Origin of the sequence: Compostimonas suwonensis (assembly GCF_002797855.1) — a bacterium.
Classification (GTDB): Bacteria; Actinomycetota; Actinomycetes; order Actinomycetales; family Microbacteriaceae; genus Compostimonas; species Compostimonas suwonensis.
Genome location: NZ_PGFB01000001.1, coordinates 800,219 through 857,661 on the forward strand (window position 1 = coordinate 800,219; position 57,443 = coordinate 857,661).

51 protein-coding genes (2 of these 51 running past the window's edge) are annotated in these 57,443 nt (G+C 70.8%); 30 read left to right on the top strand and 21 right to left on the bottom strand.

The window, feature by feature from the left end; translation table 11 throughout:
- On the bottom strand, positions 1–893 hold the 5' portion of the coding sequence (locus CLV54_RS03460) for a hypothetical protein (RefSeq protein WP_100343525.1). It extends 550 nt beyond the left edge of the window; the window shows 893 of its 1,443 coding nt (coding positions 1–893); it begins with the start codon at positions 891–893; the stop codon falls past the left edge of the window.
- 186 nt (positions 894–1,079) lie between these two features.
- Between CLV54_RS03460 and CLV54_RS03465 the strand changes: the two genes are divergently transcribed.
- Positions 1,080–1,730: a DUF1345 domain-containing protein gene (locus CLV54_RS03465; protein WP_100343526.1), complete on the top strand. Its 651-nt coding sequence runs from the start codon at positions 1,080–1,082 to the stop codon at positions 1,728–1,730.
- Between the two features lie 15 nt (positions 1,731–1,745).
- Here the strand turns inward: CLV54_RS03465 and CLV54_RS03470 are convergent, their stop codons facing one another.
- Genes CLV54_RS03470 through CLV54_RS03480 form a run of 3 tightly spaced genes read right to left on the bottom strand, consistent with a single transcriptional unit; the run spans position 1,746 to position 3,793 of the window.
- Complete coding sequence (locus CLV54_RS03470; protein ID WP_211294426.1) at positions 1,746–2,549, bottom strand: anti-sigma factor family protein; 804 nt, start codon at positions 2,547–2,549, stop codon at positions 1,746–1,748.
- Positions 2,546–3,052 (bottom strand): sigma-70 family RNA polymerase sigma factor, encoded by a 507-nt coding sequence (locus tag CLV54_RS03475; RefSeq protein ID WP_100343527.1) that lies wholly within the window; start codon positions 3,050–3,052, stop codon positions 2,546–2,548. The genes CLV54_RS03470 and CLV54_RS03475 overlap by 4 nt, the downstream gene beginning before the upstream one ends.
- A 54-nt stretch (positions 3,053–3,106) precedes the next feature.
- On the bottom strand, positions 3,107–3,793 hold the full coding sequence (locus CLV54_RS03480; RefSeq protein ID WP_100343654.1) for a YceI family protein: 687 nt from the start codon (positions 3,791–3,793) through the stop codon (positions 3,107–3,109).
- A 236-nt stretch (positions 3,794–4,029) separates the two neighbouring features.
- Here CLV54_RS03480 and CLV54_RS03485 point away from each other — a divergent pair, with 236 nt between their 5' ends.
- On the top strand, positions 4,030–4,584 hold the full coding sequence (locus CLV54_RS03485; RefSeq protein WP_245861280.1) for a COG4315 family predicted lipoprotein: 555 nt from the start codon (positions 4,030–4,032) through the stop codon (positions 4,582–4,584).
- Between the two features lie 92 nt (positions 4,585–4,676).
- On the opposite strand, the gene CLV54_RS03490 is transcribed toward CLV54_RS03485, so the two are convergent.
- The 3 genes from CLV54_RS03490 to CLV54_RS03500 all read right to left on the bottom strand — a co-directional run bounded on the left by CLV54_RS03490 (position 4,677) and on the right by CLV54_RS03500 (position 10,996).
- Positions 4,677–5,456, bottom strand: coding sequence for a DNA-formamidopyrimidine glycosylase family protein (locus CLV54_RS03490; protein ID WP_100343528.1), 780 nt, complete (start codon positions 5,454–5,456; stop codon positions 4,677–4,679).
- Positions 5,449–10,164 carry an ATP-dependent helicase gene (locus CLV54_RS03495; protein ID WP_100343529.1) on the bottom strand — a complete coding sequence of 1,572 codons (4,716 nt, stop codon included), beginning with the start codon at positions 10,162–10,164 and terminating at the stop codon, positions 5,449–5,451. The genes CLV54_RS03490 and CLV54_RS03495 overlap by 8 nt, the downstream gene beginning before the upstream one ends.
- Before the next feature lie 181 nt (positions 10,165–10,345).
- The gene (locus CLV54_RS03500) at positions 10,346–10,996 is read right to left on the bottom strand and encodes an alpha/beta hydrolase (protein WP_100343530.1); all 651 of its coding nucleotides are present in this window, start codon (positions 10,994–10,996) and stop codon (positions 10,346–10,348) included.
- A gap of 282 nt (positions 10,997–11,278) precedes the next feature.
- Here CLV54_RS03500 and CLV54_RS03505 point away from each other — a divergent pair, with 282 nt between their 5' ends.
- Positions 11,279–11,818, top strand: a complete 540-nt coding sequence (locus CLV54_RS03505; RefSeq protein ID WP_100343531.1) for an NUDIX hydrolase family protein — start codon at positions 11,279–11,281, stop codon at positions 11,816–11,818.
- A 227-nt stretch (positions 11,819–12,045) separates the two neighbouring features.
- On the opposite strand, the gene CLV54_RS03510 is transcribed toward CLV54_RS03505, so the two are convergent.
- The gene (locus tag CLV54_RS03510; RefSeq protein WP_100343656.1) at positions 12,046–13,647 is read right to left on the bottom strand and encodes a DEAD/DEAH box helicase; all 1,602 of its coding nucleotides are present in this window, start codon (positions 13,645–13,647) and stop codon (positions 12,046–12,048) included.
- Between the two features lie 591 nt (positions 13,648–14,238).
- Here CLV54_RS03510 and CLV54_RS03515 point away from each other — a divergent pair.
- Entirely contained in the window at positions 14,239–15,303 is a 1,065-nt protein-coding gene (locus tag CLV54_RS03515) for a DivIVA domain-containing protein (RefSeq protein WP_170061946.1), read from the top strand.
- Positions 15,304–15,369: 66 nt separating this feature from the next.
- On the opposite strand, the gene CLV54_RS03520 is transcribed toward CLV54_RS03515, so the two are convergent.
- Positions 15,370–16,008, bottom strand: coding sequence for a DUF1684 domain-containing protein (locus CLV54_RS03520; protein WP_100343533.1), 639 nt, complete (start codon positions 16,006–16,008; stop codon positions 15,370–15,372).
- 16 nt (positions 16,009–16,024) lie between these two features.
- Entirely contained in the window at positions 16,025–16,579 is a 555-nt protein-coding gene (locus CLV54_RS03525) for a hypothetical protein (RefSeq protein ID WP_100343534.1), read from the bottom strand.
- Between the two features lie 69 nt (positions 16,580–16,648).
- Here CLV54_RS03525 and CLV54_RS03530 point away from each other — a divergent pair, with 69 nt between their 5' ends.
- From CLV54_RS03530 to CLV54_RS03575, 10 genes are all read left to right on the top strand, one after another.
- Complete coding sequence (locus CLV54_RS03530) at positions 16,649–17,089, top strand: EVE domain-containing protein (RefSeq protein WP_100343535.1); 441 nt, start codon at positions 16,649–16,651, stop codon at positions 17,087–17,089.
- Between the two features lie 50 nt (positions 17,090–17,139).
- Positions 17,140–17,730 (top strand): 2-phosphosulfolactate phosphatase, encoded by a 591-nt coding sequence (locus tag CLV54_RS03535; protein ID WP_157802785.1) that lies wholly within the window; start codon positions 17,140–17,142, stop codon positions 17,728–17,730.
- A 134-nt stretch (positions 17,731–17,864) separates the two neighbouring features.
- Positions 17,865–18,167, top strand: coding sequence for a DUF427 domain-containing protein (locus tag CLV54_RS03540; RefSeq protein ID WP_100343537.1), 303 nt, complete (start codon positions 17,865–17,867; stop codon positions 18,165–18,167).
- Between the two features lie 403 nt (positions 18,168–18,570).
- On the top strand, positions 18,571–19,266 hold the full coding sequence (locus CLV54_RS03545; protein ID WP_100343538.1) for a GntR family transcriptional regulator: 696 nt from the start codon (positions 18,571–18,573) through the stop codon (positions 19,264–19,266).
- A gap of 133 nt (positions 19,267–19,399) precedes the next feature.
- Complete coding sequence (locus tag CLV54_RS03550; protein WP_100343539.1) at positions 19,400–20,656, top strand: NAD(P)/FAD-dependent oxidoreductase; 1,257 nt, start codon at positions 19,400–19,402, stop codon at positions 20,654–20,656.
- Complete coding sequence (locus CLV54_RS03555; RefSeq protein WP_100343540.1) at positions 20,653–21,012, top strand: (2Fe-2S)-binding protein; 360 nt, start codon at positions 20,653–20,655, stop codon at positions 21,010–21,012. Before CLV54_RS03550 ends, CLV54_RS03555 begins: the two co-directional genes overlap by 4 nt.
- A complete protein-coding gene (locus CLV54_RS18100; RefSeq protein WP_281258142.1) occupies positions 21,009–22,463 on the top strand; it encodes an NAD(P)/FAD-dependent oxidoreductase in 1,455 nt (484 codons plus the stop codon). The genes CLV54_RS03555 and CLV54_RS18100 overlap by 4 nt, the downstream gene beginning before the upstream one ends.
- Before the next feature lie 74 nt (positions 22,464–22,537).
- Positions 22,538–23,452: a dihydrodipicolinate synthase family protein gene (locus CLV54_RS03565; RefSeq protein WP_100343541.1), complete on the top strand. Its 915-nt coding sequence runs from the start codon at positions 22,538–22,540 to the stop codon at positions 23,450–23,452.
- A 71-nt stretch (positions 23,453–23,523) separates the two neighbouring features.
- Complete coding sequence (locus CLV54_RS03570; protein ID WP_100343542.1) at positions 23,524–24,525, top strand: proline racemase family protein; 1,002 nt, start codon at positions 23,524–23,526, stop codon at positions 24,523–24,525.
- A 61-nt stretch (positions 24,526–24,586) separates the two neighbouring features.
- Positions 24,587–26,077 carry an aldehyde dehydrogenase (NADP(+)) gene (locus CLV54_RS03575; protein ID WP_100343543.1) on the top strand — a complete coding sequence of 497 codons (1,491 nt, stop codon included), beginning with the start codon at positions 24,587–24,589 and terminating at the stop codon, positions 26,075–26,077.
- Between the two features lie 43 nt (positions 26,078–26,120).
- On the opposite strand, the gene CLV54_RS03580 is transcribed toward CLV54_RS03575, so the two are convergent.
- Entirely contained in the window at positions 26,121–26,747 is a 627-nt protein-coding gene (locus CLV54_RS03580) for a CGNR zinc finger domain-containing protein (protein WP_100343544.1), read from the bottom strand.
- Positions 26,748–26,841: 94 nt separating this feature from the next.
- On the opposite strand from CLV54_RS03580, the gene CLV54_RS03585 reads away from it, so the two are divergent.
- Complete coding sequence (locus CLV54_RS03585) at positions 26,842–27,243, top strand: SRPBCC family protein (protein WP_100343545.1); 402 nt, start codon at positions 26,842–26,844, stop codon at positions 27,241–27,243.
- A gap of 43 nt (positions 27,244–27,286) precedes the next feature.
- Here the strand turns inward: CLV54_RS03585 and CLV54_RS03590 are convergent, their stop codons facing one another.
- The 4 genes from CLV54_RS03590 to CLV54_RS03605 all read right to left on the bottom strand — a co-directional run bounded on the left by CLV54_RS03590 (position 27,287) and on the right by CLV54_RS03605 (position 30,695).
- Complete coding sequence (locus CLV54_RS03590) at positions 27,287–27,784, bottom strand: SprT-like domain-containing protein (RefSeq protein ID WP_100343546.1); 498 nt, start codon at positions 27,782–27,784, stop codon at positions 27,287–27,289.
- 101 nt (positions 27,785–27,885) lie between these two features.
- Entirely contained in the window at positions 27,886–28,413 is a 528-nt protein-coding gene (locus tag CLV54_RS03595; protein WP_245861282.1) for a hypothetical protein, read from the bottom strand.
- A 96-nt stretch (positions 28,414–28,509) separates the two neighbouring features.
- Positions 28,510–29,670, bottom strand: a complete 1,161-nt coding sequence (locus tag CLV54_RS03600) for a PQQ-dependent sugar dehydrogenase (protein WP_245861284.1) — start codon at positions 29,668–29,670, stop codon at positions 28,510–28,512.
- 143 nt (positions 29,671–29,813) lie between these two features.
- Positions 29,814–30,695 (bottom strand): spermidine synthase, encoded by an 882-nt coding sequence (locus CLV54_RS03605; protein ID WP_100343547.1) that lies wholly within the window; start codon positions 30,693–30,695, stop codon positions 29,814–29,816.
- A gap of 317 nt (positions 30,696–31,012) precedes the next feature.
- Here CLV54_RS03605 and CLV54_RS03615 point away from each other — a divergent pair, with 317 nt between their 5' ends.
- From CLV54_RS03615 to CLV54_RS03645, 7 genes are all read left to right on the top strand, one after another.
- A complete protein-coding gene (locus CLV54_RS03615; protein WP_100343549.1) occupies positions 31,013–31,516 on the top strand; it encodes a hypothetical protein in 504 nt (167 codons plus the stop codon).
- A 24-nt stretch (positions 31,517–31,540) separates the two neighbouring features.
- On the top strand, positions 31,541–32,764 hold the full coding sequence (locus tag CLV54_RS03620) for a sensor histidine kinase (protein ID WP_100343550.1): 1,224 nt from the start codon (positions 31,541–31,543) through the stop codon (positions 32,762–32,764).
- The gene (locus CLV54_RS03625) at positions 32,761–33,519 is read left to right on the top strand and encodes a response regulator transcription factor (protein ID WP_100343551.1); all 759 of its coding nucleotides are present in this window, start codon (positions 32,761–32,763) and stop codon (positions 33,517–33,519) included. Before CLV54_RS03620 ends, CLV54_RS03625 begins: the two co-directional genes overlap by 4 nt.
- 456 nt (positions 33,520–33,975) lie before the next feature.
- Positions 33,976–37,467, top strand: a complete 3,492-nt coding sequence (gene rpoB / locus CLV54_RS03630; protein WP_100343552.1) for a DNA-directed RNA polymerase subunit beta — start codon at positions 33,976–33,978, stop codon at positions 37,465–37,467.
- Positions 37,468–37,515: 48 nt separating this feature from the next.
- Positions 37,516–41,412, top strand: a complete 3,897-nt coding sequence (locus CLV54_RS03635; RefSeq protein ID WP_100343553.1) for a DNA-directed RNA polymerase subunit beta' — start codon at positions 37,516–37,518, stop codon at positions 41,410–41,412.
- A 339-nt stretch (positions 41,413–41,751) separates the two neighbouring features.
- Positions 41,752–42,732, top strand: a complete 981-nt coding sequence (locus tag CLV54_RS03640) for a hypothetical protein (RefSeq protein ID WP_100343554.1) — start codon at positions 41,752–41,754, stop codon at positions 42,730–42,732.
- Positions 42,733–42,775: 43 nt separating this feature from the next.
- Positions 42,776–43,234 carry a DUF6121 family protein gene (locus CLV54_RS03645; RefSeq protein ID WP_100343555.1) on the top strand — a complete coding sequence of 153 codons (459 nt, stop codon included), beginning with the start codon at positions 42,776–42,778 and terminating at the stop codon, positions 43,232–43,234.
- Positions 43,235–43,384: 150 nt separating this feature from the next.
- On the opposite strand, the gene CLV54_RS03650 is transcribed toward CLV54_RS03645, so the two are convergent.
- From CLV54_RS03650 to CLV54_RS03675, 6 genes are read right to left on the bottom strand one after another with little or no spacing between them, the layout of a single operon-like run.
- The gene (locus CLV54_RS03650; protein WP_100343556.1) at positions 43,385–43,957 is read right to left on the bottom strand and encodes a hypothetical protein; all 573 of its coding nucleotides are present in this window, start codon (positions 43,955–43,957) and stop codon (positions 43,385–43,387) included.
- Positions 43,954–47,904 (bottom strand): type VII secretion protein EccCa, encoded by a 3,951-nt coding sequence (gene eccCa, locus CLV54_RS03655; RefSeq protein WP_100343557.1) that lies wholly within the window; start codon positions 47,902–47,904, stop codon positions 43,954–43,956. The genes CLV54_RS03650 and eccCa overlap by 4 nt, the downstream gene beginning before the upstream one ends.
- Entirely contained in the window at positions 47,901–48,806 is a 906-nt protein-coding gene (locus tag CLV54_RS03660) for a MinD/ParA family ATP-binding protein (RefSeq protein WP_100343558.1), read from the bottom strand. Before CLV54_RS03660 ends, eccCa begins: the two co-directional genes overlap by 4 nt.
- Positions 48,806–50,131, bottom strand: coding sequence for an EsaB/YukD family protein (locus tag CLV54_RS03665; RefSeq protein WP_100343559.1), 1,326 nt, complete (start codon positions 50,129–50,131; stop codon positions 48,806–48,808). The genes CLV54_RS03660 and CLV54_RS03665 overlap by 1 nt, the downstream gene beginning before the upstream one ends.
- Positions 50,128–50,427, bottom strand: coding sequence for a hypothetical protein (locus CLV54_RS03670; RefSeq protein WP_211294427.1), 300 nt, complete (start codon positions 50,425–50,427; stop codon positions 50,128–50,130). The genes CLV54_RS03665 and CLV54_RS03670 overlap by 4 nt, the downstream gene beginning before the upstream one ends.
- The gene (locus CLV54_RS03675; RefSeq protein WP_170061947.1) at positions 50,427–51,500 is read right to left on the bottom strand and encodes an RDD family protein; all 1,074 of its coding nucleotides are present in this window, start codon (positions 51,498–51,500) and stop codon (positions 50,427–50,429) included. The genes CLV54_RS03670 and CLV54_RS03675 overlap by 1 nt, the downstream gene beginning before the upstream one ends.
- A 272-nt stretch (positions 51,501–51,772) precedes the next feature.
- Here CLV54_RS03675 and CLV54_RS03680 point away from each other — a divergent pair, with 272 nt between their 5' ends.
- The 8 genes from CLV54_RS03680 to CLV54_RS03715 all read left to right on the top strand — a co-directional run.
- Positions 51,773–52,096, top strand: a complete 324-nt coding sequence (locus CLV54_RS03680) for a hypothetical protein (protein ID WP_245861286.1) — start codon at positions 51,773–51,775, stop codon at positions 52,094–52,096.
- 8 nt (positions 52,097–52,104) lie between these two features.
- Positions 52,105–52,416 carry a pore-forming ESAT-6 family protein gene (locus CLV54_RS03685; RefSeq protein WP_100343562.1) on the top strand — a complete coding sequence of 104 codons (312 nt, stop codon included), beginning with the start codon at positions 52,105–52,107 and terminating at the stop codon, positions 52,414–52,416.
- A gap of 78 nt (positions 52,417–52,494) precedes the next feature.
- Positions 52,495–53,562 (top strand): DUF6177 family protein, encoded by a 1,068-nt coding sequence (locus tag CLV54_RS03690; RefSeq protein WP_157802786.1) that lies wholly within the window; start codon positions 52,495–52,497, stop codon positions 53,560–53,562.
- A complete protein-coding gene (locus CLV54_RS03695; protein ID WP_157802787.1) occupies positions 53,552–53,917 on the top strand; it encodes a hypothetical protein in 366 nt (121 codons plus the stop codon). The genes CLV54_RS03690 and CLV54_RS03695 overlap by 11 nt, the downstream gene beginning before the upstream one ends.
- Positions 53,898–54,254 (top strand): DUF6507 family protein, encoded by a 357-nt coding sequence (locus CLV54_RS17365; RefSeq protein ID WP_157802788.1) that lies wholly within the window; start codon positions 53,898–53,900, stop codon positions 54,252–54,254. The genes CLV54_RS03695 and CLV54_RS17365 overlap by 20 nt, the downstream gene beginning before the upstream one ends.
- The gene (locus CLV54_RS03705; RefSeq protein WP_100343566.1) at positions 54,251–56,749 is read left to right on the top strand and encodes a hypothetical protein; all 2,499 of its coding nucleotides are present in this window, start codon (positions 54,251–54,253) and stop codon (positions 56,747–56,749) included. The genes CLV54_RS17365 and CLV54_RS03705 overlap by 4 nt, the downstream gene beginning before the upstream one ends.
- Entirely contained in the window at positions 56,746–56,979 is a 234-nt protein-coding gene (locus tag CLV54_RS03710; RefSeq protein ID WP_100343567.1) for a hypothetical protein, read from the top strand. Before CLV54_RS03705 ends, CLV54_RS03710 begins: the two co-directional genes overlap by 4 nt.
- A gap of 136 nt (positions 56,980–57,115) precedes the next feature.
- Positions 57,116–57,443 carry the start of a spermidine/putrescine ABC transporter substrate-binding protein gene (locus CLV54_RS03715; RefSeq protein ID WP_100343568.1) on the top strand. 329 nt of this gene lie beyond the right edge of the window, so the window shows 328 of its 657 coding nt (coding positions 1–328); its start codon is at positions 57,116–57,118; its stop codon lies beyond the right edge, outside the window.

A 57,443-nucleotide genomic window follows, 5' to 3' on the forward strand; every position in this document is an offset into this window, starting at 1 on the left:
GTGGCGGCGACGTCGATGCCGGCGTCGGCGATGAAGTCCTCGAGCGCATCGGTGGATGCCGCGGGCGGCTCGACCGGCTCGGCGGCGGGTACGGGGGCGTCACCGAAGCGGTAGCTCGCACCGCCGTAGGAGACGCTGCGCACCCAGGCGGATTGCGGGTCGGACGAGCCCGAGCCGGCCGCGACGCCGACTCCGATGACCTTGACCTCGGCGATCTCGGCGAGCATCGACGTGAACGTCGTGTCGAAGGCGTTCTTGGGGATCGCGCCGATGCGGTTGGTCGGCCACCAGCCGGGCTGGGTGACGCCCTTCCATCCGGTGTCCTTGTCGCCGAGGGTCACCGTCGTCCAGGTGTCGACCGAGGTCGCGCCGGGCTCGTATTTGATGACGCCGTAGCACCAGTCGGCGATCGGCACGCCGTCGTCGCTCGCCGCCGTGCACTTGTCGGCCACGCCCGCGGTGGGGCCGTAGGCCGGGTTCACCGGACGGAAGAAGAACTCGAGCTGGAAGTTGACGTTGAGGCCCGAGTAGACGTAGCTCGCGCCGGAGACGATGTCGGCGAGGCTGCTCGGCCGCTCCGAGGGGCCATAGGTGAACAGTGCGCGGGTGCTCGCCGCGGGTGAGGGGATCGACATCTCGAGGGCGGCGCTGCCGTCGAAGGCGGGCGAGACGCCCACCTGTCCGCCGGAGTTCTCCTCGGCGTACCAGCCGTGCGTCGTCGCACGGGTCGAGCTGATCGCCGAGTCGGGCACGAAGCTCGTGTCGGCGGCGTTCGCGGGGGCGGCGACGGCGAGACCGGCGCTCAGCAGTGTGGCGCCGGCGACGAGGGCGGAAGCGGCACGGAGTCGCCCTCCTCTCGAGCCGGAGCGTGCGGGCAGGGGGGATCGTGACATGGAGACTCCGGAATTCTGTGGGTTCGGGACCCCAGCACGTGTAGGGGGAGTGCTTGTGCAGCCGGATAGCATACACGCGGGCCGGTTTAATGCTATCGCTTCTGTCAACTGCGAGCATGTCCCGCTTCCGGGGTACGCGCCGACATCATCCCCGGTCATCGCGGTCGCCCGTGCGACGATCAGGGGATGGACGACACCAACAATCGCGAGACCACCCGGGAGTCGATCGCGCGGCTCGTGACCATGGCCGTCGTGGGGATCGTCGTCGGCGCCGGTCTCGCGATCGTCGGCCTGTGGGACTACGCGATCATCTCCGGCTGGGCCGCGGCATGCCTGGTCTTCATCGCGTGGGTCTGGCTGTCGATCGGCGGGATGGACGCCGAGCGCACGAGAAGCCATGCGACCCGTGAGGATCCCGACCACCGCATCAGCGACCTGCTGCTCGTGCTCGCCGCGCTCGTGAGCGTGGTCGTCGTGATCTTCGTGCTCGTGCGGGCCAACACCTCCCAGACCGACGAGGTCGGCGTCGCGATCACGGCCGTTCTGAGCGTGGCGCTGTCGTGGTTCCTCATCCACACCCTCTTCACCCTCCGCTACGCGCGGCTGTACTACGCGCACGACGGCACGGGGATCGACTTCAACCAGAAGGAGAAGCCGCGCTACACCGACTTCGCCTACCTCTCGTTCACGCTCGGCATGACCTTCCAGGTCTCCGACACCGACCTCGGCAACCACGTGGTGCGCGCGACGGCGCTGCGGCACGGGCTGCTCTCGTACCTCTTCGGCTCGGTGATCCTCGCGACGCTCATCAACCTCATCGGCGGGCTCACCGGCTGAGGCGGCTGCCGGCGGCTACAGCTCGGTACGTACGAGCGGGGTCTCCGAGCCGCCGAGACGGATCTCCACGCTCCGGATGTCGCCGGTGGGCACACTCGACGAGGCCGTGAGCCCGGTGGCCTCCGACCCCGCCGCCGACCAGCTCGCGACGGTCGTCTGGGTGCCCGCGGCATCCGTGACGACCATGTCGTAGCTGGGCGCCGGCCTGTCGCCGCCCTCGTCATCCCAGGTCTTGAGGTACTCGCAGCTCCAGTCGAGGCGGGTTCCCCACGCCTTCGAGGTGAGCTGGAGCTCGGCCGTCATGATCCCGGGCTTCACCGGGGTCATGGCGACCACGGGCGCGACATCGCTCGTGCCGCTCGTGGCGGGAGGGTCGGCGACCTCCACCCGGGAGGTTCCGAGGCTCGTGCCGACGACGATCCCGCCGAGCAGCAGCACCGCGGCGGCGGCGGACGCGGCGGCGATGAGCCGGCGGCGCAGCCGGCGACGACTGCGGGTGGCGGATGCCGCGAGCCGCTGCACGAGGCCGGGCTCGTGCTGCCCGTCGCGAAGGTGCTCGTCGCGGAGCTGCCCGTCGTGTTCGTCGTGCTCGTCGTGCTCGCTCGGCTCGGCGAGGATCGCGAGGGCCTCCCGCTCGCTGAGGGTGCCGAGGAGGCCGGGCATGCCGGCGAGCTCGGCGACGGCGGCGGAGCACGCCGGGCAGGTGGCGAGGTGGCGCTCGAAGGCGCGGCGGTCGTCGGGGCTCAGCGCCCCGAGCACGTAGGCGGCATCCCAGTCGCGGAACGGGTCTCGGTCGTCGGTCATCCTGTCGTCGGTCATTGTGTGACACCCCTTTCCTGGAGGGCGAGTCGGAGCGCACGGAGCGCGTAGTGCAGGCGGGACTTCACTGTCCCCTCGGGTACGCCTTCACGGCGTGCGATCTCGGCCACGGAATGACCCAGATAGTAGGCGCTGACGACGGCCGTGCGGTGCTCGGCCGACAGCGAGCTGAGAGCGTCGGAGAGCAGCCAGGCGTCGAGCGCCGCCTCCGTCTCGTCGTCGCCGGACTGCTCGGGCATCCGGTCGGTGCCGAACTCGTGGGCGTGCCGGGCGCTGCGCCGGTCGTCGATCACGAGGTTGCGGGCGACCGTGAACAGCCAGGCCCGCGCCGCCTCGTCGCTCTGCTCGAGGATCGCGGGGTGTTTCCAAGCGCGCAGCAGGGCCTCCTGCACCACGTCCTGAGCGAAGGCGTGGTCACCGGAGAGGCGCACGACGTAGCGGAAGAGGGCGGCGCCGTGGGCGTCGTGGAGGGCGCGCAGCAGCTCGGCCTGGTCACTGGGCACGGGCACCTCCTAACGGGGCGACACGACGCGGCATGGGGTCCGCTGCTGCGGGCTTCACTGCTGCGTGAGATTCAGGAGGAACTCGACCGAGCCGCTGTTCTCAACGGTAACGAATCCGAGGCTCGGCGCCTGCACCCCGTAGTCGTCGAACGTCACCGGGATGCTTCCCGTGACCTGGCCTCCGTCAGCGGTCAGCGCGGCCTGCAGATCGACGGAGACGTGCTGGGTCACGCCGTGCATCGTCAGGTCGCCCTCGGCGGTGAAGCTCTGCGGCTCACCGGGAGCGGGCCGTTCCGCGGTCACGGGGGCGGTGAGGGTGAAGGTCGCGGTGGGGAATCTCGAGACCTCGAGGGCGGAATCCCTGAAGTACGCGTCGCGCGCGGGCTCCGGGGTCGAGATGCTCGCGACATCCACCGTGATCGTCGCGGCCGTGAGGGTCAGACCGTCGACCGTGAGGTCGCCCGTGACCTGATCGGTGCGCCCGGTCACGGTCACGTGCTGGTCGTAGAGCACCTCGTCGACCCGGTAGCCGGCGAAGGAGCCGGAGCCGATCGCCCAGGCTCCCGAGAGGTCGTCGACGTCGACCGAGCTCGTGCCGCTCGTGGCGCTGAGCGTCGGCGGCGCCGCCTCGTTGCTCTGCACGTAGCCCGCATAGACGTAGGGGCCGACGACGAGCGCTGCGGCCACCACGACCACAACGCCCCCGGTCACCCACAGTGCGATCTTCGTGCTCTTCTTCATGTCACCCTCGTTCTCGTTCAGGACGGCTCTACCCATGACGACGAGGCCGCCCCCGGAAAAGTTCATCGGATCGCGATTCCTGAATTTCTGCTGGGAGCGTGAACGAACGGAGGGGCGATCTCGTGGTTCAGGTAGCGGGCGATTCCGCTCGCTCCGCCGCTGCTTCTGCTCGACTCTCCTCGTTTCGATGCACGGAAGGGGCGGCCGATGCACTCAATCATGAAGGAAGATTTCTCGTGAAGACCAAGCTCATGCTCACCGTGGCGGGATCGGCGATCGCCATCCTCGCCCTCGCCGGATGCTCCGCCCAGACCGACAGCGGCACGGCCGACGACACCTCCTCGTCGAGCAGCTCCTCCGGATCCTCCTCCGGATCGGGCGCCTACGGCGACACCTCCTCCACGCCCTCCGACGCGACGCAGGCCCCCGCCGCGAGCGGCGACGACCTCGCCGTCGCCAGCAGCTCGCTCGGCGAGATCGTCGTCGACGGGCAGGGCATGACCGCCTACGTCTTCGACAAAGACACCCAGAACGCCACCTCCAGCGCCTGCACGGGCGACTGCGCGGCGGCCTGGCCCGCCATCGAGACGAGCTCGGACACCCCGACCGTCACGGGCGTCACGGGCACCGTCGGCACCATCACGGGCGTCGACGGCGGCAAGCAGATCACGATCAACGGCTGGCCGATCTACACCTTCGCGAGCGACAGCGCCGCGGGCGACGTCAACGGGCAGGCCTTCGGCGGCGTGTGGTGGGCCATCTCCCCCGCCGGCGAGAAGATCGCCGGCTGACCCGTTCCGCGCGCTCGCGAGTCGCGCCAAACCGTCGCTGATCCTCATCGTCTGCGACGATATGGCGCGACTCGCGATGGCCAGCGACGGCGTCAAGCCTGGCAGCGGGGGCAGAAGAAGGTGTCGCGCTCGGTGAGGGCGGTGGCGCCCAAAGCGGAGCGCTCGATGGGGGTGCCGCAGCGCAGGCACGGGCGGCCCTCCCTCCCGTAGACCCAGGTGCGGCGGCCGGGCCGGGTGTCGCCCGTCGTCGTGCGGGCGGCACGGTCTCGGTTGGCCGTGATGAGCCGGTGGGCGAGATCGACGCAGGCCGCGACATCCGGAACCTCGCCGAGCGGCCGAGTCGGCAGGATGCCGCGCAGGAACCCCAGCTCGTTGGCGTACACGTTGCCGAGCCCGGCGAGGTTGCGCTGGTCGAGCATCGCGACCGCGAAGGGCACCTCCGGCCGGGCCTCCAGGCGGCGGACGGCTTCTGCCGCATCCCATCGCGCTCCCAGCAGGTCGGGCCCGAGGTGGCCGACGACCGAGCTCTCACCGGCCGTCGGCACGACGTCGAGCGCCGCCAGGTCGAAACCGACGGCCACCCGTTCGGCGGTCTCGAGCACGGCCCGCGCCTGCCAGGCGGGTCGCCGCCACCGTGAGCCGCGGGCGTAGACGTGCCATGAGCCCTCCATCGCGAGGTGGCTGTGAACCGTATATGCCCCGATGTGCATGAGCAGGTGCTTGCCGCGGCTCACGACCTCGTGCACGACCTCGCCGCTCAGGTCGATCGCCGCGACGGCGGGCATCCGCAGATCGCACACGATGAGCGTCTGCCCGGCGAGCGCCTCGTCGAGGGTGCGCGCCGCGCGGTAGACGGTGTCGCCCTCAGGCATGCAGTCGCAGGCCCCGGGGCACGGCCGTGAAACCGGCGTCCTGCAGCGCCGCCGCGAGCGGGGTTCCGAGCACGAACTCGCCGTTGACCTTCTCGACCGTGAGCCGGTCGAGGCGGCCGGCGCGCACGATCCGCGCGAGAGCGGACGCCGCGGCCGTGACATCCGCGCCGTCGCTCGCTGCCCCGCCGCCCGCTGTCGTGCTCGCGGAACCCGCGCCGGAGCCCGAGCCCGCGCCGGAACCCGTGCCCGCGCCCGAACCGGAGCCCGCACCCGTGAAGTCGAGGATCGTCTTGCCCCCGCGCTCCACGTACAGGGCCAGCGCGCCGTCGACCAGCACGACGATGGAGCCCGCCTTGCGCCCGGGGCGGTGGCCCTCGACGGCCGGCCACGGCAGTGCCGCGCCGTACGGGTTCGCCGGGTCGGTCGCGGCCAGGGCGATCGCGTGCGGGTCGCGGGAGGGCCTGTCGTCGCTGCGCACGAACGACCGGAGCCGGTCGACGGTCCCTCCCGTGGAGAACTGCGCGGCGCCGAGCGTCTCGATGAAATAGCCGCGGCGGCAGCGGCCGCTCTCCTCGAGCGCGCTCAGCACCTTGTAGGCGAGCGCGAAGCCGCCCGGCAGGCCTTCGGCCAGAACCGAGCCGCGGGTGACGACGCCGTATCGCTCGAGCAGGGTCTCGGCCGTCGCGTACGCGCGCACGGTCGTCTGCGCCTCGGCGAGGGGCAAGATCGACCAGCGGCCGGCCGCGATCGGGGGCCCGCCGCGCGAGGGCAGCGGGGTTCTCGGCAGGCGCCCCCGATGCAGGCGGGTGCGCGGCACGGCGCGCGGCTGGCGGTGGGCGGAACCCCCGCCGCCGACGAGCGCGCGCACGGGGCTGAGCGTGTCGTTCGTCACGAGGCCGGCCCAGACGAGATCCCAGAGCGCCGTCACGAGTGCGGCGTCGTCGGTGCTGCCGACCGAGTCGGAGAGCTGCCGGAAGAAGAAGGCGCCGCCTCCCGCGAGCGAGGTGAGCACCTCGGTCTCGAGCGCCGTCCTCTCACCGGGCGCGACGGTCGGCAGGGTGAGGGAGGCCGTCTCGGCGAGGTGCAGACTGAGCCAGCCGTCGTTGCCGGGGATCGTGCCGGAGCCCGCCCAGATCACCTCGCCGCTCGCCGTGAGCTCGTCGAGCATCGCGGGCGAGTAGTCGGCGATGCGCGCGGGCAGCACGAGGCTCTCCCAGGCCGATGCGGGGATGGGGACCCCGGCGAGCTGCTCGACGACCGAGGCGACGCCGTCGACCCCGCGCAGCGAGCCGCCGACGTTCTGCCAGGCCGGCAGGAAGCGCCCGAAGGTGAGCGTGTCGACGGGCTCGACCTCGTGCCGCAGCGCGGCGAGCGAACGGCTGCGAAGCCGGCGGAGCACCTCGGCGTCGCACCACTCGGTGCCGTGTGCGGACGGCCGGAACTCGCCCTCGACCACGCGGCGGTCGCCGGCGAGGCGGCGCAGGGCGTCGTGCGACACGGCTGCTCCGAGGCCGAAGCGCTCCGCGACATCCGCAGCCGTGAAGGGCCCGTGGGTTCGGGCGTAGCGGCTCACGAGGTCGCCGAGCGGGTCGGCGACGGGCTCGATGAAGGCGTCGGGAACCCCGAAGGGCAGTGGCACCCCCAGGGCGTCGCGCAGCCGGCTCGCGTCTTCGATCGCGACCCACCACTCGCGCCCGGCGAAGCTCACCCGCAGCGCGCGCTTGGCGGCGACGAGCTCGTCGAGCAGCGCGCCTGCGGCCTGGCCCCGCTCGCCGTCGAGCCGCTCCTCGTCGAGCCGCTCCGCGACCTCCGGCGTCGTGAGCGGGCCGAGGATGCGCAGCAGATCGGCGACGCCCTCCATTCCGTGCACGCGGCGCGAGGGAGCGAGCCGCTGCAGCTCGGCCTCGGTCTGGGCGAGGACGCCGGGGTCGAGCAGCTCGCGCAGCTCCGCGCGGCCGAGCAGCTCGGCGAGCAGGCTCGAGTCGAGCGAGAGGGCCGCGGCCCGGCGCTCGGCGAGCGGGCTGTCGCCCTCGTACATAAACGCCGCGACGTAGCCGAAGAGCAGGCTGCGCGCGAACGGCGAGGCCTCCTGCGTGGTCGTCTCGACGATGCGGATGTCGCGGCTCGCGATCCGCGTCGCGATCTCGCCGAGCGCCGGCAGGTCGTAGACGTCGTGCAGGCACTCGCGCACGGTCTCGAGGATGATGGGGAAGCTCGGGTACTTGCGGGCGACGTCGAGCAGCTGCGAGGCCCGCTGCCGCTGCTGCCAGAGCGGCGAGCGCTTGCCGGGATTGTAGCGGGGCAGCAGGAGCGCCCGCGCCGCGCACTCGCGGAACCGGGCGGCGAAGAGCGCTGAGCCGCCGACCTCCTCGGTCACGATCTCGTCGAGCTCGCCCGGCTCGAAGACGAAGAGCTCGGCTCCGGGCGGCTCGGCCTCGGTGTCGGGGATGCGCACGATGACGCCGTCGTCGCTCGCCATGCACGCGCCGTCGAGCCCGAAGCGCTCCCGCACCCGCGCGCCCACGGCGAGGGCCCAGGGCGCGTGCACGTGCATGCCGTACGGGGAATGCATAACGAGCCGCCAGTCGCCGAGCTCGTCGCGGAAGCGCTCCACGACGAGGGTCTTGTCGGTCGGCACGTGCCCGGTGGCCTGCCGCTGCTCTGCGATAAAGGAGAGCAGGTTGCGGGTGGCGCGCTCGTCGAGCCCGCCGGCCTGCACGCGGGCCGCGGCATCCGCCTGTGTGGCTGCATCGAGCTCGCGCACGTAGGCCCCGATCGCGCGGCCGAGCTCGGCCGGCCGGCCGAGGCCGTCGCCCTTCCAGAACGGCAGGCGCCCCGGCACGCCGTAGGCGGGGGAGACGAGCACCCGGTCGTGGGTGATCTCCTGGATGCGCCAGCTCGTGGCGCCGAGCGCGAAGACGTCGCCGACGCGCGACTCGTAGACCATCTCCTCGTCGAGCTCGCCGACGCGCGTCGCCTTCTCGCCCACCATGAAGACCCCGAAGAGCCCGCGATCGGGGATCGTGCCGCCGCTCGTGACGGCGAGCCGCTGCGCGCCGGGCCGGCCGGTGAGGGTTCCGGCGTCGCGATCCCAGACGATGCGGGGGCGCAGCTCGGCGAACTCGTCGGAGGGGTAGCGGCCGGCGAGCAGGTCGAGCGTCGCCTCGTAGGCCGAGCGCGGCAGGCTCGCGAACGGCGCGCTGCGGCGCACGGTGTCGAACCACTCCTCGACGTCGATCGACTCGAGCGCGGCGGCCGCGACGGTCTGCTGGGCGAGGATGTCGAGCGGGTTCGCGGGCACGGCGATCGCCTCGATGAGCCCGGCGACCATCCGCTCGGCCGTCACGGCCGAATGGATGAGGTCGGCCCGGTGCTTGGGGAAGACGACGCCGCGCGACACCTCGCCGACCTGGTGCCCCGCTCGGCCCACGCGCTGCAGCCCGCTCGCGACCGAGGGCGGAGACTCCACCTGCACGACGAGGTCGACGGCGCCCATGTCGATGCCGAGCTCGAGGCTGCTCGTGGCGACGACGCAGCGCAGGCGACCCGACTTGAGGTCGTCTTCGATGAGCGCGCGCTGCTCCTTGCTCACCGAGCCGTGGTGGGCTCGGGCGAGCACGGGGTCTGCGCCCGCGCTCTGGCCGGAGCCGCCCATGAGCTCCGCGGGGGCGCGGCGTTGGACGGGAGCCGAGCCGGCGATCGCGCCGGCCGCGACCGGCTCGGGCTCGTGCGCCTCCTCGAGCCGCTCCGCGTAGATCTCGTTGAACCGGGCGGTGAGGCGCTCGGCCAGGCGACGCGAGTTCGCGAAGACGATCGAGGAGCGGTGCTCGAGCACCCTGTCGACGATCGCCTCTTCGACGTGCGGCCAGATCGACCCGCTCTGGGGGGCGGATGCCGCGGCCGAGCCCTCGAGCGGCGGTGCGGCGCCGAGCTCGCTCATGTCGTCGACCGGCACGACGACCGTCAGATCGAAGCGCTTGCTCGACGGCGGCGCGACGATCGTGACGGGCGAGCGGCCGGCCAGGAAGCGTGCGATCTCCTCGGGCGGGCGCACGGTCGCCGAGAGCCCGATGCGCTGAGCCGGCCGCGACAGGAGCGCGTCGAGACGCTCGAGCGAGACGGCGAGATGGGCGCCGCGCTTGGTCGCCGCGACCGCGTGCACCTCGTCGACGATGACCGTGTCGACGCCCGCGAGCGTCTCGCGCGCCTGCGAGGTGAGCATGAGGAAGAGCGACTCGGGCGTCGTGATGAGGATGTCGGGCGGCCTCGTGAGCATGGCGCGTCGCTCGGCCGAGCTCGTGTCGCCGGAGCGAACCCCGACGCTCAGGTGCGGAGCGTCGACCCCCAGGCGCTTGGCCGTCTGCGTGATGCCCACGAGGGGCGAGCGGAGGTTGCGCTCGACGTCGACGCCGAGTGCCTTGAGCGGGGAGATGTAGAGCACGCGGGTGCTGCGCGGTGCGTCGCCTGCGCTGCCCGCTGCTCCTGCGCTGCCTGCCGCTCCCGCGGCCGCGTCGGCCGCGGCGAGCCTGTCGATCGCCCAGAGGAAGGCCGCGAGGGTCTTGCCCGAGCCCGTCGGGGCGATCACGAGCGCGTGCGAGCCGCGGGAGATCGCATCCCACGCACCGAGCTGCACCTCGGTGGGCGCGCGGAACGCCCCGCCGAACCACTCACGGGTCGCGGGCGAGAACCGCTCGAGCACATCGCTCATCACCCCATCATCCCCGACCCCGCCGACATTCGGCCGGGATACGAGGGGAGGGCGTCGCGCTCTCACTCACAACGACGGAGAAACCGCCCGAAAGTGCCGCTTTCGGCTAGTACCGCTCAGATTTCAGAGAAATGTCCGTCGTTTTGAGTGAGAAGAGGGAGAAAGGGAGGGCGAGCGCGGGTCACGGTGCGAGCTGCTCGCCGATGAAGGCACGGATCTCGCTGAGCTCCTCGCCCGAGATCGAGTGGCCCACGCCCTCGTAGATGCCCTGGCGCAGGGTCGAGTGGCCGGGCAGCCAGGCGTCGGTGCGCTCGACGGAGGCGCGCGGGATGACGGCGTCCTCCGTGCCGCGCCCCCAGAACACGGGAACGCCGCGGTCGGCGAGCAGCGCGTCGCCGTCGTGGGCGCCGTCGGCCACGAAGCCGCTCAGCTGCACGGCGTAGTCGAAACGCTCCGGCGCGAGCCTGAGCAGCTGCAGCGCCATGACCCCGCCCTGCGAGAAACCGAGCAGGCCGACGGATGCCGCGGGCGCCACCCGGCCGAGCCAGGCGAGCACGGCGGCGGCAGCGGCATCCACGTTCCGGGCCTCCGGGTCGCCGGGGGTGTTGTCGAGCCGGGAGAACCACGCGTAGCCGCCGTTCTCGCGGATCGGCGCGCGTACCGAGGCGATGACGGGCGCGAGCGGGAGGTAGGGGGCGAGGCCGAAGAGGTCGCCCTCGTGCGAGGCGTAGCCGTGCAGGAGCACGAGCAGCGGCCTGCCCCGCCTGTCGCGCTCGGAAGCCGACCAGAGAACGGCCTCGTCGTCGATGCGGAGACCCGCCGTGCCGCTCATGCCGTGCCGCTCATGCCGTGCCGCTCATGCCGTGCCGCTCATCGTTCGTGTCGCTCGGTTCGCTGTCGCTCATGGCTCGCTCCCACTCTGCGGCCGAGACGCGGGCGCCGGCCACCCCCCCCCATACTTCCACCGTTCGCTTCCACCGCTGCCCCGTCGTCACTCCACACGTCACTCCGCAGCCGCCAGACGGTTCACTCCACGGCCGCCCGACCATTGTGTCTCTCGCCCCTGTCCTGTCTGTCGCGCACCGCCCGCGCCCGTCGTGGGACACAATGAACTATGAGCGTGCGCACCCCGGACCCCAACCCTGGCTGGCTCTCCGACGAGGAGCTGGCGAACTTCCGCCTGAGGATCCCGCTCCTCTACGTCGAGGCCCTGCCGGTGCGGGTCGACGGCCTGGGGCAGGTGACCGAGGTCGGCATCCTGCTGCGCGCCAACGACGTCGGCGAGATCACCCGCACGATCGTCTCCGGGCGGGTGCTCTACGGCGAGACCCTGCGAGATGCGCTCTTCCGCCATCTCGAGAAGGATCTCGGCCCCATGGCCTTCCCTCAGCTGCCGGCCTCGCCCGTTCCGTTCTCCGTCGCCGAGTACTTCCCGATGCCGGGGGTGTCGGCGTTCCACGACGATCGGCAGCACGCCGTGTCGCTCGCCTATGTCGTGCCCGTGACCGGCTCGTGCGATCCGCGGCAGGATGCCCTCGAGCTCACCTGGATGACGCCCGAGGAGGCGTGCTCGCCCAGCATCTCCGCCGAGATGGAGGGCGGCCGCGGCGTGCTCGTGCGCAGCGGCCTGGCCTCCGTCGGCCGGCTGGTCTGAGCCTTCTCCATGTGCTGACCCTCGGCCTGACCCTCGGCCTCGCGTTCACCCCTTGCCCACATGCAGGAGATTCGCCGCAATCGGGGCTGCAGGGGCGTCGAAACCGAAACCCGACCGGGTGGATTCCTGCACGGGGGATGGGGCACGGGGGATGGCGGGTTAACGGCAGGATGCCGCGACCCTGAGGTCGCGGCATCCAGTGTGTGAAGCGGTGCTGGGTGCTGGGCTCAGCGCCCGCGGCCCCGCTGGCCGCCCTGCGTGGAGCTCGAGCGCACGAGGCTGCCGACGCGCAGGGCGCCGCCCGCTCCGCCCGAGTGCGAGGCGCGACGCGAGCCCGCGCGTGCGGGGGCCTGCGTGGCCTGGGTCTGACGGCCGGCGTCACCGGTCGAGGCCGTGGCGGGTCGTGCCGAACGGTCGGTGCGCTCCGTGCGATCGTTACGGGCGCCGCCGCGCGAGCCGGCCGGAGCCTGCGAACGCGAGCCGGATGCCGCGGCGGTGCGGTTCTCGTCGCGGCCCGAACGGCCGCGGCCGCCTGCCGAGCGTCCGCCGTCGGAGCGGCCACCCTCGGAGCGTCCGGCGCGCTTGCGCTGGGCGTTGGCGCCCTGCGAGCGTCCGCCGCCGTTGCCGCCGAACGAGCGCTCCTCGCGCACGGCGCGGGGGGCGGGCTTGACGAAGGCCGCGACGTCGCCCACGAGCTCGAGGACGGCGGCCGACGTGGCCGTGACCTCCTGCGGGGTGACGGTGATGGCGGCCTTCTTGAGCAGTGCGGCCGTGTCGCGCTTCTGCACGGGCAGCACGATCGTGACGACGTCGCCCTCCTCGCCGGCGCGGGCGGTGCGGCCCGAGCGGTGCAGGTAGGCCTTGTGCTCGGCCGGCGGGTCGACGTGGATGACGAGCTCGATGTTGTCGACGTGAACGCCGCGTGCCGCGACATCCGTCGCCACGAGAACACGGACGGAGCCGTCGGAGAACGCGGCCAGGTTGCGGTCGCGCGCGGCCTGCGAGAGGTTGCCGTGCAGGTCGACGGCGGGGATGCCGGCGTCGGTGAGCTGCTTGGCGAGCTTCTTGGCGTGGTGCTTGGTGCGCATGAAGAGGATGCGGCGGCCGGTTCCCGAGGCGAGCGTCTGCACGAGCTCGCGCTTGGTCTCGACCGTCTCGGTGAGGAAGACGTGGTGGGTCATGGCGGCGACGTGCGAGGTGGCCTCGTCGACGGAGTGCAGAACCTCGTTGTGGAGGAAGCGCTTGACGAGCTTGTCCACGCCGTTGTCGAGCGTCGCGGAGAAGAGCAGGCGCTGGCCGCCGCTCGGGGTCTTGTCCATGATGCGGGTGACGACGGGCAGGAATCCGAGGTCGGCCATGTGGTCGGCCTCGTCGAGCACGGTGATCTCGACGGCGTCCAGCGTCACGAAGCCCTGCTTCATGAGGTCTTCGAGGCGTCCGGGGCAGGCCACGACGATGTCGACGCCGGCGCGGAGGGCCGCGACCTGGCGGCTCTGCGAGACGCCGCCGAAGATCGTGGTGGTCTTGAGGTTGTAGGCGTCGGCGAGCGGCTTCATGGCCGTCTCGATCTGGGTCGCGAGCTCACGGGTCGGCGCGAGCACGAGGCCCAGGGGGCGTCCGGCGCGGCGCTTGCCGCCGGCCAGGGCGCCCGCGAGGCGGGCGACCATGGGGATGGAGAAGGCGAGGGTCTTGCCCGAGCCGGTCTTGCCCCGGCCCAGCACGTCGCGGCCGGCGAGCGTGTCGGGCAGGGTGTCGGCCTGGATCGGGAAGGGCGACGTCTTGCCGTCGGCGGAGAGCACCGCGACGAGCGGTGCGGGAACGCCGAGCATGGCGAAGGTGGTCGTGTCGGCGACGGTCGTGTCGACGAGGGTGTCAGAGACGGTGTTGTCCAAGAGAATGGTGCCTTTCGGGCAGGGATCCGAGCGGCATCGTGCACAGGCATCCGCGGAGTTCGAGGATGCCGGAGGCTCGATGCGACCGGAAGATGGCGAAGGTGTCGGTGGACACATCCGTTCGCCGTAAGAAAGTTTCAGCGGTTTCGACCCGGACTCATGATGCCGGCCGTCGAGGGTGTGAGGGGCGTTCTACGACGCAGGGAGTGCGCTGTTGCACTCGCAAGTGCTTCCAGCTTAGGGCATCGGGGCCGGATCCGCTCGTTTCACGTCGGAATGGCCGCCCGACGATTGCCCGAGCCCGCCCGACCGCGCCCGAACGGCAGGCGACGAGGCAGTCGAGCGCACGCTCGGCTGGGCCTCGTCCTGGGCTCGGCTGTGCCTCGTTTTGGGTCCGGCTGTGCCTCGATCGCGGGGCGACGCGGCCGCAGGGACGCCGTTAACCTGGGGGTACATCATGCGGCGCGTCGTGAACCGGGGACCCAGCGCGCCCATACGGACGATGGTTATCAAGGGGTCAGTACACGAATGTTGGACGATGCAAGCATGTTCCGCCCGGCCAAACGCGGCTACGACCGCGACGAGGTCAACAGGGCGTTTCTGGAGATCACCGATCGCATGGAGAGGGTCGCGACCGAGCGGGATGAGGCGAGCGACACGATCGCACGCCTGGGAAGAGAGCTGAAGACCGCCCAAGACGCCCTGCGCCGGGTGAACTCGAAGCCGAGCTTCGCGGATCTGGGAGCCGCGTTCGAGCAGACGCTTCGAACCGCCGAGGAGCAGGCCGCGAAGATGGTCAAGGATGCCGGATCCGAGGCGCTGCTCATCCGCGAGACGGCTCGCGCGGCGAGCGAGGAGTCGCTGCGCTCGGGCCGGCAGGCCGCCGACGCGATCCTCGCCGAGGCGAAGGCCAAGTCCGACGAGCTGCGGCTCGAGACCGACCGCCGCAGCGCCGAGATCCTGCACGAGGCGGACTCCCGCCTCGTCGAGGCGCAGGAGAGCTTCTCCACGGCCGAGCGCCGGGCGGCCGCCATGGTCTCCGAGGCCGAGCGCGCTGCATCCGAGATCCGTTCGCGGGCCCACGCCGAGACCGAGGCCGTGCGCAGTGAGATCGAGGTCATGCGCACGGCGATGGAGCGCGAGAAGTTCCAGGCCGAGCAGGAGGTGCGCGCCAAGCGGGACGCCGCCGAGCAGGAGTACCTCTCGATCCACAAGGACGCCGTGGCCCACGCCCAGCGCATCCAAGAGGAGGCGGCCGCGCAGGCGCACGAGGCGGTCAAGCGCGCCGGCGACGTGTCGCTCGAGGCCGACGCCGTTCTCGGCCGGGCGCGCGCCGAGGCGGAGCGCATCGTGGCCGACGCCCGCGGGATGGCGGCCGGCATGGTCTCCCGGTCACGCGAGCGCGCCGAGGAGCTCACGGTGCAGGTCGACGCCCACGCCCGCGCGTTCATCCGCGACGCCGAGGAGCGCCTCGCCGAGCTGCACGATCAGCGGCGGTCGATCGACGACTTCAGCGAGCGGCTCCGCGGCCTTCTGAGCGTCGACTCGACGGTCTCCCTCGACGAGTCGGAGCTGTACATGCAGACGCAGTAGCGCTCTGCCCGTCGTTCGGATGCCTCGTGTTGCTCAGATGCTGCCCGTCGTCGTTCAGGCGGCGGCTCACTCGCCGTCGCCCGTGTAGCGCTCGCCGACCGGGATCTCGACGGCGAGCGTGTTGCTCGCCGGCGCGAGCGGGCACGCCCACATCGGGTCGTAGGCGCAGCTCGGGTTGTAGGCGAAGTTGAAGTCGACGATGAGCGAGTCGGGTGATGCGCCCGAGCCGAGATCTGCGCCTTTCACGGTGTCGAGCAGGTAGCGCCCGCCGCCGTAGGTGCCGCCGCGCACCCGGGAGAGCGCGTCTTTGACGGGGATGAAGATGCCTCCGCCGTAGGAGGCGAGCCGCCAGACGTTCAGGGTGCCCATGAGCGGCACCCGCACGGTTCCGATGAGCTCGAAGGGCACCAGTCCGTCGGTGCCCGTCTCGAACTCGAAGGTCTCCGGGGTCGCGCCGGGCACGACCTCGAGCTCGAAACGCCAGTCGGGGTCGTAGGCCGCGACCGAGAGACCCGTGAAGTCGTCGCGGTCCTCGGGCAGCAGCGGCGTGGCCGGATGGCTGGCGAAGAGGTCGTCGCGGGCGGAGACCCAGGCGGCGTGGGCGGCGACGGGGTCGCTCGCGCTCATCCGGCGCACCCCGCTGTAGAGGCCGAAGACCCGACGTCGCCAGTCGGCGACCTGAAGCGCAGTGATGGTATCGCTCATGTCGTCACAGTACTCGTCACATCGCCCGCAGAGCCGGAACATCGCCCGCAGGGCCTGAGGCGGATGCCGCGACGAGCTCGGGCTCGAACGACCACCCGGGCGCGAGCTGGCGCAGACGCAGCCCCCGCCACTGCCAGAACGCCCACAGTCCCGCCCAGGCGGCGGGGGTGAGGATGCCCGCCGACACCGTCAGCTGGTCGCGGTAGAGGGTCTTGGCGGTGCCGTCGTCGCTGCCCGGCGCGGGGGAGACCGCCATCCGGTGGTCCCACAGCGTCACCGCCCGGAGCGCGCCGGAGACCCCCTCGCCGCGGTCGCGGAGGATCCGCACGCCGTCGGCTCTGCGGTCGTCGAGGCTCACGCGGATGAGCTGCCGCCCGATCGGGAGGAGCCCGCCGGCCCGCACCCGCACGGGGTGCTCGCCGGGCTGCCAGATCGTGGGGAAGCCGGCATCCTCGAGCGAGGTCATGCCGAGGAGCGGGGCGGCGACCTCGCGGAACACGGCGGGGCTGCGGAGGGCGCGCCAGGCGGCATCCGGATCGGTGTCGAGCACGAACTTGAGCAGCACACGCATCCTCACATTCTCGCGCCGCACCCTGACAGGGAGCCGGTGATCGGCGACCGGCACGGTACAACTGGTGTCATGGCGATCCGGTACTGGCTCGGAGTGGTGCATCGCGATCACGTCGAGCGCGCGGCTCGCCTCGGCTTCGCGCAGCTCAACCACGGCTCGCGCTCGGCGGTCGCCGGGCTGAGCGAGAGCGACGGCCTCGTCTACTACTCGCCACGGGCCTCGGTCGCGAGCGAGGAGCCGCTGCGCGCCTTCACGGCGATCGGGCGCGTCGAGCCGGGCGAGATCTGGCAGGCGGAGGAGGGCTCCTTCCGGCCGTGGCGGCGGAGGGTCGACTACTTCGACGACGCGGTCGAGGCGCCGATCAGGCCGCTCGTGCCGCTGCTCGACCTCACGCGCGACAACCCGCACTGGGGATACCAGCTGCGCCGCGGCCTCCTGCCGCTCACCCGGCACGACTTCGAGCTCATCCGCCAGCAGATGCGCCGGCCCTCGGCCGACGACCGCCGCTGAACGGTCGGCGCCGAGCGGTCGGAGTCGGCCCGGCCGTTAAGATAACCGTTGTGAACGAGCCCACCCCCGCAGCACCGACATCCGCCCCCCTCGCGCAGAGCAAGTACCAGGTGCGCTTCGAGTGGGGTGCCGAGGGTGCCGCCGACATCGCCGAGGGCGCGCACGTGGCCGTCCTCGTCGACGTGCTGCAGGATGCCGCGGCCGCAGCCGCGCCCTGGAACGCCCAGCGCGGGGCCGCCGTCGCCGACGCCTTCCCGACCGCGGCCGTCGTCGGCGCCTCCTTCACCAACCGCCGCGCCGTCGCCCAGTGGATCCTCGACCACCAGGTCGCCGCCGGGGAGCGCGTGATGATCGCGATCGTCGCACTCGGCGAGCCGCGCGCCGACGGCAGCACCCGCTTCGCCGTCGAGGACTACCTCGCGGCGGGCGCCCTCATCGACGCCCTCGCCGAGCTCGGCATCGACTACTGCTCGCCGGAGGCCGCAGCGGCGAGCGCGGCGTACACGGGCCTCGCCCGTGCGACCTCGCACCTCGTGAGCGCCTCGGGCAGCGGTCAGACGCTCATCGCCGCCGGCCTGCGCGAGGCCGTCGCGGCTCAGACCGTCCTCGACTCGAGCACCGAGGTCTCGCTCAGGGGTTGAGGTCGCCCCGCGAGCGGGCTCGGGAACCCTCGGGAATCCTGAGCCTTCGGAATCCTCGGGCGCCCTCGGGTGTTGAGACGAGTGGGCCGTTCCGCACGTCCGGGGGTCCGGTCGCGTACGAAGAGAGGAATGCCGTGAAAGCCGTACTCAATGGAACCGTCATCGCCGAGGCTCCCCAAGACGAGCTCATCAAGATCGAGGGCAACTGGTACTTCCCGCCGTCGAGCGTGAACTCGGAGCTGCTCGTCGAGAGCCCCACGCCGTACACCTGTCCGTGGAAGGGCGAGTGCCAGTACTTCACCGTGCGTGACGGCGACACCCTTCTGCAGGATCGCGCCTGGAGCTACCCCACGCCCTACCCGACCGCATTCGAGCGCGTGGGCAAGGACTTCAGCAATTACGTGGCGTTCTGGAAGGAAGTCCAGGTCGTCGACTGAGTCGCGAGCGATGAGCTGAGACGGGCCGGGCCGCCGCTGAGCGGCCGCTGCGGCATCCGTGGCTCGCACCGCTGAAAACGACGGAAGATCGCACCTTCCCGGGATGAAAAGGGCTGAACGCCCCCCGGAAGGGAGCAGTTTTCCGTCGTTTTCGCTTTTGTACGGCAAATACTCAGCAGATTCAAGAATTAACGTTCCGACTTCTGTGCCACATCACATACCATGGGGATGCTGGCCCTGTGACGCCCTCACGAGGGGCATGGGTCAGCCCTTTCGGCTCCCGCATAGCAAGTTCCGAGAAATTGCTACGGAAAGCTGCAGCAGAACCCTCTTAACTGAGCGGGCATCGGCTACAGTCGGCGTCACCGAGAGGTTTTGTGTCTGTTCAGGAGGGAAAAGACCAATGACCATCGCGCCATCATCTATACAACGGTTGGAGCAGGCGGTAAGCCTGCGAGATTCGGTCGAACGTTCGCTGTCCGCAGCAATCATTTCGGGGGAACTGGAGCCGGGAACGCTTGTTTCCGTGCCCACCCTCGCCGTGCAGTTCGCCGTCTCGGCGACACCGGTTCGTGAGGCCATGCTCAATCTGGAGAAGCGTGGCTTCGTCGAACCCGTGCGCAACAAGGGATTCCGGGTCACCGATGTGAGTGAGCGGGATCTCCTGGAGATCGTGCAGGTTCGACGCATGCTGGAGGTCCCGGCGATGCGCGTCGTCGCGGAGCACTTCCCGCACGAGCTCATGTCGAGCTATCGGGCGAAGGCCGATGCGATCATGCAGGCTGCAGCGCGCTCCGACTTCCTCGCCTATCTGTCCGCGGACTCCGAGTTCCATCTCGCGCTGCTGCGGGTGACGGGCAACGAGCGTCTCGTCGAGCTCGTCGCCGAGCTACGGAGCCAGACCCGCATGATCGGGCTCGCGAACATGACCGACACGGTCGAGCTGCAGCAATCGGCGAACGAGCACCACCTGCTCCTGGACTACCTGTCCGAGGGGCGGGCGGACGACGCCGAGAAGCTCATGAACGCGCACATCGGCCACGTCGTGGGCTGGTGGGCGGGTCTCACCGAGAACGAGCCGTCGCCGGAGTCGATCTAGCTCTCGACCGCCTCGCATCCGTCTCGCGGGCCCGTGCTCCGGGCTCTCGGGGTGGGGCGGCGGTCGATTGCCGACTTCGTATAGTGTGTGACATATTATTAGCTGGACCAGAAGGCAGAAAGGCAGACGCAGGATGCAAGCGGGTGGCAATGACTTCACGCCCGTCGACGCTGTGCCGGTCGACACTGCGCCGGTTGATGTCGCGCCCGTCGACGTCGTGATCGTCGGCGCGGGAATCGTCGGCGCAGCATGCGCCCGCGCCCTCGCCCGCGAAGGCCTCAGCGTGATCGTCGTCGACCGCGGGCAGACCACGGGCGCGACCTCCTCGAGCGGCGAGGGCAACCTGCTGCTCTCCGACAAGGCGCCCGGCGCCGAGCTGCTGCTCGCCCAGTACTCCGCCTCGCTCTGGCCCGCTGTCGTCGACGAGCTCGCCGACGAGCTCGGGGCCGGGTTCCCGTCGGTCGAGTACGACCGCAAGGGCGGTCTCGTGGTCGCGACGACGGATGCCGGCGCGGCCCCCCTCCTCGCGTTCGCGCAGTCGCAGCGCGGGGCCGGTGTCGACGCCCGCGTGCTCTCCACGGCCGAGGCGCTCGAGCTGGAGCCGCAGCTGAACCCTGCGATCACGGCCGCCGTGCACTACCCCGACGACGCCCAGGTGCAGCCGGTCATCGCGAGCGAGGCGTTCCTCGCCTCGGCGAGGCGAGGCGGCGTGCGCGTGCTCACGAACGCCGTGGTGACCGGTCCCGTGCTCGACGCCCGAGGCGCCCTCATCGGCGTCACGACCTCTCGCGGAACCGTCCGCGCCGCCCGGGTGCTCGTCGCCGCGGGACCCTGGTCGGGCGAGGTCTCGGGGCTGCTCGGGGCGCCGCTGCCCGTGCGCCCGCGCCGCGGGGTCGTGCTCGTGACCACCCGGATGCCGCACCGCATCTTCCACAAGGTGTACGACGCCGACTACGTGGGCGCCGTCGAGTCGAACGCCGCCGATCTGCAGACCTCGAGCGTCGTCGAGTCGACGGGGTCCGGCACGGTTCTCATCGGCTCCTCCCGCCAGCAGATCGGCTTCGACGACCGGTTCCGCGTCGACGTGCTCCGCGAGCTGGCCGTCAAGGCCCTGCGCCTCTTCCCCTTCCTCGCCGGGGCTCCGGTCATGCGCTCCTACGGCGGCTTCCGTCCCTTTATGCCCGACCACCTGCCGATCATCGGCGAGGACCCGCGGCTGCCCGGCCTCTGGCATGCGACCGGCCACGAGGGGGCCGGGATCGGCCTCTCCCTCGGCACGGGCGCCATGATCGCCGACCTCATGGCGGGTCGCACCCCGGGCCTCGACGCCACCGCCTTCTCCCCCGCCCGCGGCTCCCTCGCCGCCCATCTCGAAGGGGCACGCCCATGACCGCACGGCGACTCCCGCCTTCGGCCGACCCGATCGAGCCCGGCGAGGCCGGCGCGCTCTCGATCCTCGTCGACGGCCGGCCCCTCGACGGCCTTCGCGGCCAGACGATCGCGGGCGTTCTCCTGGCCTCGGGTGAACTCGCCTGGCGGCGCACCTCGGTCGCCGGGGCGCCGAGAGGGCTGTTCTGCGGCATCGGCGTCTGCTTCGACTGCATCGTGACGGTCAACGGGGAGCGCGACATCCGCGCCTGCCAGCGCCGGGCGGTCGACGGCGACCTGGTCGAGATCCAGCACGACGAGCTGCCCGAGCTGCCGGGCCTGCCCGAGCTGCCCGCGAACGGCGGTGCGCGATCGTGACCGAGACAGAGCAGGCCCGCCCCCAGGTGCTCGTCGTCGGCGCGGGTCCGGCCGGGCTCGCCGCCGCCGTCGCCGCACGTCGGCGCGGGGCATCCGTGATGCTCGTCGACTCCGCAGACCAGCTCGGCGGCCAGTTCTGGCGGCACCTGCCGCCCGAGCGCCCGTCGCGCCGCGAGGCCCGCCTGCACCACGGCTGGGCGCGGTTCCAGCAGTTGAGCACCGAGGTGAACGACGACCCCGGATGCCGCGTGCTCACCTCCGCGCAGGTCTGGGCCCTCGAGCCCGCCGCCGACGACGAGCCGTGGGCGGCGACCGTGCACGTGCTCGTGGGGCCGGCCGACTCACGGCGCCGAGAGCCCCTCACGATCCGCCCCGACGCCCTCGTGATCGCGACGGGCGCCTACGACCGCACCCTTCCGTTCCCCGGCTGGGATCTGCCCGGGGTCTTCACGGCGGGGGCCGCCCAGGCGCTGGCCAAGGGCGAGCGCGTCGCCGTGGGCGAGCGGGTTCTCGTCGCGGGCGCCGGGCCGTTCCTGCTGCCCGTCGCCGAATCGCTCACCCGGGCCGGCTCGCGGGTTCTCGGCGTGCTCGAGGCGAATCGCCTCGGAAACCTCGTGCGGGGCTGGTCGCACAAGCCGTGGCAGCTGCTGCGTGCGGCGCGCAAGGGCGGCGAGCTCGCCTCCTACGCGACGGGGCAGCTGCGGCACCGCATCCCCTACCGCATGGGCGAGGCCGTCATCGAGGCCCACGGCACCGACCGTGTCACGGCCGTCACGGTCGCCCGGGTCGACGCAGAATGGCGCCCCGTGGCCGGGACCGAGCGGCGCGTCGAGGTCGACGCCGTGTGCGTGAGCCACGGCTTCACCCCCCGCCTGGAGCTGCCGATCGCCGCGGGCTGCGCGATCGGGAGCGACCGTTTCGTCGTCGTCGACGAGGATCAGCGCACGAGCGTGCGGGGAGTCTTCGTGGCGGGGGAGCTCACGAGCATCGGCGGGGCCGACCTCGCGCTCGCCGAGGGCACGATCGCCGGTCACGCTGCGGCGGGCGGCGCCGTCGTCGGTTCAGCGGATGTCGCGGCGGCGGTGCGCGAAAGGCGGGTGTTCCGGCGCTTCGCCCTCCGCCTCGAGGCCGCTCACGGCATCCGCCGCGGCTGGACGTCGTGGCTGCGCGACGACACGACCGTCTGCCGCTGCGAGGAGGTGACCGCGGGCGCGCTGCGCCGCACGGGCGTCGCGACCCCCGATGCGGGCCTGCGCTCGATCAAGCTCACGAGCCGCGCCGGGCTCGGCATCTGCCAGGGGCGGGTGTGCGGGCGCACGGTCGAGGAGCTGCTCGCGAGCGGCTTCGCCGGGGCGCCGCGCAACGACCCCACCACAAGCGACCGCCGCCCGATCTTCTCCCCGATCACGATCGGCGAGCTCGCCCAGGGCGCGACCGGCGACGCAGACTGACCAGCACGAACCAGACCCAGACCAGCACGAACCCAGACCAGCAACATCCGAACAGACAGTACGAAAGGACCACAGTGAGCAAGAACTTCGACCTCGGAGGCGTCATCGTCGCCACGACCCTCGCCTTCAAGGAGGACGACTCCGCTCCCGCCGGGCTCGCCGTGGACTACGACAAGTTCGCCGAGCACTGCAACTGGCTCATCGAGAACGGCTGCCGCGGCGTCGGCCCCAACGGCTCGCTCGGGGAGTACTCCTCGCTCACCGACGAGGAGCGGCGCACGGTCATCCAGGTCGCCGTCGAGACCGTCGGGGGCCGTGGCCTCGTCGTCGCCGGCGTGCACGGTGTGGGCTGGCACCAGGCCAAGCACTGGGCGGAGCTCGCGGCCGAGGACGGCGCCGACGGCGTGCTCCTCCTGCCGCCGACGATCTACCGTGCCAACCGCAGCGAGGTCATCGAGCACTACACGAAGGTCAACGAGGTCGGCCTGCCGATCATGGCCTACAACAACCCCATCGACACGAAGGTCGATCTCACCCCCGATCTGCTCGCCGAGCTCTCGCACCTCGAGAACCTCGTGGCCGTCAAGGAGTTCTCGACCGACATCCGTCGTGTGCTCGAGATCCAGGATGTGACCGACCTCGACGTCATCGCCGGCGCGGACGACCTGCTCTTCGAGTCCCTCGTCGACGGCGCGACGGGCTGGTTCGCCGGCTACCCGAACGCCTTCCCCAAGGAGGCCGTCGAGATCTACACCCTCGTGAAAGACGGCAAGATCGCCGAGGCGCGCGAGCTGTACAAGAACCTCGTGCCGGTGTTCAGCTGGGATTCGAAGACCGAGTTCGTGCAGGCCATCAAGCTGTCGATCGACATCGCCGGCCAGAGCTTCGGCGGCCGCACCCGCCCGCCGCGCGGCCCGCTGAGCGCCGAGAACGAGGCCGCCGTGCGGCGCGACACCCAGCGCGCGCTCGACTACCTGGCCACCCGCTGACCGACGCGTCTGACTGCGCGGCTGACCGACACGGCTGATCCGTCCGACCCGGACGGTGCGAGGATTGCATAATGCGTTCGAATCGAGTTCTCACGGCGGTCGACTCCCACACCGAGGGGATGCCGACCCGCGTCATCACGGGCGGAGTCGGGGTGATCCCGGGGGCGACGATGAATGAGAAGCGCCTCTACTTCATCGAGCACCTCGACGACATCCGGCTCTTCCTGATGAACGAGCCGCGCGGTCACGCGGCCATGAGCGGCGCCATCCTGCAGCCCTCAACCCGCGACGACGCCGACTGGGGCGTCGTCTACATCGAGGTCTCCGGATGCCTGCCCATGTGCGGGCACGGAACGATCGGCGTCGCGACCGTGCTCGTCGAGACCGGCATGGTCGAGGTCGTCGAGCCGGTCACGACCATCCGGCTCGACACCCCGGCCGGGCTCGTCATCGCCCGGGTCGCCGTGAGCGACGGGCACGCCGACTCCGTGACGATCGAGAACGTGCCGAGCTACGTCGTGCGTCTCGACGACACGATCGAGGTGCCGGGGCTCGGCACGGTGCCGTACAGCCTCGCCTTCGGAGGCAACTTCTACGCGATGGTCGACCTCGACGCCGTCGGGCTGCCCTTCGACCGCTCGCATCAGCAGGAGATCCTCTCGGCGGGGCTCGCGATCATGCAGGCCATCAACGAGACGGCTCCGCCGCGGCACCCGACGATCGACGGCGTCGACCACTGCCACCACGTCGAGTTCATCGCGCCGGGCTCGGATGCCGCGCTCTCGCGTCACGCGATGGCGATCTACCCCGGCTGGTTCGACCGCTCGCCGTGCGGCACGGGGACCTCGGCGCGGATGGCGGAGCTCTGGGCCCGCGGCGAGCTGCCGCTCGACACGGACTTCGTCAACGAGTCGTTCATCGGCAGCCGTTTCGTCGGCCGCCTCGTCGCCGAGACGACGGTCGACGGCGTGCCCGCCGTGATCCCCACGATCACCGGGCGCGCCTGGGTCACGGGCATGGGGCAGTACCTGCTCGACCCGTCCGACCCGTTCCCGACCGGCTTCCAGTTCTGATCATCTTCGATCACCTTCCATCGACCCCACACTTCCCGTTTCCCGTTCGAGGAGAGCACCAGTGACCACCACCCAGCAGGATCTCGAGACCGTCGCGGCCAATGCCGCGGCGGCAGCCGATGCCTACGCCGCCGTCGAGCCGTCGCGGCGCGCCCGCGCGCTCGTCGCCGTCGCCGACGGACTGACCGAGGCGGCCGACGAGCTCGTCGGCATCGCCATGCGCGAGACGGGGCTCAGCGAGGCGCGTCTTCGCGGCGAGCTCAAGCGCACGGCCGTGCAGCTGCGCCTCTTCGCCGAGGTCGTCGTCGAGGGCTCCTACCTCGACGTGCGCATCGACCGCGCCGACCCCGCCTTCGTGCTCGGCCCGCGACCGGACGTGCGCCGCTACCTCGTGCCCGTCGGCCCGGTGCTCAACTTCGCGGCGAGCAACTTCCCTTTCGCCTTCTCGGTCGCGGGCGGCGACAGCGCCGCGGCTCTCGCGGCGGGTGCTCCCGTCGTCGTCAAGGCGCACGGCGGCCACCCCGAGCTCTCCCGCCGCACGGCCGAAGTCGTGCAGGCCGCGCTCGCCGGGGCGGGGATGCCCGAGGGCGTCTTCCAGCTCATCGAGGGCCGCGAGGCCGGGGTCGAGCTGCTCAAGGATCCGCGGATCAAGGCGGGCTCCTTCACCGGCTCGATCCACGCCGGGCGACTGCTGGCGGATGTCGCGGCATCCCGCCCCGCGCCCATCCCCTTCTACGGCGAGCTCGGCAGCGTCAACCCCGTCTTCGTGACCCGCGCGGCCATCGAGGAGCGCGGGGCCGCCTTGGCCTCGGGGCTCGTGACGAGCGTCTCCGGGTCGGCGGGCCAGCTGTGCACGAAGCCCGGTTTCGTCTTCGTGCCGACCGGCCACGCGCTCGACGAGGCGATCGTCGAGGGCACCGCCCCCATCGCCGAGCACCGCCTGCTCAACCCGGCGATCGCCTCCGGCTACCGCGCCCGCCGCGACGCCGTGCTCTCGACGCCGGGCATCACGGTGCTCGCCGAGGGCAGCCTGCGCATCGACGACGAGGGCCAGGGCTGGGCGACCCCCACCTTCGTCTCGGTGAGCGCGGAGACGCTCGAAGAGCAGGGGAGCCGCCTGCTCGACGAGAGCTTCGGCCCGCTCTCGATCCTCGTCGAGTACGGCGACGACGCCGATCTGGGCGCCATCGCGACACGTCTCTTCGAGGGAAACCTGACGGCCACGCTGCACGCGGGCGACGGCGAGGCGAGCGACTCCGTGCGCTCTCTCGTGCAGGTGCTCACCGAGCATGCCGGCCGGGTGCTCTTCGGCGGCTGGCCGACCGGTGTCGCGGTGACCCCCGCGATGCAGCACGGCGGCCCGTGGCCCGCGACGACGAACGACTCGAGCACCTCCGTGGGCACGGCGGCCATCCGCCGCTTCCTGCGCCCGGTGGCCTACCAGGACGCCCCGCAGGCCCTCCTCCCGGCCCCCCTGCGCGACGACAACCCGTGGAACGTGCCGCAGGCGATCGCGCCCGCGGGCGAGTCGTCCGAGTGGGGAACGCTCTAGGGCGGTTCTCTCAGAGGGCAGCGCCACCGGCTCCGCTGCGCCGCTATTCCGCGGCGCCGTCGTGTGCCGGGCTCGCCGTACGGGCCCGGTGCGCGCGCACCTTCGCGCGGTTGCCGCAGCGCTGCATCGAGCACCAGCGCCGGTTCGCCGATCGCGAGGTGTCGAAGTAGACGATTCCGCAGTCGTCCGCCGAGCACTCGCGGATGCGGCCGGCCACCTGACCGCCGAAGAGCGCGACGGCGTCGCGGGCGACCGTCGACAGCGCCTGCGTCACACGCGGCCGGGATCCCCCGGCCTGCAGGCTGCCGCCGGAGAGCGACGGCGGGATGTCGGGCGTCGCCGCGAAGAGGTTGATCGCGTCGATGTCGTCGCCCCGGGCGCCCTCGCCGCGAACGCTCGCCATCGTGAGGTTCGCGATGGCCGCGCGGAGCTGGCCCGCCTCGATCAGGTTGCGCTCGTTCGCCTCGCCCGCGAGCCGCTCGAAGCGTCCCGTGAGCCATTCCGTCAGATCGGCGGGGCCGTGCAGGCGCTCCCAGGCCGGGTTGTCGCCCATGGCGCCGGTGTACGCGAAGTCGAGCGCGAGGGAGCCGGAGTCGAACCACCAGCGGTGCCCGTCGGATCCGGTGAACCACTGGCCCGTGCTGTGCTGCGCCATTGCCTCGATCGTCATGTAACCAATATAGTCAGTTACACGGAATTGCTGGGCATGACCGGCTGACCCCCGTCGGCGATGAGGGGGTGAGGGCGATGAAGCGGAGGAGAAGATGGCGGACACGACGGGCCTCACGAAGGATGCCGGCTGGGAGATGGGCGCGCGGCGCACCTTCCCCGTGCCGCTCGCTCACGCATGGAACACCCTGCTCGGGCCGGCGCTGCCGACCTGGCTGGGTGTCGACAGCCTCGGCACCACGGTGGGTGAGGAGTACACGACGGTCGACGGCACCCGCGGACGCCTGCGCAGCTACACCGAGGGCAAGCGCCTGCGGCTCAGCTGGCAGCCGGCGGAGTGGACGCACGACTCGACGCTTCAGCTGACGGTGCTTCCCGCGGCATCCGGCACCACGATCGCCTTCCATCACGAGCGTCTCGCCGGCCGCGAGGAGCGCAAGCAGATGCTCACCCACTGGCACGGTGTGCTCGACAGCCTGGAGACGCAGCTCGGCTGAGCCGCGTGGCTGCTGAGCCCGGCAGCGTTCACTCCGGCAGTGCTCACTCCGGCGGCGCCGCCGCGGCCCGCCGGCGCATGGCGGGCGTGATCGTGCGCCGCTCCCACACGATGAGGTGCGCCGCGCTGAAGCCGCGCGAGCAGACCCCGCAGGAGAGCGGCCTCTTCGGCTCGCGGTAGCGGTAGTGCAGGTGGCCGGCGGGGCAGCGCCCGATCCAGGGCGCGAGCTCGTCGGCGATCGCGCCGTCGTGTGTGCGCTTCCCCTCGTAGCCGAGCTCGGTCGCGATCGAACGCCAGCGGGGGCCGTGCGCGGCCTGCGACCCGGCGATCGCGTGCGCCACCTCGTGCAGCAGGATCTGGTGGATCTCGTCGTCGTCGTAGCGCGCCGCCAGGTAGCGCGAGACCGTGATGCGCTTCTCGGTGAAGTTGCAGAGCCCCGCGCGCTTCTTGGCGTTGTCGTAGGCGAACGACCATACGGAGGGGTCGAGGTGCAGCCGGATGAGCGCATTCGCCCAGGTGCGCACGCGTTCGAGATCAGCCACGAGAAGACACTAGTCCGAGTGGGCGACAGCGGATGCCGGAGCCGGGGTCTTCGGTGGAACGGCAGCTCGCGACATCCTGTGCAGGAGCAGTCGTCGGCGTCTCAGAGCGTGTTGCGCGCCTCGGCGAGACGCGCCTCGACGACGGCGACCGCGTGCAGGGAGCCCGCGAGCTCGTCGGCTCCGACCCCGAGCTTCTGGCGCAGGAACACCGTCGCCGTGAAGTCGCTCAGCGCGAGCTCGTCGTCGCCGCGGTCGAAGTGCACGAGCGCTCGAGCGCTCGTCGCCTCCAGCTCGAGCTCCGTCCAGTCGTGGCCGTTCGCCTCGTCGACGCAGCCCGACAGCTCGATGACCGCGTCGTCCATCTGCACGAGCGCGTACCGCACCCGGCCGCGCAGGATCCTCGCCTCGAGGGCCTGCTTCCGGTCGCCCGTGAACCGTGCCAGGCGCACGGCCTCGTTCGCGGCGTCCCAGGCCTCGTCGGGGCGCCCCACGAGCACGAGCAGCTCGGCGCGCTCGACGATCCCGCTCAGGCTGCGCAGCTGCCCGAGCTCCTGCAGACGCTGCCCCGCGGCGAAGAGGTCGACGCGCGGATGCAGGGTGACAGGATCGACCCCCAGAACGATACTCATCCCAGCCAGGTTATCCGCCGTCGAGGCCAATACAGGGGAAAGCCCTCCGCGTGCCTCGGAACCGAGCGGAACCGAGCGGGACCGAGCGGACCGGGCTCAGCCGCGTGGCGCGAGCGGCAGCTGCAGGATGCGGTCGTCGCCGTCGCGAGGATCCCCTCGGCCATCGGTGTTGTTGGTGACGATCCACAGCGCCCCCGGCCCCGCGATGACGTCGCGGAGACGCCCGAACTCCCCGATGAAGTACGGCACGGCCTCCGCGGGCGCTCCATCGGGCCCGGGATAGACGGCCCACAGCCGCTCGCCCCGCAGGCTCGCCATCATGATCGTGTCGCCGACGATCGCGAGGCCGCTCGGGCTCGCCTCCGCCGTCGGCCACTGGTAGACGGGGTCGACGAGAGCGGGGTCGGGGCCGACCCCCTCCTCGATCGGCCAGCCGTAGTCGGCGCCCGGCCGGATGAGATTGAGCTCGTCCCAGGTGTTCTGGCCGAACTCGCTCGCCCAGAGCCGGCCACGGGAGTCCCAGGCGATCCCCTGCGGATTCCGGTGCCCCATCGAGTAGGCGTGATTGCCCCACGGGTTGTCGCCCGGCACACCGCCATCCGGGGTCATCCGCAGGATCTTGCCCGAGAGCGAGGCGGGATCCTGTGCCGCGTCGCCGTCGCCCGCGTCGCCGGCCGTCGCGTAGAGCATCCCGTCGGGGCCGAAGGCGAGGCGCCCGCCGTTGTGGTTCCCGGCCGAGGGGATGCCGGTGAGCACATCGCTCGGCGGGCCGAGCGTGTAGCCTCCGGGGCCTCCGGCGAGCGGCATCCGCACGATCCGGTTGTCGTCGTCGCCCGTGAAGTAGGCGTAGAGCTCGTCGCCCGCGGGGGAGACGGCGAGCCCGAGCAGGCCGCCTTCGCCCTGCGGTGCCACGCCGTCGACGGCGCCGACGTCGCGCAGCTCACCGCTCGGGGTGAGCTCGCGCACGAGGCCGGTGTCGCGTTCGCTCACGAGGGCGGAGCCGCTCGCGAGCCGCACGACCGACCACGGGGCGTCCAGCTCGCCGACGATCGTGGACGACTCGCCCGTCGGCTGCACGGGCACCACGGCCGGCTCCGCCGCGGCGGGAGTGCTCGGCGTGGGGCGGGGTGTGCTGCTCGCACTCGCGCTGGGTGTCGGCGCGACATCCGCTTCGCCGGTGCAGGCGCTGAGCAGCCACACGAGCGCACCCGCTCCCGCGATCGCCGCGCCTCTGGCGCCTCCGGTGTTTCCGCGCACACCTCACTCTCTCTCGAACGCTCGCAAATCGCCAGGCTTGTGGCCGAGGTCCGCGGGTCGCGAGTCGCGTCGAATCGTTCGAAAACGACCCGGGAAGGACGATCTGCCGCGACTCGCGGCCGAGGTTCGCGGGCGAGCAGGCCTCAGTCGCGGAGCTGGAAGACGCTGCGCGCGGGCGGAGGGGAGGGGATCGCGGTGGCGTCGGTCGTGATGGGGGCGGAGGCGATGAACGCCTTGAGCTCGGCGCCCGCGAGCGCCTTCGAGGGGTGCGGGCCGGCGGCGAGCAGCCTCGGCAGCCATTCCATGGGCAGCGGCGCGGGGGAGCCGACGAGCACGACGTTGCCGAACCGGCGCCCTTTGAGCACCTGCGTCTCGGCCAGTGCGGCGACGTTGTCGACGACGGTCTGCAGGGTCGCGGTCTGGCTGCGGGCGAAGGCGAGCCCGGGACCGTCGGCGACGTTCACGAGCACGACCCCGTCCGGCGCGAGCAGGGAGACGGCCTCGCGGTAGAACTCGAGGCTCGTGACGTGCGCGGGAGTGCGGGCTCCGCTGAAGATGTCGATCACGAGCAGGTCGACGGAACCGCGCAGCCCGGACGGGAGCTTGCCGAGCACCTCGCGCGCGTCGCCGTGCCGCACCCTGATCTGAGCGGATGCCGGCAGGGGCAGGTGTTCGCGCACGAGGTCGACGAGATCGCTCTCGAGCTCCACGACCTGCTGGCGCGAGTCGGGACGTGTCGTCGCGACGTAGCGGGGCAGCGTGAACGCGCCCGCGCCGAGGTGCACCGCCGTGATCGGCTCGCCGGGCATCCGCATGAGGTCGATGACGTGACCCATCCGCTGCACGTACTCGAAGAAGAGGTTGGCGGGGTTCTCGAGGTCGACGTGCGACTGCGGTGTGCCGTCGACGACGAGCTGGAAGCATCCCGGCTGGAAGCGGTCGGGCTCGATGACCGCGTGGTACCCGCTGAAGCGCAGCGTCGTCGAGGGGTTCTCGTCCGCTCCGCCCCGCCTGCGCTCAGCCATGCTTCGACCCTACGCGATCGACGGCATCGTGAGCGATGCCCGGACGGGGACAGACGTCCCCCGCCGTTCGCGTTGCCGCTTGTGGTGCTGCCCGTTCGGTGCGGATGGGGGAGGCGGGGGGATCTCCACCCGTACCTCCACCCCCGGGTGGTGGTCGCGTAAGCGCTCCGCGACGAGGCTGGATCATGCCCGGAGATCCTCGGACCCCGGCCCCGAACCCACCGGGCGCAGACCCGAACCCACCGGGCGCAGACCCGAACCCGCCGGGCGCAGACAACCCACCGGGCGCGCCCGGAACCTCGATCAGAAAGCCGCGTATGTCCGTCCAGATCCTCACCAACACCCTCCTCATCGCCGTGCTCCTCGTCTGGATCTCGACCCGCCAGTTGAGCTGGCGCGCCGTCCGCGTCGACAGCGTGTGGCGGTTCCCCGCGATCCTCGCGATCGTCGGCGTCGTGGTCACGGCATCGCAGTACGGCAGCCTGGTGCTCGCCCCGATCGACGTCGCGGCGGTGCTCGTGGAGGCGGCCGCCGCGGTCGCTGTCGGCATCGCGATGGGGCGCATCGCGATGCTCCGCTCCACCGGCGGCACGGTCGAGACCAGAACGGGCTGGTGGGGCGTCGCGCTCTGGGTGGTCTTCATCGCCGTGCGAGTGGGCATGGATGTCGCCGCAGCTCGACTCGGCTCGGATCTGGCGGCATCCACGGGGCTCATCATCGTGATGATCGCCGTCAACCGCTTCGCGCGCGCCGCAGTGCTCGTGCACCGTCTGCGCCGGGACGCCGCCGTGGAGGTGGAGGCTGCGCGATCGCGCGTATGACCGCGATCGAACGCATGATGGAGTATGGCCGCACCCGCTAGCCCCGCAGAAGGCGCAGAATCCGCAGGAGGCGCAGACCTCGCAGACCTCCGCGACGAGCCGCCGACCCTCGGGGTCACGCCCCTCGCTCGCGCCCTCAACCTCATGGCGATCGCCGGTGTGTCCTACGGGCTGTCGACTCTCGACCCCGGACCGGTCTGGCCGATCGTGCTGACCGCGACGGCCCTCGTGCTGTGGCTCGTGCTCGTCGTCACGCCGAGGCGCCTGGTGCGCTTCCAGGCCGGCCTCGCGCTGGCTATGGCGGTGCTCGGCGGCGCGGCGGCGGGCGGCACCGCGGGGCTGGGGCTCGTCGTCGTCGCCGTCGGCATCCTGCGGCTCGTCGGCTCGGTGCGGCAGCCGCTCTGGCTGGGCCTCACGACCGTCGCCGCATCGTTCGCCGCCCTCCTCGTCGGCAGCCTCGCGCTCGGAACGGGCGAGGCCGAGCGCCTCGGCGTGCTGCCCGCCGCGGCCATCGTCGCGATCCTCGCCCTCGTCGGCTTCTCGCGCCGGGAGCGCGCCCGCGGCGTCGAGCAGTCCCGGCGGCTCGCCCGGAGCGCGGCCGAGGTGCGCCAGGAGCAGGCGCGATCGGCTGTGCTGCTCGAGCGGGCGCGCATCGCCGGCGAGCTGCACGACGTGCTCGCGCACAGCCTCGGCGCTCTCGTCATCCAGCTCGACGCGGCCGACGCCCTGTACGAGTCGGGCGACGTGGATGCCGCGGCCACGCGCGTGCGGCAATCCCGCACCCTCGCGGCGGAGGGTCTCGTCGAGGCCCGTCGCGCGGTGCGGGCGCTGCGCGACGACGTCGAGCTGTCGAGCGGCATCGCGGCCCTCGTCGCGGGCGAGCGGGCGCTCGGCGCGGATGTCGTGTGGAGCGAGAGCGGCCCGCCCCGCCGTCTCGGGGATCCCGAGCACACCGCCCTGCTGCGCGCGGCGCAGGAGGCGCTCAGCAACGCCCGCAAGCACGCGCCCGGAAGCGCGGTGCGGGTCGAGCTCGCCTGGCGCCCGGGCTCCGTCGCGCTGAACGTGACCACGGAGAACACGCGCTCGGGCCCGGACACCCGGCTCGCGGCATCCGGCGGCGGTGTGGGCCTCGTGGGCATGCGCGAACGGTTCGCGCAGCTGGGCGACCGTGCCAGGCTGAACGTCGGGCCGGTGCGCGACGAGAACGGCGCGCACTGGATCGTGAGCGCGGAGGTGGACGACGAATGAGCGACGACACACGAATCCGCATCGTCGTGGCCGACGACCAGGCCATCGTGCGCGACGGCCTCGTGACGGTGCTCTCGCTGCAGCCCGACTTCGAGGTCGTGGGGGAGGCCGCCGACGGCGAGCAGGCCGTGGCGATCGCCCTCGCGACCCGGCCGCACCTGGTGCTCATGGACCTGCGGATGCCGGTGCTGGGCGGCGCCGCGGCGACCGAGCGCCTGAGCCGCGAGCTGCCGCAGACCCGCGTGCTTGTGCTCACGACCTTCGACGACGACGCCTCCCTCGCCGACGCCCTGCGGGCCGGCGCGCGCGGCTACCTCACGAAGGACGCAGGCCGCGTCGAGCTCGCCGCGGCCGTGCGTGCCGTCGCGAGCGGGCAGTCGGTCTACGACGCGGCGGTCGGGGATCGGCTCGCCGCCGCGCTCACGGGCGGCGCCGCGATCCCACCGGGCGAGGCGCACGCGGGTGACGCGCCGCCGGCACCGCAGCCGGCGCACCCCACGATCGCGAGCCGGGCCGGCGCGGATCGCTTCCCGGCACTGACCCCGCGCGAGCGCGAGGTGCTCGCCCTCATCGCACAGGGAGCGAGCAACACCGAGATCGCGAGCGCGCTGTTCGTGAGCGTCACAACGGTCAAGAGCCACGTGAACGGCATCTTCTCGAAGCTCGGCATCCGCAGCCGGGCGCAGGCTGTCGCCCTCGTTCTGGGCGAACTCCCAGGCGCGCTCCCGGCCGGCGTCCCCGGCGACGACCGATAGCCCGCCGATGGCCCGCCGCAGAACTCACAACGACGGAGATTTCTCGCTCTGAGGCACGTTTCGCCCGGAATAGCACGCATTCGGGGCAAAACTCCGTCGTTTTGAGAAGCCCGGCGAGAGGAGCCGAGCAGCGTGGCGAGGGAGGGAGATCCGCGGGAATCCGGTCATCCGCGGGGGAATGCGCGACGCCTGCGCGCGGTTATACCGGACAAAGCGAAACTTCGCAAGGATTTTACTGGACATGCGGATCAATCCCGCATATAGTTATCCTTTGCGCTCCCAGACATACCTATGCCTTCATATTGCGGTCGGCTTCGCGTGCGAGGGCATCCGTCCGGCTCCGAGAGATTTCGGAGCTCGACCGATGCCGAGGCACCACTCTACAGACGTCTGGAGAGTTCATGCCCACAATGACCGACAGTAATTGAGACCCGACGGGGTCCACGGAGGTTTTCCTTGGCTGCTGCGCGCAACGCAACCACCAACTCACCCAAGAACGGCCGGGCAGCGTCTCGGCTCTCGTTCGCAAAAATCACGGACACGCTGACTGTTCCCGATCTGCTCGCTCTGCAGACGGAGAGCTTCGACTGGCTCGTGGGCTCGGAGGCGTGGAAGACCCGCGTCGAGGAGGCCAAGAAGGTCGGTCGTCAAGACCTTCCGGGTCGCAGCGGTCTCGATGAGATCTTCGAGGAGATCTCGCCGATCGAAGACCTCGGCGAGACGATGCAGCTGAGTTTCACGAACCCGTACCTCGAGCCCGAGAAGTACACGATCGACGAGTGCAAGGAGCGCGGCAAGACCTACGCCGCCCCCCTCTACGTCGAGGCCGAGTTCATGAACCACCTCACCGGTGAGATCAAGACCCAGACCGTGTTCATGGGTGACTTCCCCCTCATGACCGAGAAGGGCACGTTCATCATCAACGGCACCGAGCGTGTCGTGGTGTCCCAGCTCGTGCGCTCCCCCGGTGTGTACTTCGACCGCGCGATGGAGAAGACGTCCGACAAGGACATCTACTCCGCTCGCATCATCCCGAGCCGCGGCGCCTGGCTCGAGTTCGAGATCGACAAGCGCGACCAGGTCGGCGTTCGCATCGACCGCAAGCGCAAGCAGTCCGTGACCGTCTTCCTCAAGGCCCTCGGCCTCACGAGCGAAGAGATCCTCGAGGAGTTCAAGGGCTTCCAGTCCATCGAGCTCACCCTCGAGAAAGACGCCATCCTCACGAAGGAGGAGGCGCTCAAGGACATCTACCGCAAGCTGCGCCCGGGCGAGCAGGTCGCCGCCGAGGCCGCGCGCGCGCTCCTCGACAACTTCTACTTCAACCCGAAGCGCTACGACCTCGCGAAGGTCGGCCGCTACAAGATCAACCGCAAGCTCGGCATCGACGCGCCGCTCAGCGACTCGGTGCTGACCACGCAGGACATCCTGGCGACGATCAAGTACCTCGTGGCGCTGCACGACAACCAGACGACGCTCTCGGGCGTGCGCGACGGCAAGCCCGTCGAGCTGCGTCTCGACGTCGACGACATCGACCACTTCGGCAACCGTCGTATCCGCGCCGTGGGCGAGCTCATCCAGAACCAGGTCCGCACGGGTCTGTCCCGTATGGAGCGCGTCGTGCGCGAGCGTATGACGACGCAGGACATCGAGGCGATCACCCCGCAGACCCTGATCAACGTGCGCCCCGTCGTCGCCGCGATCAAGGAGTTCTTCGGAACCAGCCAGCTCTCGCAGTTCATGGACCAGAACAACCCGCTCGCGGGCCTGACCCACAAGCGCCGCCTGAGCGCGCTCGGCCCGGGCGGTCTCTCCCGTGACCGCGCCGGCGTCGAGGTGCGCGACGTGCACCCCAGCCACTACGGCCGCATGTGCCCGATCGAGACACCGGAAGGCCCGAACATCGGCCTGATCGGCTCGCTCGCGTCGTTCGCGCGCATCAACTCCTTCGGCTTCATCGAGACCCCGTACCGCAAGGTCGTCGACGGTCTCGTCACCGAGCAGATCGACTACCTGACCGCGAGCGAGGAGGACGACTTCATCGTCGCCCAGGCCAACGCCCCGCTCACGGCCGACTCGCGCTTCGCCGAAGACCGTGTGCTCGCCCGCAAGAAGGGCGGAGAGGTCGACCTCTTCCCCGTCGACGGCATCGGCTACATGGACGTCTCGCCGCGCCAGATGGTCTCTGTCGCGACATCCCTCATCCCCTTCCTCGAGCACGACGATGCGAACCGGGCCCTCATGGGCGCGAACATGCAGCGTCAGGCCGTCCCGCTTCTGCGCAGCGACAGCCCGCTCGTGGGCACGGGTATGGAGGGCTTCGCCGCGGTGGATGCCGGTGACGTTCTGACCGCGAACCGTGCGGGTGTCATCGCGGAGGTCTCGGCCGACGTCGTCACCATCCAGACCGACGAGGGCGGCACCGACACCTACTACCTGCGCAAGTTCGACCGCTCCAACCAGGGCACGAGCTACAACCACAGGGTCATCGTCTCGGCGGGCGACCGCATCGAGGCCGGCGAGGTCATCGCCGACGGCCCCGCGACCGACAACGGCGAGCTCGCGCTCGGCAAGAACCTCCTCGTGGCGTTTATGCCGTGGGAGGGCCACAACTACGAAGACGCGATCATCCTCAGCCAGAACCTGGTGAAAGACGACGTGCTCTCCTCGATCCACATCGAGGAGTACGAGGTCGACGCGCGCGACACGAAGCTCGGCAAGGAGGAGATCACCCGTGACCTCCCCAACGTGAGCCCCGAGCTGCTCGCAGACCTCGACGAGCGCGGCATCATCCGCATCGGCGCCGAGGTCCGCCCCGGCGACATCCTCGTCGGGAAGGTCACGCCGAAGGGCGAGACCGAGCTCTCGGCCGAGGAACGCCTGCTTCGCGCGATCTTCAACGAGAAGAGCCGTGAGGTCCGCGACACCTCGCTCAAGGTCCCCCACGGCGAGCAGGGCACGATCATCGGCGTCAAGGTCTTCGACGCGCAGGACGGCGACGACGAGCTCGGCTCGGGCGTCAACCAGCGCGTGGTCGTCTTCATCGCCCAGAAGCGCAAGATCACCGAGGGCGACAAGCTCGCCGGACGCCACGGCAACAAGGGCGTCATCTCGAAGATCCTCCCGGTCGAAGACATGCCCTTCCTCGCCGACGGCACCCCCGTCGACATCATCCTCAACCCGCTGGGCGTGCCCGGTCGAATGAACTTCGGCCAGGTGCTCGAGATCCACCTCGGGTGGATCGCCAAGCAGGGCTGGGAGGTCAAGGGCAAGCCGAAGTGGGCCGGGCGCCTCCCGGAGGCCGCGCACAGCGCCGCCCCCGGAACCAAGGTCGCGACCCCGGTGTTCGACGGCGCGCTCGAGGAGGAGATCGCGGGTCTGCTCGACTCGACGCTCCCCACGCGCGACGGCGACCGCCTCATCGACTCCTCGGGCAAGACGCAGCTCTTCGACGGCCGCTCCGGCGAGCCGTACCCGCGCCCCGTCTCGGTCGGCTACATGTACATCCTGAAGCTCCACCACCTCGTCGACGACAAGATCCACGCGCGTTCGACGGGCCCGTACTCGATGATCACCCAGCAGCCGCTCGGTGGTAAGGCGCAGTTCGGCGGTCAGCGCTTCGGTGAGATGGAGGTGTGGGCGCTCGAAGCCTATGGCGCCGCGTACGCGCTGCAGGAGCTCCTCACGATCAAGTCCGACGACATCCTCGGCCGCGTCAAGGTGTACGAGTCGATCGTCAAGGGCGAGAACATCCAGGAGCCCGGCATCCCCGAGTCCTTCAAGGTGCTCATCAAAGAGATGCAGTCCCTCTGCCTGAACGTCGAGGTGCTCTCGGCCGACGGCACGGCTGTCAGCCTCCGCGACACGGACGACGAGGTCTTCCGTGCCGCCGAAGAGCTCGGCATCAACATCTCCACCAGGTTCGAGAACTCGTCGATCGACGAGATCTAGGCCCGGCCAGACACATCAACGTCTTTTACTCCAAGGAGAGAAGGAACATTGCTCGACGTAACAACTTTTGACGAGCTTCGTATCGGCCTGGCGACCGCCGACGACATCCGTCGTTGGTCACATGGTGAGGTCAAGAAGCCCGAGACGATCAACTACCGCACGCTCAAGCCCGAGAAGGACGGCCTCTTCGGAGAGCAGATCTTCGGCCCGAGCCGTGACTGGGAGTGTTCGTGCGGCAAGTACAAGCGCGTGCGCTTCAAGGGCATCGTCTGCGAGCGCTGCGGTGTCGAGGTCACGAAGTCGTCGGTGCGCCGTGAGCGCATGGGCCACATCGAGCTCGCCGCCCCCGTCACGCACATCTGGTACTTCAAGGGTGTGCCGAGCCGTCTCGGCTACCTGCTCGACATGGCGCCGAAGGACCTCGAGAAGGTCATCTACTTCGCCGCGTACATGATCATCTCCGTCGACGAGGATGGTCGTCACTCCGACCTCCCCGGTCTCGAGAACGAGCTGCGCCTCGAGATCAAGACCCTCGCCGACCAGCGCGACTCGCGCATCGCCGACCGACTCCAGAAGCTCGAGACCGACCTGGCCGAGCTCGAGGCCGAGGGCGCGAAGAGCGACCAGAAGCGCCGCGTGAAGGATGGCGCCGAGAAGGAGATGGCTCAGACCCGCAAGTCGTACGACGAGGACATCTCTCGTCTCGAGCGCGTCTGGGAGGAGTTCCGCAACCTCAAGGTGGGCGACCTCAAGCCGGAAGACGCGGTCTTCAACGAGCTCATCGACCGCTACGGCATCTACTTCGAGGCCTACATGGGCGCCGAGGCGATCAAGCGCCGTCTGCTGAGCTTCGACCTCGCGACCGAGAGCGATCTGCTGCACACGCAGATCTCCGAGGGCAAGGGCCAGAAGAAGATCCGCGCCATCAAGCGCCTGCGTGTCGTCAACTCGTTCCTGCAGACGGGCCACTCGCCTGCCGCGATGGTTCTCGACGTCGTACCGGTGATCCCGCCGGAGCTGCGCCCGATGGTGCAGCTCGATGGTGGCCGCTTCGCGACATCCGACCTCAACGACCTCTACCGTCGTGTGATCAACCGCAACAACCGTCTTCGTCGTCTGCTCGACCTCGGCGCCCCCGAGATCATCGTCAACAACGAGAAGCGGATGCTGCAGGAGGCCGTCGACGCGCTGTTCGACAACGGTCGTCGTGGTCGCCCCGTCACGGGTACCGGCAACCGCGCCCTGAAGTCCCTGAGCGACATGCTCAAGGGAAAGCAGGGTCGTTTCCGCCAGAACCTGCTCGGCAAGCGCGTCGACTACTCGGGCCGTTCGGTCATCGTCGTCGGCCCGCAGCTGAAGCTGCACCAGTGCGGTCTGCCCAAGCAGATGGCTCTCGAGCTCTTCAAGCCGTTCGTGATCAAGCGCCTCATCGACCTGAGCCACGCTCAGAACATCAAGGCCGCGAAGCGTATGGTCGAGCGCAGCAACCCGCACGTGTGGGACGTGCTCGAGGAGATCATCCGCGAGCGCCCCGTGCTGCTGAACCGCGCACCCACCCTGCACCGCCTGGGCATCCAGGCCTTCGAGCCCCAGCTCGTCGAGGGCAAGGCCATCCAGCTGCACCCGCTCGTGTGCGCCGCGTTCAACGCCGACTTCGACGGCGACCAGATGGCAGTCCACCTGCCGCTGTCGGTCGAGGCTCAGGCGGAGGCGCGCATCCTGATGCTCGCGTCGAACAACATCCTCAAGCCGTCGGACGGCCGCCCGGTGACCCTGCCCACACAGGACATGATCATCGGTCTGCACCACCTGACGACCCTGAAGTCGGATGTCGCCGGCGAGGGCCGCGCGTTCGCGTCGGTCGCCGAGGCGATCCTCGCGCACGAGCAGCACACGCTCGACATCAACGCGAAGGTTCGTATCCGCCTCTCCGACGTGGTCTTCGCCCCGGGCACCGAGCCCGAGGGCGCCGAGCTCGTCGACGGCCGCTCCTCGCGTCCGATCCTCGTCGACACGACGCTGGGCCGCGCGATCTTCAACGAGGCGCTCCCGGCCGACTACCCGTACGTCGAGGCCGTGGCCGACAAGGGCCAGATCTCCGCGATCGTCAACGACCTCGCGGAGCGCTACCCGAAGGTGGAGGTCGCAGCGACACTCGACCGCATCAAGGACGCCGGCTTCTACTGGGCGACCCGCTCGGGTGTGACCGCCGCCCTCTCCGACTTCCTGACCCCGCCGAACAAGCGCGAGATCATCGGGGGATACGAGAAGCAGGCCGCCAAGGTCCAGAGCCAGTTCGAGAAGGGCCTCACGACCGACGCCGAGCGTCGCCAGGAGCTCATCGAGATCTGGAACAAGGCGACCGCCGAGGTCGCCCGGGCCATGGAGGACAACCTTCCCGCCGACAACAACATCAACCGCATGGTGTCGTCGGGTGCTCGTGGTAACTGGATGCAGGTTCGTCAGATCGCCGGTATGCGCGGCCTCGTGTCGAACCCGAAGGGCGAGATCATCCCCCGCCCGATCATCTCGAGCTACCGCGAGGGCCTGTCCGTCGCCGAGTACTTCATCGCGACCCACGGTGCCCGCAAGGGTCTGGCCGACACGGCTCTCCGTACGGCCGACTCGGGGTACCTGACGCGTCGTCTCGTCGACGTCTCGCAGGATGTCATCATCCGCGAAGAGGACTGCGGAACGAGCAAGGGCCTCGACATGCCGATCGCCGTCCAGGACGCCACCGGCGCCTGGGTGCGTGACAGCAACGTCGAGAACTCGGTCTACGCCCGCAGCCTCGCCGCCGCCGCCGTCGCACCCGACGGCACGGTCGTCGCCGAAGCCGGGGACGACGTCGGAGACGTGCTCATCGACAAGCTCCTCGCGGCCGGTGTGAACAACATCAAGGTGCGCTCGGTGCTCACGTGCGAGTCATCCGTCGGTGTGTGCGCGGTCTGCTACGGCCGTTCGCTCGCGACCGGCAAGATCGTCGACATCGGCGAGGCCGTCGGCATCATCGCGGCCCAGTCGATCGGCGAGCCGGGAACCCAGCTCACGATGCGCACCTTCCACACGGGTGGTGTCGCGTCGGCCGATGACATCACGCAGGGTCTGCCCCGCGTGCAGGAGCTGTTCGAGGCGCGTACCCCCAAGGGTGCGAGCCCGATCGCCGAAGCCGCAGGAAAGATCACGATCGAGGACACGGATCGCAGCCGCAAGCTCATCCTGACCCCCGACAACGGTGACGAGCCGATCGCCTACCCGGTGCTCAAGCGCGCGAGCCTCCTCATCGAGGACGGCCAGCACGTCGAGCTCGGCCAGCAGCTGCACGTCGGCGCCGTCGACCCGAAGGAGGTCCTGCGCGTTCGCGGTGTTCGTGCCGTGCAGATCCACCTCGTGTCGGGTGTGCAGGGCGTCTACCGCTCGCAGGGTGTGCCGATCCACGACAAGCACATCGAGGTCATCGTTCGTCAGATGCTCCGCAAGGTGACGGTCGTCGACCACGGTGACACCGGTCTGCTCCCGGGTGAGCTCGTCGACCGCCAGAAGTACAACGAGCTCAACCGTGCCGCCCTCACCGAGGGCAAGCGCACGGCCTCGGCTCGCCAGGAGGTCATGGGTATCACGAAGGCGTCGCTCGCGACGGAGTCGTGGCTGTCGGCCGCTTCCTTCCAGGAGACGACCCGCGTGCTCACGCAGGCCGCCATGGAGGGCAAGAGCGACCCGCTCGTCGGCCTCAAGGAGAACGTCATCATCGGAAAGCTCATCCCGGCGGGTACCGGCCTCGGCAAGTACCGCAACGTCACGGTGGAGGCGACCGAGGAGGCGAAGGCGGAGCGCTACCCGAACCGCATCTTCGCGGACGACTCGGTGTTCAACGAGTCCGACCTGAGCTTCGTCGACTTCGACAGCTTCTCGTCTGACGACTACACCCCGGGCAACTACAACTAGCAGTCGCCTGTCCACGACGGAAGGGCCCTCGCTTCGGCGGGGGCCCTTTCTCGTGCCCGCCCGCCCATCCCTCGCTCGCCGACCCAACCTCAACCTCAACCTCAACCTCAAACTCAAACTCAAAACGACGGACTTTTTGCCGAATCTGTCCGTGATCGGGGCGAAAAACGTGATTTCCGGCGCTTTCTCCGTCGTTTTGAGTGGGCAAGCGGGTGAGTGAGGCGCCAGGGTGAGGTCGTGGGTGAGGCATCGGAGAGTCAGGGGTGCCGCCGGCATCCGCGTTGCTAGAGTGTCACCCAATACGGATGCCCGATGTGGGCGCCGGCAAGGAGTGGCATCATGAGCGACACGACACCCCGTTCCGAGGAACCGGTCGAGCCCGCCGACGAGACACGCGAGATCCCGGCCGTCGAGCCGAACGACGGCACCGCCGACGAGCCGATCGTCGTGGCCCACGAGGTCGCAGCGGTCGCCGACGAGAACGGCGATGTCGTCGCTGTCGAGGAGACCATCGAGACGGTCGAGCCGATCGTCGCCGAGCCCGCGCAGGATGCCGCGACCGCGACTGCTGCGTACGAGACGGCTGCTGCTGAGACCGGCGCTGCTGAGACCGGCCCTGCTCAGACCGGCCCTGCCGAGACCGCCCTGCCCGTTGCCGAGGCCGTCGCGGCCCCCGTGATCATCGACCACGCCGTCGCCCCGGCCCCTGCGCCCGCCGGGCCCGTCGCCGAGGCCTACCCGGCCACCCCCATCTATGTGCAGGCGCCCGTGGCGCCCGTGAAGAAGAGCAATCGGGGAATCGGCTCGCTCATCGCGCTCGTCGGCGCCGTCGTCTACGGCGTCGTCTACGCGGGTGTCGCCGCGCTCATCATCGGCGTCGGCTCGACGCCCGAGGAGTTCGGCGAGGTCTTCACGCAGTACCTGCTGAGCCCCGCCTTCTACGTTCCCGTGATCTTCTACGCGATCGCGCTCATCGTGCTCGTGCTCATCGCCAACCGGGCGAACTGGTGGGCCTACGTGCTCGGCGGTTTCCCCGTGGCGATTGTCGTCTACTTCGCCTACATCGGCGGAGCACTGCTCACGGTGAGCGCCTGGGAGCTCACCCCCGACGAGGCGTCCTCCTTCATAGGCACGCTCTACACGAACGGCCTGACGCTCGCCGCCGCGATCATCGCCCGCGAGGTCACGATCTGGATCGGCGCCTGGCTGGCTGCCCGCGGTCACAGGCTCAAGGTGCTCAACGCCGCGGCCCAGGCCGACTACGAGCGCACTCTCGCCGAGCGTCCCACGGTGCAGCAGCCGTACTACGCGCAGAGCTGAGGCCATGCCGGCGCCCGCTGAGGATCGCCGTTACGCAACACTCGTGGCCGCGTTCTCCGCGATGGGCTACGGTGCGCTGCTGGTCGCGGCGTTCGGCATCCTGAGCCTGCTGACCGATCGGGACGTCATCGACGACCCGGATGCCGGCCCTCTCGTCGGTCCTGTGATGACGGTCGCCGCGATCCTGTTCGTGCTGCTCGTGCTCGTGCGCGTGGGGCGTGCGACTCCGCTCGCCCGTCAGCGGCCCCGGCTGTGGCTGAGCCTCGGCGTGGGTCTCGGCGCCTACCTGGTCTTCGCGCTCGTGGGCGCTCTCGCATTCTCGATCGGCACGGGCGCCGTGCTCGGTTTCCTGGGGTTCGCCTTCTCGCAGCTCATCAGCCCGTTCGCCGTCGCCGCGGGGGTCGCGGCGATCGTCGTGACGCTGCTGTTCTCGCTCATCCTGGCCTCACGCGGCGGCGGCTCGGAGCGCCCCGAGTGGCCCTGGGAGCACAACGAGCAGTAGGCGCTGCCGGGGTCTCCGGGTTCGTGCTCACAACGACGGACTTTCTGCCGAAAACGGCCGTGAACGGCGCGAACAACTCGATTTCGAGCAATATCTCCGTCGTTTTGAGTAAGGCAGCGGAGGAGGAGGGGATGAGGCTCGGGCAGCGCGTCAGCCGAGCAGGGCGCGCAGACCTGTGCCGAGTGCAGAGATCGCCCGCGCGGTCGAGGCGTCGAGGCGCGCGCCGATCACGGGGCCGCCCGCCGCGAGCGAGTGGTCACGGGGCAGCACGGCGGGGATCCGCGCGCCGTGGGTCGCGCTGAGCTGCTTGAGGGCGGCGCCGATGTCGTGCCGGCCGTGCACGGCGACGGGAACGACGAAGAGCCGGCGCGGCGCGGCATCCCCGGCGGCGGTGCGCAGTCCGGCGATGGCGCGCTCGGCGAGTGCGCAGCCCAGGGGCGTCGCCGCTGTGACGATCACGGGGATCGCCCCGGGCGCGACGAGCGCCGCCGCGCCCTCCCCGCTCGCGAAGGCCCCGAGGTCGTGGATGGCGAGCGCGCCGGCGCCGAGACCCCGTGCATCGCGCACGGTGGCGGGCAGCCGTTCGGCGAGGGCGCCGTCGCTGTGATCGAGGATCGCGGGCGCGCCGCCGAGCGCGAACTCGGAGACGAGCAGGGCTGCAACGGTCGTGGTGCCGACACCGCCGGCCGTGCCGGCGACGACGATGCGCGGTGCGCCGCTCATGCCTCGGCGTCCGGTGTGAAGCGGGCGACCTGCACGAGGCGGGGCCGGTCGCCGCGCCGCACGAAGCGTCCGCGGCCGGCGACCATCTGCTCGGCGTAGAGCTGAGGCAGCAGCTGGCCTTCGCTGCGCTCGCCCGACATCACGAGGGCCGAGCCGCCCGTGTCGCGCACGGTCTGCATGGCCACGTCGTACATCCCGCGCGAGGCGCCCGCGACGGGCCGGGTGATGAGCACGTGCAGGCGCAGATCGCGCGCCGACGGCAGATAGGGCAGGAGCGGCTTGAGCGGCTCGGTGCCGCCCGAGGCGAGCACGTCGTAGTCGTCGGCCACGACGACGATGCGGGGGCCGGCATCCTTGTTCGCCCCGGCGCCCTGCCGCTTCTCGAGCTCTTCGGCGATCGCGGCGGCGAGGGAGCGGGCCTCGCGGCTCGAGGAGGCGTGCCCGCCGAGATAGTCGTCGGGGATGTCGGCCACGAGCTCCCCGCGGATGTCCATCAGCGCGATGACGAGCTCGTCGGGTGTGTGCCGATCGACGAGGCCCTGCAGGAGGCCGCGCAGCAGCGTGGTCTTGCCGGATTGGGTGTCGCCCCAGGCGATGAGGTGCTGGTCGCGCGATCCGAGCTCGAGGAAGGCGGGCTCCATCGTGTCCTGTCGCAGGCCGAACGGCACTCGCACGGGCTCGTCGAGCGCGTCGGGCAGCTCCTCGGGCGAGAGGTCGTCGGGCAGCAGCCGGATGGGCGCGGCGGCCGGCCCCTGCCAGCTCGCTGCCGTTCGGGCGGCGAGGGCGTCGAGCGCATCGCCGATGCCCGCGTCGTCGGTCTGGTCGAGCACGGGCAGCGAGATCTGCGCGAGCAGGCTCTGGTCGGTGAGCACACGCCCGGGCTGGTCGGCGCGCAGGGTGGAGGCGAGCTTGCGCGAGATGACCGAGTCGGCCGGGTCGTTGATGCGCAGCTCGAGGCGCGTGCCCACGAGGCTCTGCAGGTTCATCCGCAGGTCGTTCCAGCGGTTCATCGTCATGACGACGTGGATGCCGAAGCTCCCGCCGCGCCGCAGCAGGTCGGCGATCGGCTCCTCGAGCTCCTCGAAGTCGCTGCGCAGCGTCGCGAAGCCGTCGACGAGCAGCACGACGTCGGCCGAGATGAGCTGCGGGATCCGCCCCGCGGCGTGCGTGGCGCGCAGGGTCTGCAGGGAGTCGATCGCGTGCTCGGCGAAGATCGCCTCGCGGGTCGCGAGCATCGCGTGCAGCTCTTCGAGCAGGCGCTGCAGCCGCCCGCGGTTGGAGCGCGTGGCGACACCGCCGACGTGCGGGAAGCCCTCGATGCGCGCGAGGCCGCCCCCGGTCAGGTCCATGCCGTACATGGTCACGTGCCGGGGCGTGTGGGTGAGGGCGATGGATGCCGCGACCGTGCGCAGGAACGTCGACCGCCCCGATTGCGGCGCCCCCATGAGCGCCACGTGTCCTCCGGCGACGTTGAGGTCGAGCAGCCAGGGGTCCTGCCGCTGGGCGCGGGGGTCGTCGAGGAGTCCGATCGGAACCCGGAGGGTCGCGGCATCCGTCGCCGAGCCGTGCTCGCGCGCCTTCTCGGTGATGACCTCGCTGAGGGTGAGGCGGGAGGGCAGCGGCGGCAGCCAGACGGGCGTCGTGGCCCGTGAGGAGCCGCGCAGGCGGTCGACGCACTCGTCGATGAGCGCCCGGCCGAGCGCGGGTCGGCTGAGCTCCTCCTCGCTGCCGCCGGCCTGCTCCTCGTGGCCGATGCCGTTGTAGGTGGGCAGCAGGAGCGCCTGCGGCCGCTCGTCGTCGTCGAAGCGCTCGACCATGTCACCCGGGATCGGGCCGGAGACGTAGCCGGCGCGGAACCGCCGGTACACCGAGGTGTCGACTTTGAGGAAGCCGTAGCCGGGGATGGCGGGCAGGTGGAAGGCGTCGGGGGTGTCGAGCACGACGGCGCTCTCGGCCTCCGAGAAGGTGCGCAGACCGAGGCGGTACGACAGGTAGGTGTCGAGCCCGCGCAGGCGGCCGGTCTCGATGCGCTGGCTCGACAGGAGCAGGTGCACGCCGATGGAGCGTCCGATGCGTCCGATGGTCAGCAGCAGGTCGACGAAGTCGGGCTCGGCGGTGAGCAGCTCTCCGAACTCGTCGATGACGACGAAGAGGTGCGGCATGGGCGGCAGCTCGGGGCGCTGGGTGCGCAGCTCGCGGTAGTGGGTGATCGAGGGCGAGCTGTCGGCGTCTTTGAGCTGCTGCTGCCGGCGCACGACCTCGCCCGCGATGCTCGTGCGGGCGCGCTCGGTGAGCTGGGGGTCGTCGGCGAGGTTGTCGATGATGCCCGCGACGTGCGGCAGGCCGCGGAACGGCGCGAAGGCCGCCCCGCCCTTGTAGTCGACGAGGACCATGCTGAGGTCGTCGGGCGGATGCGAGAGCGCGAGACCCAGGATGAGGGTGCGCAGCATCTCGCTCTTGCCCGAGCCGGTCGCACCGATGCAGATGCCGTGCGGTCCCATGCCGAGCTGCGCGGACTCCTTGAGGTCGAGGAGCACGGGCGCCCCGTAGTCGTCGAGGCCGATCGGCACGCGCAGGAAGTCCCGCGGGGATCGCGGCGCCCAGCTGGTCCTCCCGGCGAGGGAGGAGAGGTCGGTGATGCCCAGCAGCTCGGTGATGCCGACCGCCTGCACGGCCTCGGCCTCGTCGCGGCTCGACAGGCCGAGCCGCAGCGGGGCGAGGGCGCGCGCGACCCCGTCGACGAGGGCGGGGGTGACGCGGTCGAGGGTGACGGCGTCGATCCGCCCGCCCACCGTGGCCGGCCGGCGGGTGTCTTCGACGGTAGCGAGGCCGTCGCGGGCCGTCACGCGGACGGTGACGTCGGAGGGCTCGTGCAGCCGGTCGCTCACGAGGTGCACGATCGTGACGCCGAGCTCGGTGAGCGACAGCTCGGCGTCGGGAACGGGCAGGGTCGACGCCGTACGGCCGTAGTCGTCGACGAAGACGACGAGGCGCGAGACCGATCCGCGGGTGGCCCCTGCGCTGCGTTTGGCCGCGGCCGCCTCCTGCGCGCGGTCGCCGAGCTCGCCGCCGAGCACCCGCGCGAGGCCGGCGACGCTCGAGGCCACCCGGCGGGCGGGCACCGGACCGTCGTTCAGCTCGCCCATGATGGCGTGCGGGAGGAGGGAGAGGCCGGCCCAGTCGGCGGAGTGGTGCTCGGGGAAGGCGGCGGCGATGTGCACGTCGTCGGGGGAGTGCAGGCTCGCGAGCTGCAGCACGAGGGCGCGCGCGGCGGCCAGCACGTCGTCGCGGCCGCCGACGATCGAGACCGTCCCGGCCCTGTCGAGGTCGAGGGTGACCGGCATGCCCTGCACGAGGGAGTAGTGGCGGGCGACCGAGCCGGCCTCCTCGAACATGATGGGGTCGAAGGGCTGCACCGGGTTCGACTCGGCGGGCAGCTGGAGCTCGAACCAGGGCACGTCGCCGTGGCCGAGGCGAACCCGCAGGAAGTCGGCGTCGCCGCGTCGCCGCTCCCAGAGGCGCGCAGGGTCGCGCACGATCTCGAGCAGCGATTGCGGCGAGGGGTCGAGCAGCTGGGCGGTCTCGCGCACCTCGCGGCTGCGCTCCCGCATCGCGGCGCGGGTCTTCTCGAGGAAGTCGAGGTAGCGCTCCCGCTGGGTGCGACGGGTGCGCGCGGCGTTGCCCCGTTGGGTGAAGGCCATGCCGACGCCGCCGACGAGCGCGACGACGAGCACCATGGCGCCCACGACGACCATGACCGGGTTGGCGCGCAGCACGAGGATCATCGTGACGCTCGAAACGGCGCCCAGCACCGGCAGCATCGTCTGGATGGGCATGCCCCCGACGGGGCCCTCGGCCATCTGCGGGGGCGCCGCGATCTCCTCCGCCTCGCCGCGTCGCAGCGGCGTGGTGACGCGGGCGGGCCTGTGCACGATCCTCACGCTCACAGTGCGGCACCTCCCGTCGGCGCAGCGCTCGTGCGGGCGGTGCTGGTGCGGGCGGCCGGGTGACGGCGGCCCGCAGCGGGCCGGGCCGCGTGCAGCAGGGTCGCGGCGAGCCTGCGGTACGCCATCCGGGTGCGCGTCGCGAGCCGGTCGCTCGTGACGGGCGAGGCCTGAGCCCGTGCCCGGTCGTAGGGAACGGGCACGACGTGCTCGGGATCCTGAGCCTCGACGACCGCGGCGGCCCGGCCGGCCGTGTCGCCGACGTCGACGAGCGCGACGACCACACGGGGCGACTCGGGGTGTGCGCGAAGCGCGGGCACGAGGGCGAGGGCCTCCTCGGCGGAGCGGCGGTCGGCACGGGCGACGAGGCAGACGACGTGACTGGATGCCGCGACCTCGGCCAGATCGGCGTTCCAGGGCCGCACGCCCCAATCGGTGCACACGACGTCGAAGAAGCGGGAGATGCCGGAGAGCTCCTCGAACCAGGTGCTCGCTCCGGGCAGGGCGCCCGGAACGGCGGTGCGCAGGCCCAGTGCCGCGAGACCTGCGGCGGTGCGCGGCAGGCCGTGCGCGGCATCCTGGGCGCTTCGCGGTCGTCTGCGTCGCTCGCTCGGGGCCGTGGGGGCCTGCTCGAGGCCCGAGTGCCAGAGCAGACCGGCCGGCCCCGCGGTCGCGTCGACGGCGAGCACGAGGCCCGAGCGCCGTGCAGCGAAGACGCTCGCCACGCTCGCCGCGGTCGCCGAGGCGCCGCTGCCGCCGTGCAGCTGCACGAAGCCGATGCGCCTGCTCGTGGCGATGGGCTGGGTTATCGCGGCGTCCCACTCGACCAGGCGGCTCACCCGCTCGCTCGTGCTGCCGAGCAGCGCGAGCGGCACGGCCTGGAGCGCGGAGGCGAGGCGGGGCATCAGAAGGTCCCCAGCAGCAGGGCGTAGACGTCGAAGACGCCGAGCAGCAGCGGCAGCAGCGCGAGAACGGCGAGGGCCTCGATGAGGTTGCCGAGACGCCGCAACGACGCCCGCTGGTGCGCGGCCGCGGGGGTGCCGACCACGATCGCGGTCACGAGGGCGAGCACCGCGAGGGCCGCGATCGCGAGCCAGGGCTCGATCGCGAAGAGGGGGAGGATGCCCGCGACGGTCACGACGCCGGCCGCTGCCCAGAGCGCCATCGACTCGGCGGCCCGCGGGAAGGCGCGGGTGCGCAGCGCCGCGATCAGGGCGATCGCCCAGCCCAGCCCGACCGCCCAGCCGTTCGGCGACGCGACGAGCAGGCCGGCGGTCACGGCGAGGGGCACCGCGATCGCGAAGGTCGTCCAGCTGAGCGCGCGGTAGGCGCTGTGCAGTGAGGTGAGCACCACTCGGCGATTGCGGCTGACACCGGTGCTCACCTGATCGTCGAGGCCCGTGAGACCCGAGGTCGACATCGCGTACCAGGGCACGAGACCGAGGCACACGCTCGTGACGACGGCCGTGACCGCGAACGATCCGAGAGGATCGACGCCGATCGCCAGCAGCACGACGGTGAGAGCCGGCAGCACGATGCCGACGGCGGCCGCCCACAGCGCCGGGCGGATCGCCAGCCCGATTCCGGTGCCGATGCCGAGCGACAGCCAGGCGACGATGAGGCCGAGCCCGAGCGCCGCGAAACCGGGGTCGACGATCGAGCGGCCGAGGGTCGCGAGCAGCGCATCGCCCACGGGGTACGAGAGGCCGAACGCCGCGGCCGTGAAGGCGACCGCCGGCCAGCGGTAGCCCATGCGCCCCAGGACGACGGCCGCGAGGGCGAGCACGAGCCAGGCGATCCCGACGACGGCGAACGGCTGGATGCCGGGTGCCGAGAGCACGAGGCCACCGGCTGCGAGGCTCAGCGCGCCGACCCCGACGGCCCCCACGATCGCGCGGGAGCGGTCGGACCACAACCCCGTTGTGTCGGTCAGCGACTCGGAGACGACGTCTGTGACATCCGAGACCTCGGGCGGCGGCGGCGCGTCGGAGAGGCGCATGAGCCACAGCAGCTCCCCGTCGTCGAGGGCCTGCTGCTCGCTCGAGAGCGAGAGGTCGAGCTGCTCGCCCGTCACGCGCACGAGCGTGAGGGGCCGGGCGGCCGAGGCGGTGCGCTCGCCGAGCAGCTCCATGAGCCGGGGCAGCACCGCCGCCAGTGCGTCTTCGCTCGGCACGACGACGTCGGCCCTGCGCTCGCTGCCGACGATCGTCAGCCGGGTGAACTCTGTCATGGAGCTTTTTCCTCCGTCGGGAGCGGGGCCTGGAGCGGGGTCGGGCCTGTCGACGACGACACGGCCGATGGGCCGGTCGCGGCCGGGTTCTGGTCGCCGATCACACTCATCACGAACGAGACGCCCACGCACACGGCGCAGGCGACGGCGGCCAGCACGATGCTGCCGACGAGCCGTTTGACGTTGTCGCCTGCGACCCGGCGCTCGGTCAGCTCGCCGAAGAGGAAGGCGGAGCGCAGCCGGGCCCGGTGGGTCTTGACCGACTCGAGGAGGATGGCGTCGTGGTTGTCGGGCATCAGGCGAGACCTCCCGGCGGAACGAGGGCGGTGATGGTGCGGTCCCCGGGCGAGATCGACCACTCGGCGGGCACGAGGGTGCGGTCGTGGGCGCGCACCTCGACACTGCGGCCGTCCGGGCTCGTGAGCGTCGTTCCGTTGGTCGAGCCGAGGTCGGTGACCCACAGTCTGCGGCCGTCCCATTCGAGCAGGGCGTGGGTCTTCGAGAGCGTGCGGGAGAGGTCGGGCCAGGCGAGCAGAGGGCGCTCCTCGTGCGGCTCTCCTCCGGGGGCGCTGGGGTTGCGCCCGATCAGCAGGCTCGACTCGAGCACGTGCCGCTGACCCGTGTCGAGCAGAAGGGTGACGCTCGTCGCGGTCGCGGTCGCGGTCGCGGTCTCGGCCACCGCGACGGGCGCAGGGGCTGCTGCGGGCGGGGTGGGCGCGTCGGGTGCGGCAATGATCGGCACGGATGCCGCGAGCACGACGTCGGGCGCGACATCCGCCGTCTGCGCGTTAGCCGTCGGCGCATCCAGGATCGGCGCATCCGCCGGCGGCCCCTCGACGTGCCGCAGCAGGCCGGGTTCGAGCGGCGCGAAGGCCCGGCTGTGGGGGTCGCGGCCCGTCGCGAGGTCGAGGGTCGTGGCTCCTGTCAGGCCGAGGCCGAGCGCGCGTGCGCCGCCGATCGGCGAGGCCGTCTCCGAGTCGACGGTGCGCAGGCCCGCGGCGAACCGCCCGATGCTGCGGCCCCAGCGGCCGAGCAGCACGAGGTTCAGGGCGATCCAGGCGATCGCGCAGACGAGGGCGGCGATCACGGCGCCCGTGGCGACCGCCGCGTGGCTCTCGGCGCCGACCACGAGGATCGCGACGGCGGCGATCACGAGGGCGAGAGGGGGCGCGACGTCGACCACGAGGGCCAGAGCCCGCTTGCCGCCGGGGGCCGGCCGGGTGTTCGTGAAGAGAGGCTCGGAGAGCAGGTCGTTCGTCTGGCGAGGGGACGTCGTCGTGGTTCCGCAGCGGGGGCACCGGCGGTCGCCCGGCTCGATCGCCCGGCCGCACCGCCCGCAGGAGGCGGCGAGGATGACGACGTCTGTCACTGCTTCCTCACATTCGCGCATGCCCGGTGATGGGTTTCGTGCGGGCGCGGAGCGGCCCCCGGCTCCCTAGGCTAGCCGTCCACGGCCCTCCGCCGGGGGTATCGGCGAGCGGCTCGGGGTGAGGCCCTGGGTGATCTCTCCACATCCCGCGTACCCCGTACGGGGGACTGTGTAAGAATAATCGGGATGTCTGCTCCGCAAAACTCGCGGAGCTCGCTCGGTGGTCGCCGTTGCGGCCGTGACGAAGGGGTGGGATTGACGTGAAATTCGCAATGGGGTCAGAGACCCTGACCGTTCTGACCAAGAAGACGACGACGTCCAACGACGACCTCGGGGCCCTCGTCAAAGAGCTCGCCGCGGCGGCCGAACCGCTGCAGGGCCAGTTCAACGGTGCGGGGCGACTCGCGTTCGACAACTTCAAGGGGCGGGTCGACGGCATCGCCGCCGGCCTGAACGGCGCGCTCGCCGCGGTTCTCGGCGGCATCGGCGGTATGGACAAGGCCTTCATCGAGGGCGACCAGCAGATGGCCGACGAGACGCGGGCGGCCATGGCCGGCTCGAACTTCGACGCCGCCAAGTTCGGCTCGAAGGCGTAGGGGGAATCATGGCAACCGGAAACGACCGTCGCGACTACAACATCGGTGCGTCGCAGAACGCCCAAGACAACTTCAACCGGGTCGCCTCGCGGCTCGAGGCGCTCATCGAGCAGCGCAACGCCGACGTCAACGCGGCGATGTCCGACTACCAGGCCGACGGCGTCTCCGACGAGTACCGTGCCAAGGAGCAGGGCTGGCGCACCGCGGCCGACGAGGTCAAGGGCATCATCGCCACACTCCGCAGCTCGATGGAGAAGAACGACGGCTCCGCTCAAGACGCCCTCTCACGGGGCAAGGCGGCGGTCAACAACATCGGCTAGCCGGGTCGTCCGGCCCGGCTGCAGATAGAACACCCGGCTCTCGTCATGATCGACGAAGCGGCCGTTCCCGGGGGAAACGTGTCTCAATCAACCGTTCCGCACCCTCTCGTCGACGAGGCGGGTGAGGGCTTCGTCGTGTCCCGATCCGATGCCCCGCTCGTGGGCTTCGGCGCGGGGCGCGCCGGGCTGCTCGTCGAGGCCGCGCGGGCGGGGGTGCGCGTCATCCTGCTCACCCCGGCGTCGTCGCGGCTCACCTTCGCGATGCTGGGCTTCCTCGAGCTCGTCGGCGGCGTGTGGGTCGTCGAGGGCTCCGACGGTGGTCTGCGCCTCGGGCTCTCGGGCCAGAGGATCGCGGCCCTCGCCGCGGCCCTCGCCGTTCCGGTCGACGCCGAGGTCGAGGTCGACGCGCTCCGTTCCTCCCCGGCTGCGCAGAACGTGCTGACCGTCTCGATGACCGTGAGCCACAAGCCGACGGTCGACACGCAGCTCGGGCGCACGACCGAGCTCATCGCCGAGGAGCTCGCCTCCAGCCGGCCGAGCGGCTGGGGCGTTCACGAGCCGGCCGGGCTGCATTGGAACACGCAGAACGTCACCCGGTTCGCCCGCCAGCGGATGCCGCGCGACTCTCGTCTCGTCGTCGCCGCAGAGAACCCCGCCGCCCTGAGCGGCCTGCTCACCGTGCAGCGCTCGGCGAAAGGCGTCACCGAGACCACCAAGGCCCTCGTAGGCGTGGGAGACGAGCAGCAGACCTGGGCCGCGATCGAGGATCGGCTGCCGCGTCTGCTCGGCTCGCTCGCCGAACGGCAGTTCCCGCTGTTCGGCACCGTCTTCCTCGGGCGGGGCGAGAGCGATCTCACGACCGCCGCCCGTCTGCCGCAGCCCCCGTTCCCCGTCGCCATGCTCCTCGGCCCGCAGGCGGTGCGCGACCTCGGCATCGACACGGATGCCGCGACCGAGCGCTTCGGGGCGACCGTCGTCGGGCGGCGGCGCATCCCCTCGCTCATCGTGCCGTTCACGAGCGATCGCACCGTCGGCTGGCATCGGTTCCGCGACTTCGCCGGGGCGTTCGGCTCCGAGCGATTCGCCCGGGCGCTCGGTTTCGGCTCAGCGCTCTCCGACGCGCAGGGAGCGAACCGTGCCTCGTGAACTCGTGATCGTGTCCGAGCGGCCCATCGAGGTCGCCGACCAGGTCCTGGCCGCCGTCGCGGTCGACCCGGCTCTCGGCATCCGCACCGTCTTCGACGGTGGCGGCACCCAGATCACGGATGCCGCGGGCGAGACCATCCTCACCGTGCTGAGAACAGACGGGGTCGATGTGCTCTCCGTCGCCGAGGCGCTGCTCGAATCGCCCCTGGCGCCGGGCGAGGTCTTCTGGACGGAGGCGTACCTGCCGCTCACGGCAGGCGCGCAGGCGGGCCTGGAGGTCGCGGCGTATCTCGCCGATGCGGTCGCCGGCCGAATCATCGTGAGAGGAGAGACGTATGACGCAGTGGAGCATTGACGCCGAGGGCGTGCAGGGCGTGCTGATCAGCGTCGAGACCGAGGCGACGACGCTCGCCACCCAGCTCGACGGCATCGTCGGGGTGCTCGACAACGTCTATGCGGGCGGCGGGTCGAGCGGCGTGGTCTACTCGGCGCTCGAGGCACTCATCCTCGATCAGCAGGCGAAGGTCAAACGCATCAACACGCAGATCGCGGCCGGCTGCTTCGGCGCTGCGGAGGCGACCACGGCATACGTCAACGGCGACAACGAGATGGCCGCGAACGCCCAGACGGCCGCGGCATCGTCCGCGGTCTCGGGCGACTTCAGCTACTTCGGTGTGGAGGCGGGCTCGTGATCGACGGCGGTGGGGGCGGTGGCGTCGTGACCTCGACCGACGGGCGCATCAACCCCGCGCTGATCCCCGGGCCCGATCTCGACCCCGAGAAGCTCGGCACCGCGGCATCCGCTCTCACGACCACGGCGAGCGGGGTGCGCACCTCGGGCGCCGCCGTCGTCACGCAGTGGGGCGGCCTCGCTGGGGTCTACTCGGCTCCCGAGTCGGGGCAGCTTCTCACGGTCATGGCGGATGTCGGCACCGACAGCACGACGTTCGGAGACAAGCTCGACGCCGCCTCGCGTGCCCTCAGCACCTATGCCGACGCGATCGAGCCCATCAAGAAGAAGCTCGAAGACCTGCGCATCGAGGCGCAGGAGTTCGTCGACTCGATCGCGAACGGCGTGCTCGTGCAGCCGTGGGATCCCGATCACCCCCTCTACTACGCGACCTATGGCAACCCCGACGGCGGCGCGATGGGCGCAGCGATCAATCCGCCCGACCCCGAGCGCATCAGCTGGCTCGACCACGGGCCCTCCGTCGACCGCAACCGCGAGCTCATCCACGCCGTCGCCGACCAGTACGCGCTTCTCGATCAGGCGCAGGTCGCGTGCGCGAACACGATCAACGGCCTTCTCGAGAACTCGTGCGCCGCGCCGCTCGAAGCCGTCGAGGCCTGGCAGCTCAAGCAAGACGGCGTCGAGCTGCCCTGGGGCACCGCCGTCGAGAAGAACCGCGACTGCGGCGAGTCGTTCGTGCACGGCGTGGGTGAGGCGTTCGTCGGCATGGGCGAGGGCCTCGGCTCGCTCGTCGGGCGGAACGCGCTCACGGGCGAGTGGGGCGACGGCGACTTCGCCCTCCAGGCCTGGAGGGGGCTCGGCATGACGCTCGTCGGTGTCGCGACGGTCGGCCCGCTCACACTCGGCATCCGCTTCGCTCCCCCCGGAGTCGTTCCGCAGGGCCTGCAGGATTTCGTCACCGAGTCGCAGGACTACGCGGCCGGTGCGGTCAAGGGCATCGTCGCCTTCGACACCTGGAGCGAGAACCCGGCCGAGGCGGCGGGCACGGCCCTCGTCAACATCGGCACCTTCTTCATCCCCGGCGGTGCGGTCGTCGGCGGCATCAAAGCGGGCTCGATCGGTGCCCGACTGGCATCCGTCGTCACGCACGTCGCCGACTTCGCGGTACCCGGCGGCTCGTTCATCATCAAGGGCGGCGCGAATGTCGCCGCCCACGTCGGCGGACTCTTCAACCTGGCCGGGGATGCCGCGAGCGGGGGCGTCAGCGCCATCCGCGGCGCACTCGCCAACGCCCTGCACAATGCCGCCGACCACATCCCGACGGTGCACGTCGAGCTGCCCTCGGGCATCACGCCCGACGGAATCTCGGTCGGTGCCTCGGCCCCGCAGATCCACATCGGAGACCCGGGCAGTGGAGGCGGCTGGCTGCACTCGATCGCCGACCGCGTCGACGGCGACTCCGGAGCTTCGACGTCCGGAGTCGGTCACGGTGGCGGCCCCGACGCGGACGCCGGTCCCTCGACGCCGAGCCATGCCCCTGCCCCCGACGGCTCCCCGACGGGTTCGGGATCCTCGGCAGACGGGTCCGACAGGCCTTCCGCGGTCGATGACGCGCCAGTGCACGGCGACTCACCCGCATACGGCGATACCGCATCGGGCTCCGGCGACGCCTCCCCGGACGGCTCGACTGCCTCCGGCGTCGATCCCGCAGACCAGCTGCCGATGACGATCGACAAGAACGGCCACGGCATCGATGAGCTCGACCTCCCGTCGAACGTCAACCCCGACGACGTCGCCTGGTTCGACTCCGAGAAGGGCACCTGGGTGACCTTCGAGCAGAAGGCCGTCATCGACGATTTCCTCGATCACTCGACGCAGGTCGAACCGGCCATCAGCGATGCGATGCAGTCCATCAAGGCCGATGTCCCCGGTGCTCAGATGCTGGGTTGGGACTATCGCCTGAAGACGGCCGATTCGCTCTACGGCAAGTTCTACAGCGAGATGCTCGACAACCCGGGTCTGAGCCCCGAATCCCTCGTCGACCGGATGCGGGACACGGTTCGATACACCTTCGGCTTCGACGCAGGAGATTATGTCTCCGGTACTCGGTCAGCCGTGCAGCATCTCCTCGACGAGGGCTTCCAACCGGTTGCCGACAAGTTCAAGAACACCTGGGAGAATCCCGGCTACGTCGGCATCAACAGCTCCTGGATCGACAAGAGCGGCCGGATCTTCGAGGTCCAGTTCCATACGGGGCAGAGCTTCGAGGCCAAGACGATCACCCACGCCTACTACGAAGAGCTGCGATCGCCGGGCATCACGCCGGAGCGATACGCTGAGTTGAACCGGCTGCAGAACGAGATCTCCTCACAGGTGGTGCGCCCTGATGGGGCGTCCGACATACGACTCGCCGATTTCATCAGCGGTGACGGCGCGCGTTCCTCGCGACCCGGAGCGACCGAAGCCGGAATGCCAGCACGAGAGGAAACCCGGTGAAGTACTTCGGCAGTTTTGACGGCATCGCACCCGATCGGCGGATGGTGGGCCTCTTCCGTCGTGAGATCGAGGGCGACTTCTCGGGCGACGCCGTCTTCCGCGCGGATGGAGCCTGGCATTTCTCGCCGCGGTTGGACCTGTGGTTCAAGGGTCAGGACGACTCCGACTTCGAGGAGGTCTCCGAGCAGGATGCTCGCGAGTTCATGGAGAAGGTCGTTCGAGGGTCCTGATCTCCGCTCACCTCCCTCCGCCCCTCCCGCCGACGCGATGCGTGCCGAGGCGGTTCGAGAACGAAGCGCGTGATTTCACGGTTCGCGAGCGCGTACGGGTTGGCGCAGCGGTCCGCGCCCGGTAGCGTGATTTCCCATGGAGCCGTCGGTCGAGGGTCGCGTCAGTCACGCCGTCGACCTCTGGATCAGATGGCTGCCGCGGTGGCATCCGGCATCCGTCGCCACCCGCTCGCGTCTGTGCCGCCGCTGCTTCGGCTCCCCGGTGATCGCGGCGGCCGGCCTCGCCGACGATGTGCCCCACGCGGTGCAGCACGCCTTCTCCACGCGCATGAAACGCATCGTGGATGACGCGGTCGAAAGTTACACGTCGAAGAACCTTCCGTTGCTGAGCCGTGAACTCCGCGATCTCGACCGGCGCAGCGCGGCGCTGCCCTACCGGCCTCGCGAGGGGCTCGACCCCGAGT

Excerpts from the sequence above, each read along its gene's own strand:
- CLV54_RS03550 (WP_100343539.1), top strand. The coding sequence starts at position 19,400 with ATGCAAGCGGGTGGCAATGACTTCACGCCCGTCGACGCTGTGCCGGTC.
- CLV54_RS03615 (WP_100343549.1), top strand. The coding sequence starts at position 31,013 with ATGTCCGTCCAGATCCTCACCAACACCCTCCTCATCGCCGTGCTCCTC.
- CLV54_RS03595 (WP_245861282.1), bottom strand. The coding sequence starts at position 28,413 with ATGAGTATCGTTCTGGGGGTCGATCCTGTCACCCTGCATCCGCGCGTC.
- CLV54_RS03570 (WP_100343542.1), top strand. The coding sequence starts at position 23,524 with ATGCGTTCGAATCGAGTTCTCACGGCGGTCGACTCCCACACCGAGGGG.
- CLV54_RS03545 (WP_100343538.1), top strand. The coding sequence starts at position 18,571 with ATGACCATCGCGCCATCATCTATACAACGGTTGGAGCAGGCGGTAAGC.
- CLV54_RS03530 (WP_100343535.1), top strand. The coding sequence starts at position 16,649 with ATGGCGATCCGGTACTGGCTCGGAGTGGTGCATCGCGATCACGTCGAG.
- CLV54_RS03525 (WP_100343534.1), bottom strand. The coding sequence starts at position 16,579 with ATGCGTGTGCTGCTCAAGTTCGTGCTCGACACCGATCCGGATGCCGCC.
- CLV54_RS03650 (WP_100343556.1), bottom strand. The coding sequence starts at position 43,957 with ATGAGCGGCGCACCGCGCATCGTCGTCGCCGGCACGGCCGGCGGTGTC.
- CLV54_RS03660 (WP_100343558.1), bottom strand. The coding sequence starts at position 48,806 with ATGCCCCGCCTCGCCTCCGCGCTCCAGGCCGTGCCGCTCGCGCTGCTC.
- CLV54_RS03685 (WP_100343562.1), top strand. The coding sequence starts at position 52,105 with ATGGCAACCGGAAACGACCGTCGCGACTACAACATCGGTGCGTCGCAG.
- CLV54_RS17365 (WP_157802788.1), top strand. The coding sequence starts at position 53,898 with ATGACGCAGTGGAGCATTGACGCCGAGGGCGTGCAGGGCGTGCTGATC.
- CLV54_RS03555 (WP_100343540.1), top strand. The coding sequence starts at position 20,653 with ATGACCGCACGGCGACTCCCGCCTTCGGCCGACCCGATCGAGCCCGGC.
- CLV54_RS03500 (WP_100343530.1), bottom strand. The coding sequence starts at position 10,996 with ATGAGCGGCACGGCGGGTCTCCGCATCGACGACGAGGCCGTTCTCTGG.
- CLV54_RS03625 (WP_100343551.1), top strand. The coding sequence starts at position 32,761 with ATGAGCGACGACACACGAATCCGCATCGTCGTGGCCGACGACCAGGCC.
- CLV54_RS03505 (WP_100343531.1), top strand. The coding sequence starts at position 11,279 with ATGAGCGTGCGCACCCCGGACCCCAACCCTGGCTGGCTCTCCGACGAG.
- CLV54_RS03470 (WP_211294426.1), bottom strand. The coding sequence starts at position 2,549 with ATGACCGACGACAGGATGACCGACGACCGAGACCCGTTCCGCGACTGG.
- CLV54_RS03580 (WP_100343544.1), bottom strand. The coding sequence starts at position 26,747 with ATGACGATCGAGGCAATGGCGCAGCACAGCACGGGCCAGTGGTTCACC.
- CLV54_RS03670 (WP_211294427.1), bottom strand. The coding sequence starts at position 50,427 with ATGCCCGACAACCACGACGCCATCCTCCTCGAGTCGGTCAAGACCCAC.
- CLV54_RS03620 (WP_100343550.1), top strand. The coding sequence starts at position 31,541 with ATGGCCGCACCCGCTAGCCCCGCAGAAGGCGCAGAATCCGCAGGAGGC.
- CLV54_RS03520 (WP_100343533.1), bottom strand. The coding sequence starts at position 16,008 with ATGAGCGATACCATCACTGCGCTTCAGGTCGCCGACTGGCGACGTCGG.
- CLV54_RS03480 (WP_100343654.1), bottom strand. The coding sequence starts at position 3,793 with ATGAAGAAGAGCACGAAGATCGCACTGTGGGTGACCGGGGGCGTTGTG.
- CLV54_RS03605 (WP_100343547.1), bottom strand. The coding sequence starts at position 30,695 with ATGGCTGAGCGCAGGCGGGGCGGAGCGGACGAGAACCCCTCGACGACG.
- CLV54_RS03510 (WP_100343656.1), bottom strand. The coding sequence starts at position 13,647 with ATGCTCGGCGTTCCCGCACCGCTCGTCGCGGTGCTCTCCGCCGACGGC.
- CLV54_RS03665 (WP_100343559.1), bottom strand. The coding sequence starts at position 50,131 with ATGACAGAGTTCACCCGGCTGACGATCGTCGGCAGCGAGCGCAGGGCC.
- CLV54_RS03465 (WP_100343526.1), top strand. The coding sequence starts at position 1,080 with ATGGACGACACCAACAATCGCGAGACCACCCGGGAGTCGATCGCGCGG.
- CLV54_RS03680 (WP_245861286.1), top strand. The coding sequence starts at position 51,773 with ATGGGGTCAGAGACCCTGACCGTTCTGACCAAGAAGACGACGACGTCC.
- CLV54_RS03585 (WP_100343545.1), top strand. The coding sequence starts at position 26,842 with ATGGCGGACACGACGGGCCTCACGAAGGATGCCGGCTGGGAGATGGGC.
- CLV54_RS03640 (WP_100343554.1), top strand. The coding sequence starts at position 41,752 with ATGAGCGACACGACACCCCGTTCCGAGGAACCGGTCGAGCCCGCCGAC.
- CLV54_RS03495 (WP_100343529.1), bottom strand. The coding sequence starts at position 10,164 with ATGAGCGATGTGCTCGAGCGGTTCTCGCCCGCGACCCGTGAGTGGTTC.
- CLV54_RS03515 (WP_170061946.1), top strand. The coding sequence starts at position 14,239 with ATGTTGGACGATGCAAGCATGTTCCGCCCGGCCAAACGCGGCTACGAC.
- CLV54_RS03490 (WP_100343528.1), bottom strand. The coding sequence starts at position 5,456 with ATGCCTGAGGGCGACACCGTCTACCGCGCGGCGCGCACCCTCGACGAG.